Consider the following 57,193-nt stretch of genomic DNA (forward strand, 5'->3'; position numbering starts at 1 on the left):
TATGATCGTCGTCAAATTACGGCAGTTAATATGCATAAAATAAATTTAGATGGGCAACAACTTATAAGTTATCCAATGCTTAATGACGAAGAATTTTATGAACAAAACTAATATTTTTGAGATAGTGAAAGCTATCTTTTTTTTTATTATTAAATGTGATTAAAATCGCATGAACAACATATATTTCAAAGAAAATAAGTTAATTTTTTAACTTGGTGTAAACGCTTTCAATTTAAAAAAGATAGGACTACAATAAGGTTAAAGGGGATGAAAATCATGCATTTAAAATCATTTATTGGAGGTATACATCCAAAAGATCAAAAACACTATACAAAAGATTTGCCAATCATCAAGCTAAATGCAAGTGAAGAAGCTGTATTTTTGTTAAAACAACATATTGGAGCGCCTTGTAAACCACTTGTTAAAATAAAAGATGAAGTTAAAGTAGGACAAAAAATTGCTTGTGAAGATGGTTTTGTTTCTAGTCCGATTATTTCATCTGTTTCAGGAACAGTAAAAGCAATAGAAGAAAGAATGGATATTTCTGGAAAAATGCAACAAGCAATCGTTATAAATAATGATGGTTTGTATCAAAGTATTGAAATAGAAACAAATGATTATAAATCATTAAGCTATGAAGATAAAATAGAAAAAATTAAAGAAGCTGGGATTGTCGGCTTGGGTGGTGCTGGTTTTCCAACACACGTTAAATTATCTGTTAAGGATATTAATAAGGTTCATTATTTTATTGTTAATGGGGCAGAATGTGAACCCTATCTTACGAGTGATTATCGTTTGATGTTGGAAAAAACAGATGAACTTATAGATGGAATCCATGTGATTTTAGACATGTTTCCTAAGGCAATTTGTTATATCGCAATTGAAGATAATAAAAAAGAAGCGATTTCTTTACTTGAAGAAAAGTGTAAAGATGAAGATAAAATCGAAGTAAAGGCTTTAAAAACAAAATATCCTCAAGGTGGAGAAAGAATGTTGATTAAAGTTCTTACAGGAAAAATGCTTAATTCAAAAATGCTTCCTGTTGATGTGGGTTGTATTGTAGATAATGTAGCGACAACAATTGCTATTAATCAAGCCGTTCGTTATAATCAACCACTTTTTTCTAAAGTAATGACAATATCTGGAGAAGGAATAAAACCTTGTAATATAGAGGTTCCTTTAGGAACAAGTTTTCAGTTTATTGTAGATCAACTTGGCGGTTTTAAAGGTGAAATCAAAAAAATTATTTGTGGAGGGCCGATGATGGGAAGTGCTTTGATGACACTAGATCTTCCAGTTACAAAAACAACCAGTGCTATTCTTGCTATGAATCAAGATGAAGTTTCACTTTATGAGCCTTCTGCGTGTATTCGTTGTGGAAGATGTTTAGATGTTTGTCCAAGCTTGCTTAAACCACAAATACTCTATCAAATTGCGTTAAAAAATGATACAGAAGCCTTTATCAAAAATCAAGGTATGGATTGTATTGAATGTGGCTGTTGTAGTTATACTTGTCCAGCCAAACGAAATATGACACAAGCCTTTAAGAAAATGAAATATTTAGTTTCAATTAATAAAAGAAAGTAGGTAGCTTTATGAATCAATTATTACATGTATCTTCTTCACCACATATTAAAGATAAAGTCACAACATCTTCCATTATGCTTGATGTTGTTATTGCCTTATTACCAGCTACTTTTTTTGGAATCTATCAATTTAAAATAAAGGCTTTATTTATTATTCTAACCACGATAATCACATGTGTTTTATCAGAATATATCTATGAATATTTCATGAAAAAAACGATAACAATCAAAGATTTATCAGCTGTTGTTACAGGCCTTATTTTAGCTTTAAATTTACCAGCAACGGTTCCTTTATGGATACCAGTGATTGGTGGTATTTTTGCAATCATTGTTGTTAAACAGCTTTATGGTGGATTAGGACAAAACTTTATGAATCCTGCATTAGCAGCACGTTGTTTTTTACTCATTTCTTTTGCAGGTAGAATGACTAATTTTGTTTTTGATGGTCTAACTTCACCGACACCTTTAGTTGTTTTAAAAAATGGACAAAGCTATGAACTTTTAAAGATGTTTTTAGGAACGACTTCAGGAACAATAGGAGAAACATCAACTTTCGCTTTACTTATTGGTGCAGGTTATTTGCTTATAAAAGGAATTATCAAGTTAACAATTCCTTTAACTTATTTAATTATATTTTCAATTTTTACTTTATTTTTTTCACCTTGTTCATTTGACTTTTATTATTTGGCCTGTGAACTTTGTGGAGGAGGACTTATTTTTGGTGCCTTTTTTATGGCAACAGATTATGTTACAAGTCCTATGGATCGAAAGGGACAAATCGTTTATGGAATTATTTTAGGAATTTTAACAGGACTCTTTCGTTTCTTTGGAACAAGTAGTGAAGGTGTTTCTTATGCAATCATTATTTCTAATTTACTTGTTCCATTAATTGATAAAATCACTTTAAAAGGTGGTGTTTTCTAATGAATTTAAAAAAAATAATAAAAGATGTCTTTATTCTTTGTTTAATAACAATTATTTGTGGAGGTTTGATGGGGTATGTTTATCAAATAACAAAAAAGCCTATTGAAAAACAGGCTAAGCAAACGCAACAAGAAGCATATAAACTTGTTATGAAAAAAGCTACAAGCTTTAAAAAATACGAAGTTCAAAAAATAAAAAAATTATCAAAACAATTAAAAAATAATGAAAATAATGTAGAAATTGTCCAAGCATTAAAAGCGTATCAAAATAAAAAAAACATAGGTGAAATTATTCAAGTCATCGACCATGATGGTTTTGGTGGAGACATTGAACTTATTGTTGGTATCAATCAACAAAAAGAAATTACCGGTGTTGAAATTTTATCCATTGATGAAACTGTTGGACTAGGGATGAACGCTAAAAATAAAGAATTTAGAGATCAGTATAAAGGAAAAAAAGTAGATCGTTTTGAAGTTGTAAAAACCGGAAAGCAAAGTGATGAAGAAATTGATTCTTTATCAGGTGCTACCATTACTTCTAAAGCAATGACAAGCGGTATCAATGGAGCACTTGAATTTTATGATCTCTTGAAAGGAAGATGAGAATATGGAAAAGTATCTAAAACCTTTATATAATGGCATCATTAAAGAAAATCCAACATTTGTCTTGATGCTTGGAATGTGTCCAACACTTGCAGTAACGACTTCTGCTATTAATGGAATGGGAATGGGACTTACGACAATGACGGTTTTGATTATGTCTAATTTTTTGATTTCGTTGCTTAGAAATATCATTCCAAGTCGTATGCGTATACCGGGTTATATTGTTATTGTTGCTTCTCTTGTAACGGTTGTACAATTATTACTTCAAGGATATATACCTTCTTTATATGATACATTAGGAATCTATATTCCTTTAATTGTTGTTAACTGCATTATCTTAGGAAGAGCGGAAGCTTTTGCTTCTAAAAATCCACCACTTCTTTCTATGATGGATGGGATAGGAATAGGTCTAGGATTTACTTTAGCTCTTACATGTATTGGTTTAGTAAGAGAAATCTTAGGGTCAGGAACAGCATTTTCAGTACCTTTACCATTTTCTTTTGAACCTATCACGATTTTTGTTATGGCGCCAGGCGCATTCTTTGTTTTAGCTTTTTTAACGGCCATTCAAAATAAATTAAAGCTACCAAGTGCCACAAATACAAAAGAATCTTCTCTTAAATGTGGGGGAAATTGTGTTGAATGTTATGGTCATCAATGTCAAATAAACAAATCCTTATTAAAGGAGGAACTTAAAAAATGAAAACTCTTATTCTAACACTGATTAGTGTTTCCTTAGTCAATAATGTTGTCCTATCTCAATTTTTAGGATTATGTCCATTTCTAGGAGTTTCAAAACAGACAAAAACAGCACTTTCAATGGGTGGCGCCGTCATCTTTGTTATTACGATTGCTTCAGCCGTCACAAATTTATTATACCGTTTACTTGTTTTATTTCATGTTGAATATTTAGAAACAGTGTCTTTTATATTAATTATTGCTGCATTAGTACAACTTGTAGAACTCTTTTTAAAAAAAATATTCTAAACCACTTTATAATTCATTAGGAGTTTATTTACCGTTGATTACAACTAACTGTGCAGTTTTAGGAGTGGCTCTTACCAATGTTCAAAATAATTATGATTTTATTACAAGTGTTGTTGCTGGTTTTGGAACAGCATTAGGATTTACAATTTCTATTACCATACTTGCAGGAATTAGAGAAAGAATTGCGGATAATGATATTCCTCATGTCATGCAAGGATCGCCCATCGTTTTAATTACCGCTGGTTTAATGGCGATTGCTTTTATTGGTTTTTCAGGACTTATCTAAGGAGGATTTTTTATGAATACTGTATTAATTGCCATACTTGTTGTCGGAAGTATTGGCCTTATCGTGGGTGTTTTTCTATCTTTAGCGAGTGAAAAATTCCATGTTCAAGTTAATGAAAATGAAGAAAAAATAAGAGCGGTTTTACCAGGTAATAACTGTGGTGCTTGTGGTTATCCAGGATGTGATGGACTTGCTTGTGCGATTGCTAAAAAAGAAGCACCAATCAATCAATGTCCTGTAGGTGGCAATGAAGCTGCTAAAAAAATAGGAGAAATTCTCCATTTAGAAGTAGAAGAGAATATACATTTAGTGGCTTATGTTAAATGTAAGGGAACGTGTGATAAAATACAAAGACAATATCAATATGACGGCATTCATGATTGTTTAAGTGCAGCCGTTGTCCCAGGAAGTGGCGATAAAAAGTGTCGTTTTGGTTGTATGGGGTATGGCAGTTGTGTAAAGGCTTGTGCTTTTGATGCCATTCATGTTATTGACGGTGTTGCTCAAGTTGATAAAGAAAAATGTAAATCGTGTCAAAAGTGTATGGATGCTTGTCCGCAGCATCTTATTGAAATGGTCCCCTATGAATCTTTATGTCATGTAAGATGTAATAGTCATGATAAAGGGCCAGTAGTTAATAAAAACTGTAAGACAGGATGTCTAGGATGTATGATGTGTCAAAAAGTTTGTCCAACAGGAGCGATTAAAGTTGAAAACTTTTTAGCACATATTGATTATTCTAAATGTATTCATTGTGGTAAATGCAAAGAAAAATGTCCAAGAAAGATTATTGAATAAAAAGAAAAAGGACATTAGTCCTTATTTAAATAGTGCTTAAAGGATTTGCTATAACTTACTTGATTGTTTTCATCGATAAAACAACCAGAAACATCTTCAAGTGAGTTAAGTAATTCAAGTCCTTTTTCTTTTCCTAAAGAAAAACAAACCGTGCTCAAAGCATCTCCTTGAATTGATTTTTTAGAAATAATCGTTACTGAACTTAAACCATTTTCATAACTATAACCCGTTTTTGGATTTAAAATATGATGATATCTTTTAGAATCAATTTTAAAAAATCTTTGATAAGTTCCACTTGTAACAACAGATAAATCATTGATTTTTAAACTAAACAATGAATCAGACGTTTGTTGTGGGTTGGTAACACCAATAATAAAAGGATTCTCTTGTTTTTTTCCAACGCATAAAATGTTACCTCCTAAATTAATAAGGGCACTTTTGACATTTTCTTTAAGTAAATAGTTTTTGATTTGATCGGCGATGTATCCTTTCGCAATTGCTCCTAAATCAATCATCGTTTCTGTATTTAGAAAACGTATTTTATGATTTTCTAAAATAATATTTTTATAAGAAACGTCGTGAAGATGTTGTTGAATCAATGGATCTTCAGGAAGTGTGTGCTTTTTAAAATCCCATAATGAAGAAATCGAACCAATGGTAATATCAAAGCTTCCTTTTGATAAATCACTATAATAAAGACCTTGTTTAATAACTTTATAGAGATCATTGGATAATTCCTGAGCTTCTAATTTGTTGGAAGAATGGTTTATTTTATAGAGTTCACTTTTTTTATTATTGGTAGAAAAGATACGCTCATATTTCTTGCATAAATCAAAACAGTTATTTAAAATATTTTTAGAAGAAGAATCATAAAGGGTTATTTGGATAATTGTGTCTAGACAAAATTCTTTATTAGAAAGAGGAGCTGTATTTTTACAACCGCAAAGGATAAATGAAAAAATAAGTAATGAAAGTATTGATTTTTTCATAGGCAACCTCCTTTTTTATATTATAGCATGGAGTAAGAAGATGAAAAATAAAACGTTAAGAAATGATTTGATTATTCTTGGCATTCTTGTTGTTTTGATAGGAGGTCTTTTTCTTTTTAAATCAAAACAACAAGGAGCAAAAATTGTCATAAAAAGAAATGATCAAATTGAAGGTTATTATTCTTTAGATGATGATCGAATCATTAATATTGATAATGAAAATATAATACAAATTAAAAATCATGAGGCTTTTATGATAAAAGCAACTTGTCCAGATCATTTATGTATTAAACAAGGGAAAATAAATAAAAAAGGGGCAACGATTGTTTGTTTACCGCATCATTTAGTTGTAGAAGTGATTGAAGGAAATGAAGGAAAAGAAGATGGAAAAGTCTATTAAAAAATTATGCTATTTGGCTTTATTTTGTGCAATAGCGATTGTTTTAAGTTATATAGAATCATTAATACCTCTTTATTTAGGCGTTCTAGGAGCTAAATTAGGGCTTGCAAATGTCGTTACTTTGACATTACTTCTTTGTTTTGGCTTAAAAGAGGCTTTTATTGTCATGCTTTTAAGAATTTTGGTTGTTTCTATGACTTTTACGAATTTCTATATGTTTTTATATAGTTTATCAGGAGGATTGCTTTCTTTAATAATCATGTATTTATTTTTAAAAACAAATTTATTTTCTAATATCATTATTTCCATTATGGGTGGTATTTTTCATAATGTAGGACAATTATTGGTGGCAATACTTTTTTTTAGTTCAACAGTATTTATGTATTATTTACCTTATCTAATGCTTTTTGGTATACTATCGGGTATTGTAATAGGCATTTTAGGTGAAATCATTTATTTAAAAATAGGAAATCAATTAAAGAAAAGAGGTTAGAAGTATGTTTATTATTCAAAAAATAAAAACAATGCAAAAATACAAGAAGAAAAGATGAAAGAATAGGTTAAACGTTATACATGTGATGTTTTGATTAATAGTTGTGTTTGTGAAAGGTGACTTAAAATAGGTGAGATTTAGTCAATATCTAGTAGCTAAAAATTTATAATTTGTTTTACTTAAGGATTTGATATGTAATTGAAATTGTCTTTTTTGTGATTACTTTTAAAATAGAAATCAAAGGAAGAAAAGAACTATGAAAGACTAATATCGCTATTTTGTAAATAAGGGAAATCACCAAATAAAAATAATATATTAAAACAAGAAGAATATCGCTTTAAAACATTTAATCAAAATACCGCACTTCAAATTATTCAACAAATCATAGAGGCTGCTAAAGCGTATGATAAACCTTTTGCATCAAGAATTGTTTATGGAGATAAAATCATTGCTGAATACAGTGAACTAGAAAATACGTCGTGGTTAAATCGAAAAGAAAAAGTTTGTTATGAAACGAAACATTCTTCGTATTATATCTTCTTAGATAATCGATTAGTCATGACACCAATGCGAACAAACTTTGGTGAATAAAATGGTGAGATGAGTTTTTTACATATGAATTATTATGAAAGACGTGCTAAAGGAGGCTATGGTCTTTTAATTGTAGAAAATGCTTATGTGAAATATCCAGAAGGAAGTAATGGAACAACACAATTACGTATAGATGCCGATAATTATATACCTCGTCTTTATAAACTATGTGAAACCATTCATCAATATGGTACGAAAATAGCTATTCAATTAAACCATGCAGGAGCAAGTGCCATGGAAAGTCGTATTGGAATACAACCTGTTTCTGCGAGTGCAACTCCTAATAAAGCAGGAGGAGCGATTCCTCGTGCTTTAACAGTAGAAGAAATTTATAGTATTGCAGATGATCATGCAACAGCTGCTAAAAGAGCACAAACCATTGGTTTTGATGCAATAGAAATTCATGCGGGACATTCTTATTTGATTTCTCAATTTTTATCACCCCTTACCTTTGTTTTTGTTATAACGAATTCTATTTCTTTTGAAAAATGAGTTTTCATTTTATGAAAAAATGTAACCGAATACAATAAAATAAATATAATAAGTAAAGAACAAATAGGAGGAATTCAAATGGGATTTAAAGAAGGTTTTTTTTGGGGTGGCGCAACAGCTGCTAACCAATATGAAGGTGGATATTTAAGCGGTGGTAAAGGTCTTGCTATTCAAGATGTCATCACTGGTGGAGATGGAAGAAATAATATTCCTAGACGTATGGCTTTAAAATTAGCGGATGGATCTACAAAATTTATTGACCGTAGAGGCACAGAAGTACCGGATGGAGCTGTACCTTATGTAGATGAAAATACATATTATCCTAGTCATGTGGCTACAGATTTTTATCATCATTATAAAGAAGATATTGCTTTGTTTGCGGAAATGGGATTTAAATCATTCCGTTTATCTATTAACTGGACAAGAATTTTCCCAAATGGTGATGAAAAAGAACCTAATGAAAAAGGTTTACAATTCTACGATGATATTTTTGATGAAATGTTAAAATATGGTATTGAACCACAAGTAACAATTGTACATTTTGATTTACCACTTCATCTTGCCACAGAATATGATGGTTGGTATAACAGAAAAACAATTGATTTCTATATGAATTATGTTGAAACGATTTTCAATCGTTACAAAAATAAGGTTAAATATTGGTTAACATTTAACGAAATTAACTTCTGTAAAGATTATACAAATTTAGGAATTACAGAAGCTTTATCTAGACCTGATAAAGTTGCACAAGCAGTTCATCATTTGCTTGTTGCTGCAGCAAAAACAGTTATTCGCGGACATGAAATCAATCCTGATTTTATGATTGGTATGATGATCAATTATTCAGAAATTTATCCAGAAGATTGTAATCCAGAAAATATGTGGAAACGTATTACAGAAAAAAGATTACGTACATTCTATACAGATGTTCAAAATAAAGGATTCTATCCGGAATGGAAACTTATTGAATATAAAAATGCTGGTATTGAATTAAAAATGGAAGAAGGAGATCTTGAAACATTAAAAGCAGGGACAGTGGATTATATAGGTTTCTCTTACTATTCAACAAGTGTTGCTACTGTAAACGTAGATGCTAAAAGAACAGCTTCAAACTTAGAAAGTGCTGTTAAAAACCCTTATTTAAAAGCAAATGATTGGGGATGGCAAATTGATCCAGTTGGTCTACGTATTGTTTTAAATGAATTATGGGATCGTTATCATAAACCACTATGGATCGTTGAAAATGGTTTAGGAGCTATTGATAATGTTGAAGAAGATGGTTCAATTCATGATCCTTATCGTATTGATTATATGAAACAGCATATCATTGAAATGAAAAAAGCAGTTGATGAAGATGGTGTTGATTTAATGGGATATATGCCTTGGGGATGTATTGATGTGGTTTCAGCAGGAACTGGTGAAATGAGAAAACGTTACGGATTTATCTATGTAGATATGGATGACGATGGAAATGGTGATTTGCACCGTGCACGTAAAGATTCTTTCTACTGGTATCAAAAAGTATGTCAGTCTAACGGAGAAGAATTATAAAAAAGAATTGCGAATGCAATTCTTTTTTTAATGGTTTTCTTTTATTAATTGGAAGAATGATTTCATTTCATGAGAAAGCCATTTGTTTTTATGGCAGAGAAGCTGACGATAGACATCAATTTGGTAATCAGGAATATTAATTTGAATGATTTTTTTATTTTTTAAATCATTTTCTAAAATATATTTTGGTAAAAAACTGATATATTGATCAAGTTTCAATAGTTCTAAAAGTAAATCTGTATTTTTAGATTGAATAAAAGGTTTGATTTCTAAATGGTCTTCATGAAGTTTTTCTTCGAGAAGACGACGATAACTGGCATCTTTTTCTGTTAAAATAATAGGATAAGCTAAGATATCTTGAATTGTTGGTTGTTTCATTTTGCAAATTGGATGATGACATGATGCTACAAAAGCAACTTCTTCTTTGAATTGATATATTTTTAGCCAATCTGTATCTAAAAGTTGTTTATCAACTAAGTAAGCAAAATCAATATCATTATTTTTAAGCATTTTTAAGAGTCCTTCAATTGTATCTGTTGTAATCGAAACAGATACATGAGGGTGGTATTGATGATATTTACAAATAAGCTGAGGAACTATGGAAGAACATAATGAATCAATAGTTCCAATTGTAAGATGACCATTAAGTTCCAATGAAGGATTAATGGCTTCTTTCGCACATGAAATATCATCAAGTATCTTCAAACAGTGCTGATAAAATGTTTTACCATGATTTGTAAGAGTTACCTTTTTACCTAAACGATCAAACAATTGCACACCCAGTTCTCTTTCAAGATTTTTGATATGAACGGTGATGGATCCTTGACAATAATCTAACTTTTTAGAAGCTTTTGAAAAACTGCCTTGTTGAACAATTGTTGTAAATGAAATAAGTTCTTGTATTTCCATAAAATTCTCCTATTAAAAAAATTAAACATATCCATTAAAATCATTTAATTTACTTGATAATACATTTATATTAAACTAGAGTTATCAATTAATCAAGGAGTAAAGGAGCGTTTATATGAAAAAGACAGAACAAAAATATCAAACGTATGTTCAAATATTAAAAGAAGAATTAATTCCTGCTATGGGATGTACAGAGCCGATTTCATTAGCGTATGGAGCAAGCCTTGCTAGAAAAGTGTTAAATCATTTACCTGCAAAAATTGTTGTAGAAGCAAGTGGGAGTATTATAAAAAATGTAAAGAGTGTCATTGTTCCTCATACACATCATTTAAAAGGAATTAAAGCAGCTGTTTGTGCTGGAATCATAGGGGGCAATGCTGATAAATATTTAGAAGTATTAAGTCAAATTGATGAAAAAACAAAGGAAGAAATAGACCAATATATAGAAAAAGTAGATTTTGAAGAACATTTTTTAGAGAGTTCAAAAGTATTTGATTATATAATAACGGTTTGGAATAAAAAAGAGTATGTAAAAGTGAGAGTAAGTGATTCTCATATGAATGTTGTTTGTATAGAAAAAAATGGAGAAATACTTCAAAAAGAGAAAAGCATTATAAAAGAGGAAAAAGCAGATCGCTCATTATTAGATATAGAAGATATTTATGATTTTATAGCGACTGTTGATTTGATCGATATTCAAGAAATTTTAGAAAGACAACTAGATTATAATTATGCGATAGCTTGTGAAGGTTTAAACGATAATTATGGAGCTAATATTGGAAAAGTTCTTTTAAAATCTTTTGGCAAAGATGTAAAAAATAAAGCGAAGGCTTATGCTGCAGCAGGGAGTGATGCAAGAATGAATGGTTGCGAATTGCCGGTTGTTATTAATTCGGGGAGTGGTAATCAAGGTATGACATGTTCTTTACCTATTTTTATCTATGCTCAAGAATTAAAGGTTTCAAAAGAAAAAATGTTTAGAGCATTAGCACTATCTAACCTTGTAGCAATTCATGAAAAAAGTGGTATTGGAACTTTATCAGCTTATTGTGGGGCAGTAAGTGCCGCTACTGGAGCTGGTGCGGGAATTGCTTACTTATACGATGAAGATTATCAAACTGTCATTCATACAATTGTTAATACACTTGCCAATGTTTCGGGGATAGTTTGTGATGGAGCCAAAGCTTCTTGTGCGGCAAAAATTGCTTCTAGTGTTGATGCGGCTATTTTAGGCTATCATATGTACAAAAATGGACAAGAATTTAAATCTGGAGACGGACTTGTGATGGAAGATGTTGAAGCAACGATTCAGAGTGTCGGACGATTAGGCAGAGAAGGAATGAAGGAAACGAATAAAGAAATTATTAAGATGATGATTCATGAATAATAGACAAATGGAGCATTGATTTATCAATACTCCATATTTTTATTTTGAAGTTAAATCTTTAATAACATCACTGGCAATAATGAGACCTACAGTTGAAGGAACAAAAGCGTTACTTCCAGGAATATCTCTTCTAATTGTACATTTACGTTTTGTACCAGGAGGGCATATACAATGTGTTCGGCAACTAATGGATAAATCATCTATTGGGCGAATTGGTTTTTCTTCAAAATAAACAACTTTTAATTTTTTAACATGTCTTTTTTTTTAGTTCTCTACGCATGACTTTTGCTAGAGGACATACTTTTGTTTTATAAATATCTGTGATTTTAAATTGAGTAGGATCAACTTTATTTCCAGCTCCCGTACTTGAAATAATGGGAATATTGTGTTCTTGGGCTTTTAAAACAAGCTCGATTTTCGCAGAAACTGTATCAACTGCATCAATAATATAATCATAATCTTCAAATGAAAAATCATTTGCATTTTCAGGTAAAAAGAAGCATTGATGTGTGTGAACGTTTACTTTTGGATTGATTTGTAACATTCTTTCTTTCATAACATCTGTTTTATATTTACCAACAGTATCGAAAGTAGCGATTATTTGACGATTTATATTGGTAAGGCAAATTTTATCATCATCAATTAAATCAAAAGAGCCAATGCCACTTCTTACAGGGGCTTCACAAACGTACCCGCCAACACCATCTAGACCAAAAATGGCTACATGGTTATTTTGAAGTTTATTCATGGCTTCTTTTCCATATAATAATTGTGTTCTTGAAAATTGGTTTAACATAGTTCTTCCTTAATTATAGTAAAATACTATGAAATATTGTAATCATTTATATGATGAAGTCAATATTTTTTGTTGACTTTAAAAAAATATTTTTGTAGAATAACACTCGGCTTTAAATTAAATATTTGGTATCTATTGGAAACGCACACTCCCTGAGTGATAACGAACAACACAATTCATTATCATAAGGAGGTTTTTTATGCCGAAAACAAAATTTCAAGAAATTATTTTTACAATTATGATGGTTTTCATGATGGTCTATTTTATGATTTGTTACAACATTGCTCTAAATGTTGGAAGTATGACAAATCAAGTGTTTTTAGATGCTTTTCATGAATTAGTGATTATGGGACCTATTGCCTTTATTTTAGATTTCTTTATTATTGGATACTTAGCTAAAAAGAAAGCATTTCAAATCGTTAACTTAGAAAAAGATAATCCTTTTCATTTAGTTATCGCAATTTCCATTGTTTCAATTATTTTAATGTGTCCTTGTATGTCACTTGTAGCAACGCTTTTATTTAAAAATGCAGGAAGTCAAATCATTGCGATTTGGTTACAAACAACAGTAATGAATTTCCCAATGGCATTTTTCTTACAATTATGTTTTGCTGGGCCAATCGTTAGATTTGTCTTTGGAAAAATTTTTAATGAAAATAGAGCTTAGTCTCTATTTTTTTATTTTACAAAGAAAAAGAGTTTCGCTAAAATAAAAGAAGATAAGGGGGATTTTAAATTGAAACTAACAATGCTTGGAACAGGGAATGCACTGGTTACAAAGTGCTATAATACGTGCTTTATCATTGAAAATGAAAATGATTATTTTATGGTGGATGCCGGTGGGGGAAATACGGTATTAAATCAACTTGAAAAAGCAAAAATCAATTGGAAAGAGATAAAACATATTTTTGTAACGCATAAGCATATTGATCATTTGCTTGGTATGATTTGGATGATTCGTCTTATTTGTCAAAATATGGCAGCAGATAAATATGAAGGAGAAGCATACATTTATGGCCATCAAGAAGTGATTGAGATGTTAGAAACGATAGCTCGAATGCTTTTACAAAGTAAACAAACAAAATTTATCAATGATCGTTTGCATCTTGTTGTTGTACATGATGGTGAAGTAAAAGAAATCATTGGTAAGAAAGTTACTTTTTTTGATATTCAATCAACAAAAGCTAAACAATTTGGTTTTATGATGGAATTGGATCAAGATAGAAAATTAACATGTTGTGGGGATGAACCTTATAATGAAGAAAATGAAAAATATGCTTTAAAGAGTGATTATTTATTACATGAAGCTTTTTGCTTGTATGATCAAGTAGATATTTTTCATCCTTATGAAAAACATCATTCAACAGTTAAAGATGCGTGTCAACTTGCTCAAAAATTAGCTGTTAAAAATATTATTCTTTATCATAGTGAAGATCAAAATATTAAAAATCGTAAGGAACTTTATACAAAAGAAGGGAAAGATTATTTTGATGGAAATATTTATGTTCCAAATGATTTAGAAGTAATTGAATTATAGAAAGGAGATTTATATGCTTATTGTTAATCAAATAGAAAACACCCATTTTTCAAAAACAGAAAGAGAAATTGTTGATTATATTATTGATCAAGGGATGAATATTGAAAAAATGTCAGCTAATGAAATTGCTAGAAATACCTTTACAAGTGCACCTTTATTGGTAAGAATTGCTAAGAAATTAGGGTATAGTGGTTTTAATGAGTTTAAGAGTGCGTATTTAAAAGAACTTGCGTATATGTTAGAAGAAACCGACGTAGATGCTTCTATTCCGTTTTTGTTGAGTGATGATTTGATGACAATTAGTAAAAACATTGCGTTATTAGAAAAAGAAACTATTCAAGATACAGAACAATTGAATCATCACGATGAATTACAACATGCAATCTCATTATTAGAAAAAACTAAGAAAATAGATGTCTATGGTGTTTTAGATAATATTTTACTCGCAAAACATTTTCAAACATTGATGATGGATATTGGTAAAGATGTTCAAGTTATTGATCAGGTAACAGGACAAAAAAGAAGTGCGTGCTTAGCTGATGAAACTCATTGTGCCATTATCATTTCTTATTCCGGTCAAACTGAAGAAATGTTGGAAGTGGCAGAAATTTATCATAAAAGACAAATACCTTTTATTTCTATTACCTGTATGGCAGAAAATTCTCTTTCTAGATTGGCAGACGCACATCTTTACCTTTCTTCAAGAGAAATGTTACATATTAAAATAGGGGACTTTGCTTCAACAACTTCATTAAAATATCTTTTTGATGTTTTATATGCAGGAATTTTTTCTAAAAATTACAAAAAGAACTTAGAAACAAAAATTGTGGTGGCTTCGTATGTGGATGATCGTCAAAGTGAAGATGAATATATAAATGAAAAATAGGTCGAGCGACCTATTTTTTTAATGCTTTATTTTTTAAATCATTTACGTATTCCATTTGATGTTCTGCGTTTTCACGAAGTTCTTTTTCCATTTTTTCAACAGTAGAATGTTTAACAGCTTGAATTTCATCTTCTTTTCCATAAATCGCTTCATAAGCTTCTTTAGCGTTATGTTGTAAGGCATGACGCATTTGATGTAATTCTTCTAATTTCTTTTCATGTTCTTTGATTTCGTTATCAACAGATTTATACATTTCTTCAATTGTTAATTGCTTTTTAGTGTCATCATCGTGTTGAATGTCTTGACCGTCCTTAAAATATTTTCTTAAAGATTCTTTTGCTTGTTCATTAATTTCATTGATACTCATATTTTATTCCCTCTTTCTTACTACACCCGTATATTAGAATAAAAAATAAAAGAGATAAAGCTTTTACAACACACTTTGAATTCCATTAACAAAACTAAAAAAATGTAAGTGCTTTAAATGTTAATGATATTAACATTGACATCGAAGTTAGTCTATGCTAATTTCTTTTTAGGAGATGATTATGAATGAAGAAAAAATAAAATGTTTATTATTAATAAATGAAAATAAAAAAATAACTGTAACAGCGTTAGCTAAAAAAATGAATGTTTCAAAAGCAACAATGTCACGTATGGTTTCTTCTTTTTACGAGGAAGGGTATACCCTTGAACAAGGTAAATGTTTGCTTTCTAAAAAAGGAAAGAATTATATTGAAGAAACAAAAAGAAAAATAAAAAATTTAACTTATTGGTTACAAAAAACAAGTCGTTTAAATGAAGAAGAAGCACACCAAGAAGCCATCAAACTTTTTACAACACTCAATAAAGAAACAATTGAACGTATATGTAGTCGTATTCATTTTAATCAAGTTTTTGATCAACTTGGGGATCTTGTAGAATTTTCAGGACATTATTTAGAACATCATCTAGAACCAGGTAAATATATTTTTTCTTTTACTTTATTTCATTATAAAGATGCAAATGTTCATTCGATGGCTAACTCGGGTTTTATACATCCAGCTTATCTTTTAATTGAACAACATCAAGGTTTTTTGGTCTTTCAACCTATAGAAATGAAAAAGGAATTATTAAAAGAAAGAATTACGATTTCTTCAAAACTTAAATCAATGAAATATCTTTTGAATGGTAGGGAATATGAATGTTTTGAAAAGAATGATTGTTTCTATATTCCTATCACGGATTTGAAATTCTTTTATACAAAAGAAGAAAGATTGATGCAAACATCGCTTACGGTTAAATTAAAAGTTGATTTGTTAAAAGGACATATGCCAGAAAATCTTGCACTGTTAAAAATATTGTTTCATTAATGAAACAGTAAAAAACGTTATAAAATATTAAAGAAACAGCATTTTGTTTCATTAATGAAACAAATCAAATGCTTGTTTTTTTATTATAGAAAGATATGATGATTATAGTTAGATATAGCTAACTATAGGAGGAAACATGAAAATATTATTGATTATATTTGGAATTATATCATTTGTATTAGGGGCTATTGGTATTATTTTACCAATACTACCAACAACACCGTTTTTACTTTTAAGTGCCTTTTTGTTTTCAAAAAGTTCAGATAGATTTCATCAGTATTTAATTCAAACAAAATTGTATCAAAAATATATCAATGAAATGGTTATTGAAAGAAAAACAACACGTAAAAAAAGAAATCAATCCTTGTTTACAGTAACACTTGTTTTTTTTATTGCGATACTCATTACACCAGTAAGAATTGGGAAAATATGTTTATTAATTATGATGAGTATTCATCATTTTATCATGTTAAAGAAAGTGGAAATTGTCAATGAATAAAATCGATCAAAAAAGAGAAAATGAAAAAAGAATATTAAAAGTGATGGTTGATATTTATCAAAGAAAACATCCTCAAGAAAGTAAGATGTGTGAAGATCTTTATAAGTACGCTTGTTTGCGTATTGATAAATGTCCGTTTATGGAAACTAAAACTTTTTGTAGTGGGTGCAAGGTTCATTGTTATCAAAAAGAATATCGAGGTCAGGTAAAAGCAGTCATGCGTTTTTCTGGAAAGTACATGCTTTTTTATCATCCAATTCTAACCATCAAGCATGGCTGGCTTTCACTTAAAGAAAGGAAAAGAAAAGATGTTTAATAAAAGATTATTGAAAACTTTTAAAACGGAGATGAAAAATGTCTATAGATTAGTAGGCGTTCAATGGCTGATTTTAATATGTAATATTTTACTTACATTTTTACATAGTTATGTTTTATCTTGCCTTTATTTAAAAAAATCATTTTCACTTACTTTTTATTTATTAAGTGTGGCTTGTTTATTTGCTTTAAAATGCTTTTTACAAACAATACAAAATAAACAAGCGCTATCTTTAAGTGAAATGATTAAAACAAAATTAAGAAAAAGTGTTTTTGATAAAATATATCATCAAAAACAGACAACTGTTTTTAAAGAATCAACGCTTACTCAACTTACAAGTGAGGGAATTGATCAGTTAGAAATCTATTTTTCTAAATATATGCCTCAGTTTTTTTATGCTATGTTGGCACCTCTTACTTTATTTGTTATTGTTGGTTTTATGTCTTTAAAAGTAGCTTTTATTTTACTTTTATGTGTCCCACTTATTCCTGTTTCTATTGTTGTTGTACAAAAGATAGCTAAAAGATTGTTAGTAAGGTATTGGAATAGTTATACAGGATTGGCAGATTCTTTTTTAGAAAATCTACAAGGACTCACTACTTTGAAATATTATCAAAGTGATTTGAATTATCAAGATAAAATGGACAAAGAAGCAGAAGATTTTAGAAAGAAAACCATGCGCGTTTTAATTATGCAACTTAATTCGATTAGTGTGATGGATTTAGTGGCTTATGGTGGCTTTGGTTTAGGTGTTATTTTGGGTTTACAAGAATATTTAAATCAACATATTACTTTTATGATGTTTATTTTTATTGTAATGATTTCTATTGAATTCTTCTTACCTTTAAGAATGCTTGGGAGTTATTTCCATATTGGACAAAATGGAAATGCGGCAGCAGATAAAATTTTTAAACTGTTGGATAGTCCTAATGATATTCAAGAAAGCTATCAAAAATCAATTTCAACCTTAAGTTTTGAAGAGGTCACTTTTGGTTATGATGAAAAAACAATTTTAAAAGATATTTCGTTTTCTTTATCAAAAGGAACATTTTTAACGATTGTAGGAAAGTCGGGTTCAGGAAAAAGTACGATTGCGTCACTTCTAATGAATTTATATCCGATTCAAAAAGGTCAAATTCTTTATAATCGAGAAACGATTCCATTAACGATGACACTTTATCAAAAAATGACCTTGATTAAGGATGAAACATATATTTTAAAAGGAACAGTCTATAATCATCTTGCAATGTCAGGGTGTCTTGATCAAGAAAAAATGATTAATGTTTTAAAAGAAGTTAGACTTTTTGAAGTTTTTGAAAATCAAGGAGGTTTGAATTTTCAACTCAATGAAGGAGCTAAAAATTTATCAGGAGGTCAAAGACAAAGATTAGCGTTAGCTAGAGGACTATTATATGAAAGCGATGTTTATATTTTTGATGAAGCAACAAATAATGTTGATCGTGAAAGTGAAGAAATTATATTAAAAATCATGGAGCGTTTAGCGAAGAATAAAATCGTTATTTTTATTACACATCGTATGGCTCATTGTAAAAAAAGTCAACTTACATTTGTTTTAAAAGAAGGAAGATTGATTCAACAAGGAAGCTATGATGAATTATTTAATCAAGATAATTTATTTAAAGAACTTGTAGAAAATCAAAGGAACTTAGAAAGGATTATTGAAAATGAAAAATAAAATAAAATTAATTGTTTCTTTATTAAAATTAGTGCGTCCTTTTTTAACATTTATGTTACTGGCTATTATTCTAGGTGTGTTAGGACATCTAACGGCAACTTTTATTACCATTTTTATTATCCTTGCTTTTTGTAAAGTGATTACTTTTTCACTAGCCGTTAAATTGATTATTATTTGTGCTTTTTCAAGAGGAATTCTTAGATATATTGAACAAGCATGCAACCACTATATTGCCTTTAAAGTATTGGCTCACATTCGTCATTTAGTCTTTGAAAAACTGAGAGAATTGGCTCCTGCTAAATTAGAAAATGAAGACAAAGGAAATATCATTGCGATGTTGACAAGTGATGTTGAACTCTTAGAAGTTTTCTTCGCTCATACCATTTCACCAGTGATGATTGCCTTTATTTATAGTATTGTCATGATTTGTTTTATCGGTCATTATCATCTTAGTTTTGGAATTTTTTCTTTTATTTGTTATAGCATCATGGGAATTTTGATTCCCTATACAACGTATAAATTGAGTCAAAAGGATGGAAGTAATTATCGTCTTTTATTTGCTAATTATAATACTTTTGTTTTGGAAACAGTCTTAGGAAAAAGAGAAATTATACAATTTAGTCAACAAGAAACACGCTTTGAACAAATGAAAAAACATCAAAATGATTTAACACAAACACATCAAAAATTAATTGATCATCAAAGTTTTCAACAAATACTTTCTGATGGACTTATTATTTTATCTATCGTTGTTTCTATTTTATTGATTAAAAATAATGTTTCTAAAGAATTGTTGATTCCAATGATGGCTCTATCATCTTCTTTTGGACCAACGATTGCCCTAGCAAACCTGGCAAATAATTTAAATCAAGTATTTCCTTGTGCTAGACGTATTTTAGATTTATTAGAGGAAAAACCATTACTTAAAGAAATTACAGACAAAAATACAACTTTAAATTTACCAATCGAAGTAAAGAATCTTTCATTTCATTATCCAAATACTTCTACGGAAGTTTTACATAAAATCAATTATACATTTGAATTTGGTAAAACCTATGGATTACTTGGAAAAAGTGGATGTGGAAAATCAACATTATTAAAATTATTAATGCATATTTATCAAGGTGAGGGAGATATTTTATTTAATAATGAATCGATTGAAGAAATCAACAGTCAAACTCTAAAAGAAAATATAAGCTATGTTGATCAAGAAACATTTTTATTTAAAGATACTTTATATCATAATATCACCTTGTTAAATCCAAATTATCAACAAGAAGAGGTTATTAAAGCGTGTAAACAAGCACAGATTCATGGTTTTATTATGTCTTTACCACAAGGCTATCAAACTATTTATGATGAAAATATTTCAGGAGGACAGAAACAAAAAATTGGGTTAGCACGTGCTTTTTTAAGAAAAACACCAATTCTTTTATTAGATGAACCGACAAGTCGTATTGATAGTTTAAATGAAGCCGCATTATTAGAAAGTTTAAAACAAATTAAAGATGAAAAGCTTATTATTATTGTAAGCCATCGAAAATCTTCTCTTGCTTTATGTGATGAAATTATTGAAATAGAGCAAGGAATGATAAAAAAATAGAAATGAAATAAAAAATTATTTATTTTTTTAGAAAATATCGTATAATGTAAAAAAGAATGGAGGATTTTAAGATGAAAGAATTTTTTAAAAGTAAAGAATTATGGACATTTGTAGGAGGAGCAGTTACTGCTGTTGTCACTTCAAAGTTCGCTAAAAGCAATAAAGCAAGAGAATTAGCTGTTAAAGGATTAGCTAGTGGAATGCAAGTAAAAGATAACGTAGAAGCAACTGTTACTTCTATTAAAGAAGATGCTCAAGATGTCTATGCTGAAGCAGTAGAAAAAAGTAAGGCACAATAATGATGAGTAATTTTAAAATAGTTCATGAAATCGATGGAAGATTACGTGTTCGTTTTGGACAATATGCTTTTACAAATGAACAAGCAACTATTTTAAAAAGCGATTTTTTAAAACTTGAATATGTAAGATATGTAGAAGCACATTATAAAAATGGAAGTCTTCTATTGGTTTACGATGAAAATTATAAAAATGAAGTATTTGGTTATTTAAAAAGTTATGATTTAAGTACTTTACAAAATAGAGAAATTCCTGAAAATTGTTCTCAAAATTTACAAGTACTTGATCAAAGCTTTAAACATGAATTAATTAAAATTTTTGCTAAGAGATATGCTGTTAAGCTCTTTTTACCAAATGTTGTTGGTAAAGGAATTGCCATCTATAAAGCACTTGCTTATTTTAAAGCGGGGATTGCTTCACTTGGAAATAAACGTATTGATGTTCCAGTTTTAGATGCAACAAGTATAGGGGTATCTTTATTACGCAAAGAATTTAATACAGCAAGCAATATTATGTTGATGCTTAAAATTTCTGAATTATTAGAAGATTACACACGTCAAAAAGTCACTTTACAATTAGGTGATAGCTTGATGAATAAATTTGATAAAGTTTGGATTTATAAAGATGGACAAGAACAAGAAATTGCGATGTCTGATTTAAAACAAGGACAAACTGTTATTGTTCAAACAGGAAGCATGGTTCCTATTGATGGGGAAATCATTGATGGTGAAGCCATGGTTAATGAATCAAGTTTTACAGGTGAACCATTAAGCAAACGTGTGACATTAAATGATACGGTTTATGCAGGAACGTTAATTGAAGAAGGAAAGATTTTTGTTAAAGTTAGAAACTTACAAGATGAAAGTCGTATTGCTAAAATTATTGATATGATTGATACTAATGAATCATTAAAAGCATCCATTCAATCAAAAGCAGAGCATATGGCTGATGCCATTGTTCCATATAGTTTCTTAGGATTCTTTGGTGTTTGGGCATTTACAAGAAATCTCACAAGAGCTACTGCTCTTTTATTGGTGGATTATTCTTGTGCGATTCGTTTATCAACATCAATTTCAGTGATTTCAGCAATGCAAGAAGCCTCAATGCATAATGTTTTAGTTAAAGGTGGAAAACATTTAGAAAGCATGAAGGATGCAAATGTGATTGTTTTTGATAAAACAGGAACTTTAACACATGCCAAACCTGTTGTACTAGATGTCGTTCCTTTACAAGATTATACAAGAGAAGAAGTTTTAAAAATTGCGGCTTGTCTAGAAGAACATTTCCCACATAGTGTGGCTAATGCAATCGTTCATCAAGCAGAAATTGAAAATTTAAAACATCGTGAAGAACATGCAGAAGTGAAATATGTGATTGCTCATGGTATTTCGACAAGCTTAAATGGTGAAGATGTTATTATTGGAAGCAGTCATTTTGTCTTTGAAGATGAAGGTGTAGAAATGACACAAGAAATTAAAGATTTGATTTCTTCACTTGAAAGTAAAGGTTCAAGTTCCCTTATTTATCTAGCCATTGCTAAAAAGCTTGCAGGTATTATTAGTATTTATGATCCTTTAAAACCAGAAGCAAAAGAAGTTGTTCAAGAACTTCGTGATATTGGTTTTGATAAAGTTATTATGCTTACCGGGGATAGTCCTAACTGTGCAAAAACAATTGCGAAACAATTAAATTTAGATGATTTTAGAGCAGGAGTTTTACCAGAAGATAAAGCAAGTTATATTGAAAGCCTAAAAAAAGAAGGAAATACTGTTGTTATGGTAGGTGATGGTATTAATGATACACCAGCCTTATCCATGGCAGATGTTTCTATTTCACTTCAAGATAGCTCTGATATTGCTCGAGAACTTGCAGATATTACACTAGTATCAAATTCATTAAATGATATCGTTGCTTTAAGAATGATTTCAGAAGGTTTATTTAAACGTATCCATAGCCAATATCGTTTGATTGTTGGTTTAAATACATCCTTTATCGTCTTAGGAGCATTAGGTCTACTTACACCACAAATGCTGGCAATGCTTCATAATGGAAGTACATTCTTAATTGCTTCAGGATCAACACGTTCATTATTACATTAGAAACAGAATTTTTCTGTTTCTTTTTTCTTTTTTTGAAAGTTAATTGAAGTTAAGAAAGTGCTTTATTATACTGAATAAAAAAGAGGAGATAGAATATGGCAATAAAAGTAATAATTATGGATATTGATGGGACTTTAGTTAATGATGAAAAAGTCATTACACCACTTACTAAAGAGACCCTTTTAAAAGCACAAGAAAAAGGAGTACGTTTGATTTTAGCTTCAGGAAGACCAACAAGTGGATTATTGAAACTTGCTGAAGAATTGGATATGAGAAATCACCATGGTTTATTTGTATGCTTCAATGGTTCAAAAGTGGTTGATTGCCAAAGTCATGAAACACTTTATAACCATGCGATTTCTGTAGAAGATAGTAAAGCAATCTTAGAACATCTAAAGAATTTTAAAGCAAGACCAATGTTTGATAAAGATGAATACATGTATGTCAATGATGTTTTTGATAATACAATTACTTATAAAGGAAAACCATTTAATGTTATGCAATATGAATCAAGAGGAAATAACTACATCTTATGTGAAAAAAGAGATTTAGCGGCTTTTGTTGATTTTGAAATCAATAAAATTCTTACATTTGGTGATCCAGATTATTTACAAGCGCATTATAAGGAAATGATGGAACCATTCAAAGATCGTTTAAATTGTATGTTTACATCTGATTTCTATTTTGAATTTACTGCAAAAGGTGTTGATAAAGCCAAAGCTTTAGATACTGTTTTAATTCCTATGGGTTATAAAAAAGAAGAAATGATGGCTTTTGGGGATGCTCAAAATGATAAATCAATGGTGGAATATGTTGGTTTAGGTGTAGCGATGGGAAATGCTTCTGATGAGTTAAAGGCAGTGGCTAATGAAATTACAGATACAAATAATAATGATGGTATTGCTAAAGCTATTATGAAACATATTGAGTTATAAAAACGGAGAAATCCGTTTTTTTTCTTTGAGATACTTGAAAAAAGAGAAAAGTGATAGTATTCTATATGTGGTTAGGTTAGGCTAACTATGGGAGGAGTAGTATGTTTTTATCAATCAAGGATCTAAAAAAAAGCTTTGGTGAAGATGAATATAAAACAGAAGTTTTAAAAGGTATTGATTTTGAAATTGAAAAAGGTGAAATTTGTGTTTTACTTGGTCCTTCAGGTTCTGGAAAATCAACACTTCTAAATATTATTGGAGGAATCGATCAACCAGATAGTGGCACGATTATGATTCAAGGGAAAACAATTTCAACATTAAAAGAAAAGGATCTAACAAATTATCGTCGTAAGCATTTGGGATATGTTTTTCAAATGTATAATTTGATTTCACATTTAAATGTTGAACAAAATATTGATGTAGGAAAATATTTAAGTAAAAATCCATTAGATAAAGAAGAACTCTTACAAACACTAGGGTTAAAAGAACATCGTTATAAACAACCAAATCAATTATCTGGTGGACAACAACAAAGAACATCAATAGGACGTGCAATCATCAAAAATCCAGATTTATTACTTTGTGATGAACCAACAGGAGCTTTAGATTATCATACATCAAAAGATATTTTACAATTGATTGAAGATGTTAATAAAAAATATGGTAACACAATTATTATTGTAACGCATAATGATGCGATTAAAGACATGGCTGATCGTGTGATTTATTTGCATGATGGACGTATTCGTGAAAATATTAAAAACACACATAAAATTCCAGCAAAGGATTTGAATTGGTAAAATGAAGAATCCATTATTTAAAAGATTACCATATATTTTAAAAGATGAAATTGCGAAATATTTAATTATATTTTTATTTATGGCAGGGTCTATTGGCCTTATTTCAGGGTTTTTAGTTGCTGATGGCTCAATGATCAAAGCTTATAATGACAGTTTTGATAAATACAATATTGAAGATGGACATTTTCGTTTAAATGATTCTCTATCAAAAGAAAATAAAAAGGCTTTAGAAAAAGAAGGTGTCACAATTTATGATCTTAATTACATTGAAGAAGAAGTAGAATCTACAAGTACAATTCGTCTCTTTAAACCAAGAAACAAAGTCAATCAAGTATGTATTATGGAAGGAAAACTTCCTCAAAGTAAAAATGAAATAGCGATTGATCGTATGTATGCCGATAATAATAATTACCAAGTAGGCCAAACCATCAAAGTAGGTAAAAAGAAGTTAAAAATTACGGGACTCGTCGCTTTATCGGATTATAGTGCTCTTTTTTCAAAAAATAGTGATCTAATGTTTGATTCTGTTAAATTTGGTGTGGGCATTATTTCTAAAGAGGAATTTAAAAGTTTTAAAGACGCTAAAATCTATTATAACTATGCTTGGACATATAATGAAGTTGTTGATAATGAAGTTAATGCCAGTAATGATTTTTTAAATGTACTTGTTAGAAATGTTTCAGGTATTGACGATTATATTCCTCAATATGCTAACCAAGCTATTCACTTTACAGGTGATGATATGGGTGGTGATGAGGCAATGATGACGGTTTTACTTTATATCATTATTGGAATTCTTGCCTTTGTCTTTGCAATCACTACTAAAAATACTATTGAAAGTGAAGCACCAATGATTGGAACACTTCGCGCTATGGGATATACAAAAAAAGAAATGTTGATTCAATATATGACATTACCTATTCTTGTTTCCTTAGTTGCTTGTATTGTAGGAAATATTTTAGGATATACATATTTTAAAGATGTCATGGCAGGTATGTATTATGGAAGCTATAGCTTACCAACTTATGTAACGATTTGGTCTGGGGATGCTTTCATTAAAACGACGATCATTCCATTTATTATGATGGTTTTAATTAATTATGGTATTTTAATGAAATCATTAAAATTATCACCTCTTAAATTTATGAAAAGAGATATTAAAAAAGTTAAAAAGAATAAAAAAACATTGGTTTTGCATCGTTTGGGCTTCTTTTCTCAATTTAGATTAAGTGTTATTTTAAATAATTTATCAGGCTATATTACATTATTTGTGGGTGTTTTATTCGCAATTATTTTATTAATGTTTGGAATGGATATGCATCCTGTTCTCGATCATTATCAAGATATTGTTGTTAATAATATGACTGCTAAATATCAATATATTTTAAATACACCAGAATCAGTTGATACCACAGCTATTGAACAAGTTTTTCAAACGATTCCTCAAGAATTTAGAGATAGTTTCTTAAGTTTGATTGATGATCAATATGATGAAATGTATGATAACTATAAAACTAAAACCAAAGGGGCAGAAGCTTTTTCGCTTTACTCATTAAAAACACTTCCAGAAAGTACAATAGAAGAAGATATTAGCCTCTATGGTTTACAAAATAATAGTCAATATATTCATATAAAATCATTACCAAAAAAAGGTGTTTATATTTCAAAAGATGTTGCTGATAAATATAATTTAAAAAAAGGAGATCGTATTTCTTTAAAAGAAAGCTATAAAGATTTACGTTATACTTTTGAAATTAAAGGTATTTATGATGCACCTGGTAGTATGGCACTTTATATGTCAAAGTCATATTTTAATGAAGTTTTCAACTGTCAAGATGGATACTTCAATGGTTATTTCTCTAATAAAAAAATAACAGATTTAAAAGATGACTATATCGCATCAACCATTACTCAAGATGATTTAACAAAAGTATCAAGACAATTAAATGTTTCAATGGGGGAAATGTTTTATCTGGTTGAAGGTTTTGCGATTGTCATGTTTATAATGCTTATTTATCTTCTTACAAAGATGATTATTGAAAATAATAAAGTATCGATTTCCATGGTTAAAATTCTTGGATATACATCAAAAGAAATACAAAAAATGTATGTTCATGCCACAACGATTGTTATTTTGATTTCAACGTTACTTTCTTTTGGAATCACAACATGGATCTTATCTTATGCTTTCAAAATTGTTTTTGAAGAATATGCGGGATGGCTTCCTTTCTATGTGGAAGGTAGTGTTTATATCAAGATGTTTATTATGACAATTATTTCTTATTTGTTTGTCATGATGATTCAAATGAGAAAAATCAAGAAAATCCCAATGGATGAAGCGTTGAAGAATGTTGAATAGAATTTAGGTAAAGAAGGTTGTATCTTTCATAGATGCAATCTTTTTCTATCTGTTGATGATATGGTATAATGCATTTGAAATTTAAAAATGAGGTGATGAAAATGGGTAAAGGGATAAAGTACCTTATTGTGGCCATAGCGGTTATTCTTTCAGTTATTACAGTAGGTTATCCTTTGATTTCGATTGTTTTATTGCTTGATTTAATATTATTTGTTTTATTGAAAAGAAAATAAAAAATGAGGAGAATATATGAAAAGAAATATTGGAAAGTATGTTTTATGGATTACTTTATTTTTAATAGCGGTCGTTGTATTTTGTCTTGCGATAATTTGGCTTTCACTTGCAATTATGTAAATAATAAGAAAGAAAATCTTATGTTTTTATTCGGTATAAGCTAGGGAGAAAAGTAATGAAAAATTTGGTTATAAAAATATGTGCATTCATGATTTTGATAACACTTTTTTAAGCTTTTATCAATAATATATATCATTAGATATCTTTTAGTAGCATAATGTATTCATGAAGTGCAAATCGAATAATAATGTGATCTATTCCTACAAATATCATGTTGTATTCTGTCCAAAATATCGACGTCCCGTTCTTGTAGACGGTGTGGTTGATGCCTTTTCAAATGACAATGTCATGGGTGTTGATCTTGGAATCAAATGTCCTGCTGTAAGCTATTGTCCAGATGGAAGTGTCAAGTTTTATGGAAATGGGAGAAAAAACAAATATATAAGAAGACACTACAATAATCTTAGAAAAAGATTTCAAAAAGCTAAGAAGCCAAAGGCAGTTGTTAAGATCAACAACAAAGAACAACGTATCATGAAAGATATAGATCATAAGCTAAGTCGTGAAATCGTAAATACGGCAAAAGCTCATGACGTATCAGTAATCAAATTAGAGCGACTTCAAAACATACGCTTTGCGACAAGAACAAGTCGAAAAAACAATCATAGCCTGCATACATGGTCGTTCTATAGACTTGCTACATTTATAGAATACAAAGCAAAACTTGCAGGTATAGAAGTTGAGTATGTAGATCCAGCGTATACAAGTCAGATCTGTCCAATATGTGGAAGTGTTCATCATGCAAATGACAGAAATTATACGTGCAGATGCGGATTTCATACACATAGGGATCTGCTAGGAGCAATAAATATATGCAACTCAACTGAGTATATTGGTAATAGATATACTGCCTAGAGAACTATAGGTTCTGCTCTAGGAGGGGTAATGGAATACCCTATCTTGCACTGCGACCTATCAGAAATGAACTGGTCAGCCAACAATTTTGGCAGGTAGCAAGAATCCCCTGTCTTTAGACATGGGGAGTGTCAAAGGATGTCATCAACAAAATAAATTATATTCATTTGAAACAAAGAAAATAGATGATCAAGTTATTTTGATTTAAAAAAACACTTCAAAAAAACCAATTGATCTATCATTAAAAAATCAAAAAATAAAATGTTTACCGGTAAATAAAGAAACTGCTTTTATCTTTAAAAAAGAGGAATTTAAAGATACTTATTATGACGAAATAGAAGTAAAAGAAAATACCCAATATCAAGAGTATAATAAGTTTGATATCGATCGTATAACTGATATTTCTTTACAACAATTAAATGAATGCATTAAGAAAACAAAAAATGATAAAAAGAAATGTTATGGGGAAGTTATTGTTTTCTTTTACCAAAATAAATCTCTTGTAGATATTCAAAACATATTTTTTATTTTAAAGGGAAAAGAAAAAGTAATCACTTTTGAAAGTTCAAAAATATGGGATGATACAAAGATAATAGAAAATATATATGTAAAAAATTAGTTTGAAATCAGAGGCTTTTATGGAAATATGTAATGGTGTTGATTATTTAGATCAAGTAAAAGAATTAATTATAGAATATACAAAACGTTTAGGACGGGATTTATCTTTTCAAAATATTGATGAGGAATTAGAAAATCTAGCAAAAAAATATACAGCTCCTGAAGGAGAACTTTTAGTAGCTGTAGAAAAGAAAAAGGTGATAGGAATGGTTGCTTATCATCGCCATTCAAAGAGTCGTTGTGAAATGAAACGTTTGTATGTAAAACTAGAATATAGAGAAAATAAATTAGGTAAAAAGCTTGTTTTAGAAATTATAGACCATGCTAAAAAAGCGGGATATAAGGAAATGGTGTTGGATACGATTATTCCTTTACAATCAGCAATTTATCTTTATAAAAAGGTAGGATTTGTTGAATGTGAGGCGTATTATCATAATCCAATGGATGATGTATTGTATTTTAAAAAGATACTTTAAGTTATTAGAAAACTAATAGCTTTTTTTATGATAAATTATTTATAGGAAAGAAAAATATGGATATAAATAATAAGGAATACTCTATTTTTAATGATTTATCTCCCAAAATGTTTACTTTTCTCCCAAAATACATATATAATTGGGAGAAAGAATATTAAACTTGGGAAAAAAGGAGCAGATAATATGCGGAAGTTTGATTATAATTTTTTAAAAAATCGTACATGGGATAACGAAATTTTATCATATGTTGCTAAAATTCATGAGTATAAAGGGAAACAAGAATTTTATATTCGTTCAAAACCTGTAGAATTAGAAAGATTGATTGAAATTGCAAAAGTTCAAAGTACAGAAGCATCAAACCGTATTGAAGGAATTATCACAACGCGATCACGTCTTCAACAATTAATGAAGGATAAAACAACTCCTAAAAATAGAGATGAAAAAGAAATTTTAGGATATCGAAATGTATTAAATCTCATTCATACAAATTACGAATATATTCCTTTTCAATCAAATTATATACTTCAGCTTCATAGAGATTTATTGAAATATACAGAACATTCCTACGGGGGAAAATATAAAACAACACCTAATGAAATTGATGCAGTATTACCTAATGGTGAGAAAATTATGCTTTTTAAACCTTTAGATCCATATGAAACTCCTGAAGCAATAGAAAGTATATGTCATAGTTATCAAATAGCTCTAGAGGAAGAATTTGTTGATCCGCTTATTTTGATACCATGTGTTATTTTAGATTTTTTATGTGTTCATCCTTTTAGTGATGGAAATGGGCGTATGAGTCGATTATTAACATTATTACTTTTGTATAAAAATGATTATGTTATTGGAAAATACATAAGTATTGAAAAGGAAATTGCAGATACGAAGGAATCATGTTATCAAGCATTGTCTTTATCGGATGATAGGTGGCGTATTGCTGAAAATGATCCTAAGCCATTTATTAAATATATGTTGGGTATTATTCTCAAATGTTATCGCGAATTCGAAAAACGTCTTACGATAAGTGAAAAAAGTGGAGCTAAAAGCACAGCGTATGATATTGTTAAAAATTTTGCTTTAGATACAATAGGTACATTTACAAAAAGAGATGTGATGGAATCATGTCCAAGTTTAGGAAGTTCTTCTGTTGAATTAGCATTAAAGAAATTAGTAGAAGATAAAACAATAAAACGGATAGGAAAAGGACGTGCTTCTAAATATGTTCGTTTTGATGCATGCTAAAATAAAAGTTATATATAAAAAACGGTTATTTTTGAAGTAACCGTTTTTTATAAGACTATTATTTTAATTTTACTATTTCATCTTGATCTAAATATTCTTCGATATAACCACAATTTTCACAAATATAAAATGTGATCAAAGCACTCTTGTTTTTAGTGAAAAAATGTGCAGCTTGTGCAATATTTCCGGCTGCATTAGAGTGAAATGTATCTTTGATTTGAATAATTTTTTGATGATGACATTTTGGATATTTTCCATTTAATTTCATGATTTTCTCCTTCTGTTATTATCTATATTATATATTATTTATAATAAATTATATATGTCTTTTTGACTATCTTTTTATATCTTCTTAAATGTCCGCAAAGCCTTATTTTATCGGCTCTACGGGCATTTTTCTTTTGTGGTAAACCTCACATATCTAGGTCTATCTTCTTATATTTTCGCTATCAAGCGTGGTTAAAATCGTGGTAAATACTTCTTATGCGATTAGACGCTGAACCTCTGATTTTGCGGTATCTATGGACGCATGAGCATACCAGTTCATTGTGATACTGATATTTGAATGCCCCATGATATACTGTAAATCTTTCGGGTTCATGTTCTTGCTTGCCAGCCTTGTGCAGAATGTATGGCGTAGTGTATGCGGTGTGATATGTGGCAAGGGATTGTCTTTGTGGTGCTTGTTGTATTTCTTTACCATACGGACAAAAAGCATATTGTAATCAATGGCAACTTTGGGCTTGCCTTTATGATTGACAAATAGAAAGTTGCCCCGTCCGTCTATCACAAATGGTTTTGCCTTTGGGCGTTTCTTCATAACCCGTTGAAATGCTTGCATCGTTTCTCTACTTAATGGCACTTGCCTTGTTCCGCTTTTTGTCTTAGGCGTTTCAATATAATAACCCTGTTCCTTGCTCTTTAGTAACTGGTGGTCGATAACCACAACCTCATGGATAAAATCAACGTCCATGATTGTCAGTCCGCACAGTTTGATGTTAGTATAAAAACTGTACAAGTTAAATAGAAGAATTAAACATCATTTGGTACAATGTCATAAGTAAAAAAAGAAATGGAGAAAGACTATGACAAAACCAGTATTTGATGATGAATTTAAACAAGGAGTTGTAGATTATGTTAACCAACATCCTGAAGAATCCAAAATTTCTATTGCCAAAAAATTTGGTATTGCAGATAGCACAATTCATAAATGGGTGAGAGCTGCAAGTAAAAACGGCAATAAAATTGAATCTCGAGGATCTGGTAATTTTTCTAGTGATGATGCTAAAGAAATTGCAAGATTAAGAAAAGAATTAAAAAATACACCGGATGCGTTAGAAGTGTTAAAAAAGGCTATTGGCATACTGGGAAAATAAACAAAACAGATATCTATAAAGCAGTTAAGGAAGAAAAGCAAAAAGGTTCTACTGTTTCTGTTTCTAGTGTGCTGAAAAAATTAGATGTAAGCAGATCAGAATTCTATGATTATTTGAAAAGAGTTCCATGCAAAACCAAATTAAGAAAAGAAAGAATTACAAAAGAAATCAAGAAAATCCATAAAGAATCATATGAAATATATGGATCACCAAAAATAACAGAAATGCTGAACAAACATGGTGAAAAGGTAAGTCAAAAATATGTTTATTCGATTATGAAAGAAAACAATCTCAAGGCAAAATATATTAAGCCATATATTCAAACAACAGTTAGTCATGATTTCTCTGACAAACTAAAAAATCTACTAAACAGGCATTATAATCCTATTAGACCAAATGTAGCTTGGTGTACGGATATTACTTATATATGGACATATGATGATGGATTTGTTTATTTAACAAGTGTTATGGACTTATATTCAAGATCAATTATTTCTTGGGTACTTACAAAGACAATGGATGCAGATAAAGTATTAAAATGTATTGAAAAAGCAAAGGAAAGAAGAAATATTGAAAACCCATTAGTAATACAAAGTGATCGAGGAGTTCAATATACTTCGACAAAATATAGAGAATTAACCAGTGAATTTATAAGAAGTTATTCAAGAAAAGGAACACCGTGGGATAATGCATGTATAGAATCATTTCATTCATTAATAAAAAGAGAATGGCTAAATTTTCATAAAATCCAAAATTATAATCATGCTTATAGATTAATATTTGAATACATAGAAGGATTTTATAACACTGTAAGAATTCATTCACATTGTGGGTATTTATCACCTGTACAATTTGAACAAAAATACTTATTTTTAAGTAATTAATGGACTACTACAAATAATTCTTACATTTAAGTTGTCCGAAATCTTGACATAGTACCAATATCCATAACTACATTACCAATGAGGTTACGGAGTTGGAAGAACTTATGGAAATCAAACAGTTGATACAGCGTCAAAAAATAGAACGCATGATGAAAGTACATAAGGAAATGCGAGGGGTAGACCGATACAGAGAACAACCGAAAGAATACAAATATCATGACCCTTATGATGACTGGATATTCCGTCAACTTGCGGACATAGACAACAGAAACAACATTCCCGACACTTCGCCACAATTAGATTTTAATGAAACGGACTATCAAGATTATTTAAAGGAGAAATGGAACAGAGGACTTTAATTTCCTCTTGCATGAAAGATACAGCAAACAAAAAGCCCAGTAAAGAGTGCAAAGCACCACCAATGGTGGCAAGGCTCTTGACAGGGCTTTTCCTTTTCTGTGGTGGGTAGCCAAGAGGAAGAAAGGGATAAAAGCTAATTTACGATAAATCAGACAAAGGCGACGCAGGTTTCGCAATACGAGCTTGTGCTACATAAGGATAGCAACTGGAAGATTGTAAGGTAACAAGTTGAATAAAGACTTGCATGTTGCTTTTTAGTAGTATGCAAGTCTTTTTATGAAAATAATTTTTAAAAATTATTGATAAGAAGCATTTCTTAGTTTAGTATTTAACCGTAAGGTTAATTAACTTTTTGATTAAATGAAAGGGGTGTGAGTGTGGGAAGTGTTTTTAAAGCTATTAGTGACCCAACTAGACGAGAAATTTTGAAACTATTGAATGAGAAAGATTTAAGTGCTGGAGAAATAGCGGAACATTTTGACATATCGAAACCTGCTTTAACAAAACATCTGAATATCTTACGAGAAGCAGAGTTAGTTAGTTCAGAAAAGCAAGGAAACTTTGTCATTTATTCAATCAATGTAACAGTACTTCAACAAGCATTGTCTGGATTTATGTCTATTTTTGGAAAAAAGGAGTGATTTAGAAATGAAGAAATCAATTTTTATTTTAGATATATGTATATTTGGGTTATCTATCACAGCACTTCTGATCGCCTTTTTCAAAAATTTAAGCAATGTTAATTTCCTTATAGGAGCAGGTTTGATTAGTTTAATGGGTGTTGCGCAAACGAGAATGGCAGTTATTACAAATTTATCTAAAGATAATCCAAAAGTGAAAACAATGCGTCGTATGAATAGATTGACGGTAATATTGGCAGTTGCACTATATTTTGTTCCGCTAATAGATAATGATTTCATCGTCAACATTCCAACATCATTTATTTTTGTGGTTACCATTATGCTTTTTACTGGAAATGTTTCAACAAAACTTCCTTTAAATAAGTATATGGGATTACGATTACCTTGGACAACGACAGATGAAAAGACATGGAAAATTGCGAATAGATTATTAGGATATATTACATTTCCATTAGTTTTCATTATGTTGATTTTATATTTTATAACAGAGCAATCAGAGTTGGTTTTGTTCATTGGGCTTGTTATTTGGGTTGGAATTCCTACAATTTATTCTTTTATCAAACAAAAAAACAAATTAGGAGAGTGAACTATGATTAAAAAAATATTAAAAGATGTCTTAGGAGAAAATTTTACTGAGAATAATGAAAAGTATGCTAAAATCAATTTTATTATTGTTATTCTTATGTTTTTGGTTTCCGCAATTATGTTATTTTTCTTACCGGAGAAGATAAATATTTTGCATAATGGAGATACCTATTATCCTATCCCTAGTATTTTGGGAATATGGCTTGTTCCTGTTATTTCTTTGGTACTGAATTTTACTTTTATCAAGCAAAAAAAGTTATCATCATTAAATAGTATTATCATGGGATTACTTCTCATTGGAAGTACCATATATTATATTACTTTGATATAGTAAAGGATAAGACCAATGAAAAAAACACTTAACATCATTCTATTTGGAAGAAAAAAATCATATTTTGTCAAATGTACATTAACTTTAATTGGACTGTATCTAGGTGTTTTGTTTTGGTATTTTAATGTGGATTATCTAGGACAGCCAATACGAAATGCTTTAGTATTGGCTGTTTGTAGTTTGATTTGCATATCTGTTCTTGTAGCTTTGTATCGAATTCCAGAACAACTATGTGTAAATTCACAGATAGAAAAGTTACTATATTTTCCTGTTAATCCTACAAATATTATTTATATGGTTATAATTCGATTATTTAAAATACAAATATTGTCATTTATCTGCTGTTTTTTATCAAGTATATATTTTTTTAAGTGGAATATTTTACCGTTAATTTTAACTACCATATTATGTGCTTTGATATTGATAATAATTGATTTATTTATCTTTTCAATTTCTATTGTTATATCGACAGTTAGTGAAAAATATTGCGGATATATTTTACTTACTTTTCAATATGGTGGTTTTCTTTTTATAATGTGGGGGATTGTACGTTTACTTATATTTGCATTTGAAAAACCGCTGATGATAAATGGAATATACCATCTTTTTGAAAATAATTATTTGATAAGTGTTCTTATTTTTATAATGATTATATTTCTGAGTTATATATATACTATCAAAATAAGTGCATCATATTTTCTTAGGTGTTACCATTATTTAAATTGTTTTACCAAACCTAGATTTCATGCAAATATATCTAAGTATTTTAACAAAAATCCATATATTTTGAATGAATGGTGTCGAGTTTCAAGAAATAAGGAATTACTTTTTTACTCTAATTTAAAAAGTGTGATAACTGTGTATCTTTTGGTAAATCTTTTTTCAAAAAGAATATCTGGAAGTTATATAGAAATTCAAAGTGTACTAAAAATTCTTGTAATGGTATTATGCTGTGCTATGAATACAATTTCCAGCACATCATATACCAGTGATAAAAATATCTCATATTATAACCTATTTCCAGTCAAAAACAGTAGGATATTCTTTTCTAAGGTATTGATAAGCTCTGTTTTGAATGAAATTGTCATCATTTGTGCATGGATTGTTTGCAGTATTGGTAAAAATGGGCTATTTTTTGATATATCTTTATTGCTGTATGGTACATTTACGAATATACTTTGCTCTTTTATGGGAGTGTACTTTGACTATAAAATGCCCAGAACTGAAATCACACCTAATACATTATTACATGGGAATATGAGCAAGATATTTGTTTTAGTCATGATTGTGGCTTTAACAATTTTAGAAATGTATTTTTGGAAAAAATTTTCCTTTGTTAAATTTTCTATTGGATTATCAATGATGAATATCTTGATTTTATTATTGATAGGTGTGGTTATGTATATGAAAAGAGGTCTTTCAGATGATAGAAATAAATAATTTAAGTAAGTCTTATGGTATAAATAAAATTTTTGAAAATGAGAGCATTACTTTAACTAATTCCTGTATATATGCTTTAGTAGGGGTAAATGGTATTGGAAAATCGACTTTTTTAAATTCGATTATCCAACCTAGCACATTGGATAAAGGAAGTGTAAAAATAGATGATATTCCTTCTACCGATTTTACAGCAAAATATCACTATGCTTTTGTTCCAGATACAAAGGATATGTTTTTAAATTTGACTGGAAAAGAATATTTACAATTTGTTAGTGAACTTTATAATCAAAAAGAAAAGTTTGATGAACTGCTTGCTATCTATATACCAAAATTGAAGTTGGAAAATTCATTAGAACAAACTATTTCCAGTTATTCTCTTGGAATGAAACAAAAAATATATCTTGCAGGAGCTTTCATGTCAAATGCTCAAAACATTATTTTGGACGAACCGTTTAATGCGATTGACCCAGAAAGTACTTCCGTTATCAAAAAAATATTATTTGATTTAAAAGATACTGGAAAAATGATTTTATTTTCTGTTCATAATTTAGATTTAGTATCAAATTTCTGTGATAAAATTATTTTTATAGATAACAGACATAGCATTTTTGAGTGTAACAACCCACAAAACTTTGATGTATTAGAAAAAATATTTTTTGACAAATGTGTAATAAAAAAATAAATTTAATGACTTAGTGCTAGAATACTGGGAGAATTTTATGAAATGAATGAGAAAGAACTAACTTCTAGTTTTAAGGCTCTCTCTTGCGAAACTAGAAGAAAAATTATTTACCTTTTAAAAAGTAAATGCTTATGTGCCGGAGATATAGCCAAACATTTTGAACTCACTGGAGCTACTATTTCACATCACTTAAAAGTATTAGCAGAGGGAAATTTGATAACATCTAAAAAAGTGGGTTTAGAGATATACTATTCTCTCAACATTGAAAAATATAATGTATTGAGTAGGTGGTTTCAATTTCTGAATGATATAGAAAATTTCAAAGAGAAAGGGATAAAATGAACACTCCAAAATATCTAGAAATTGCAGAATTGCTTAGAATAGATATATTTGTAAAACATGCAAAAGAAAATCAACTAATTCCCGGTATCAGAAGATACGCTCAGATTTACAATGTCAATCCAAAGATTGGATTATTCTGATGTGGAATTTGAAAATATGATAACAGAAGAAGTTATAAAAAGGTAGGTGTTCTATTATGATTGGACTTAAAAAACGAGATATAAAAAGGCGTTAAAGTTTGAAATCAAATGAAGTAATCAACGGAATAAACAAAGAAAATATAGGGAGATGCACAGTTATTTGTGCTATCTCCCTTAGTCGTTTTATCATCATATCAAGGCTCATTCAATCGTGGTAAATCTGTGGTAAAATGAGTATTTCCTATACCTCAAAATGTTTAAAAGTGTAGTGTTTATGCGGATAATCTAAAATTAAATATAAAATTTTATCTATATAATATAGTAAAATGAGAGGCAAAACCTCTCATAATTATTTTTTGTTCTTTTTCCAATAGTGTTGTATTTGTTCGAGCTCTTCATAATTGATTCTTAAAATATGATCTTTAATTTGCTTGATGAAATCGTCTCTAGAATGAGGACTGCTAAAATAGAAGGGTCTACCCTGAATGTGATTGCTATCTAAAATTTCTATCAACATTTTAGAATATTCTACTTTGTAGATTTTTTTAGGATAGTTATTTTGATCACAATGAATCATGTCTTTAAAATATAATGTATTTTCCATATTTGTCACCTCTTTTGATTTATATTAACAAAGCGGGTATGTATTTGATGAAATAAATAGGTGTTTAAAAGGCAAATATTTGGTGTTAAATAGAAATGAATAATAATAAAAGTTTATTGATGATAAAAATAGAATATTATATTTTGAGATAAATGTATGTTTTTTAGACAATTTACAGATAAATGTCTAAAAAAGCATACAATAAAATAAAATATATAGCATTTATCGACACAATACGATATAATTGTGTATTGTGAAGTACAATGTTTGTATTTTATTTAAGAATAAACGACCTAAGTTATTCAAAAAATACGGAGGTAAAATCATGGAAGATTCAAAAAAAATCAAGTGGTATGGTTTAGCTTTCATGGCGTTTTCTACTGTTTGGGGATTTGGAAACGTTTTAAATGGCTTTATCTACTTCAATGGTATCCAAGTAGTTTTTAGTTGGGTATTAATGTTCGCACTTTATTTTGTTCCTTACGCTTTAATGGTGGGAGAACTAGGGTCTGCGTTTAAAAATTCTGGTGGAGGAGTAAGTTCTTGGGTACATGAAACATTTGGCCCTAAACTTGCATACTATGCTGGATGGACATATTGGGCATGTCACGTTACTTATATTGCAAGTAAAGGTAGTGGAGGTTTAAAAGCATTAAGCTGGGCAATTTTTAGAAATGCTGAAGTTTATGATTCGCTTCCAACATTATATGTGCAACTTGCAACACTTGCAGTATTCTTATTTTTCTGTTGGTTTGCTAGTAGAGGGTTAAATCCACTTAAACAATTAGCAACAATTGCAGGAACAAGTATGTTCGTTATGTCAATCTTATATATCTTAATGATGTTTGCTGCACCAGCAATTAATCCAAATGGGGGATATTTATCATTAGATTTTAGTTTTGACAAAATTGTTCCACAATTTAATGTCAATTATTTTACATCACTTTCTATTTTGGTATTTGCAGTTGGTGGGTGTGAAAAGATTTCACCTTATGTAAATAAAGTAGAAAATCCTTCAAAAGGATTCCCAAAAGGGATGATTGCACTTGCAATCATGGTTATGGTATGTGCTATTTTAGGTACATTTGCTATGGGTATGATGTTTGATCCAACTGTAATCAATGCATCACCAGAATCATTCAATTCATATGTATCAAATGGTGCTTACTGGTCATTCCAAAAATTAGGTCAATACTATCATATGGGAGATGCATTACTAATTATTTACGCATTATGTAATATGATTGGGCAATTCTCAACATTAGTATTAAGTATTGATGCACCACTTAGAATGTTATTAGATAATGAAGATGCAAGACAATTCATTCCATCTAAATTATTAAAACAAAACAAATATGGGGCTTATGTTAATGGGATTAAAATGGTTGTTGTTTTATCAGGAAGTATCATTTTAATTCAAATCATTGGTGGAAAAGGTGCTGCCGGAGTGTTAGCACAATTAAATAAATTAAATTCTGTATGTATGCCAATGCGTTATATTTGGGTATTCTTAGCTTATATTGGTTTAAGAAAAGCTTACGATAAGATTCCAGCTGATTACCGTTTTGTTAAGTGTCAACCAATTGCTTTATTCTTTGGTGGATGGTGTCTATTTGTAACAGCTGCATGTTGTATCATGGGTGTTTACTCAACTGACTTATTTACAATGGCTTTAAATGTTATTACTCCTGTTGTTTTAACTGCATTAGGATTAATTTTACCAGCTATTGCTAAAAGAGAAAAAGCTAACGCTATTACAGAATAATTGTGATAAAATATAGAAGAGGTGTTAGAAAATGTATAGGGGAATTTCAAAAGAATTATTAGACTTTTTACAAAAAAGTCCTACAGCATTCCATGCTGTTGAAAACATTAAAGAAGAATTAAACAAAGATGGATTTGTTGAATTATTAGAGGGAAAACCTTGGAAAATGGCTCCAGGTGGAAAATATTATATTACTCGTAATAATTCAAGTATTATTGCTTTAAAGGTCGGAAGCAATTTAGAAAATTATAGTTTTAATGTTGCTGCTTCACATAGTGATTGCCCAACTTTCAAATTAAAAGAAAATGCTGAATTAGAAGTAAAGGGTAAATACACACAATTAAATACGGAAGGTTATGGAGGAATGATTTGTTCAACTTGGTTTGATAAACCATTATCTATTGCTGGACGTTTATTAATTAAAGATGGAAATGAATTAAAAACACAATTAATTAATATTGATCGTGATTTAGTTTTAATTCCAAATATGGCTATTCATATGAACAGAGCGGTCAATGATGGTTATGCATATAATAAACAAATTGATATGCTTCCTTTATTTGGTGGGGCTGATTGTAAACCAGGTGACTTTATGAAACTCGTTGCTAAAGAAGCAGGAGTTCAAGTAGAAGATATTTATGGTAGTGATTTATATCTATATAACCGTACAGCGCCATCTATCTGGGGAGCTAACGATGAATTTATTTCAAGCCAACATTTAGATGATTTACAATGTGCTTTTACTTCATTAAAAGGATTCTTAGCGGGTGGAAATGATCAATCAATCGATGTTTTAGCTTGCTTTGATAACGAAGAAGTTGGTTCAGGAACAAAACAAGGAGCTGCTTCAACACTTTTATATGATGTATTAAAACGTGCTAATAGCGCACTTGGAAAAACAGAAGAAGATTTCTATTGTGCTATTGCTTCAAGTTTTATGTTATCTGCAGATAATGCACATGCGGTTCACCCACATCATTCACAAAAAACAGATGCGACAAACTGTGTTTATATGAATGAAGGAATTGTTGTAAAATCTCATGCAGGTCAAAAATATACAAGCGATGCGGTAAGTATTGCAGTATTTAAAGATTTATGTAAAAAAGCCAATGTACCTGTACAATTCTTCGCAAATCGTTCAGATGAAGCGGGAGGAAGTACTTTAGGTAATATCGCTATGGCTCAAGTTTCTATGAATAGTGTGGATATTGGGTTACCACAACTCGCAATGCATTCGACATATGAAACAGCTGGAATCAAAGATACTTATTATATGATTCAAGTAATGACAGAATTCTTTAATTGTCATATTAGCGAAATCAATACAAATGTATTAAAGGTAGATTAAGATGAAAGAAAAGAAGTATGATTTATATTTTGAAAACAGTGTTAAAGTAAAAAGTTTAAATGATGATTATTTTAAATGTTATCAAGAAATTGAAAAAGCTTTGTTTAAAAAACAAAAAAATACTTTAAAAACAAATGTTTTGCTTGCAGAAATAATTGAACAAATGATTTCTAGTCAAGAAAAAGGAAAAACAGTTCAACAATTAGTTGGTCAAAATACCCAATCATTTGTGGATCAAATTAATAAAAAGCTTAATTACAAAGAAAAAATCAATCAGTTAAAACAAAGAGATTTTAATAAATATGAAATGTCTGGTATATTACTTACAATGTGCATCTATATTGTACTTCTTTTTGTTAAAGAGTTGGTGGGAAATCATTATTTAATCAATTACTATATTGATTTACTGGTTGCGGTAATTATGCTTTGTATTAGTGTCAAACAACTCTTAAATCAAAGAAATTTAATTAAACGTTATCAAGTTTCCACTCAACCTTTTATTGTTGAAATAATAAGTATTATTATTTCATTATTGATTGCTATGTTATTTTATAACAGTCCTTTTGATATCACTTTTGTTATTTTAGTTATTGCATTTTTTACAAGTAAAAAAATGTATTCAAAATCCTTAAACAATTAAGGATTTTTTCTTTGCATTGTTTAAAAAATATAGTAAAGTATTAGAAGGTGATAAAAATGGAAAAAGAAATCATATTAGAAAATTTAGATGAAAGTATTGTTAATGAGGCAACTTTTTATAGTCAACAAAATGTTCCTTCACAGATATCACAAGCACTTTATTTATATGGAAGTACAACAGATTATCAAGTATTAGGATTTATTGATGCAAGTGGTGATGGAAGTAAAGGAATGATCTTTACGGATCAAGGAATTTATTTTTGTTTTAAAGAACCTCATTTCTTTTTATATGAAGATATTGAAAAATTAATTCTTGTAAAAAAAGAAGAAACTTTTGATTTTTATGCCAAAATCAAAACAAAAACAAGTACTTTTGTCTTTAAAAATAATTATTTAAATTTAAAAGAATTTATTGAATGTTTAAGCGGAATTTTAGAAATGCCAATTTCTTATGAAATGTCTGCTTATGAAAAAGTAGAATACTTTGTACCGCTTGTTTTAGATGATTTAAAAGAAGATGTTTATGAAGATTTAGAACTTACAAAACAACAGTACCAACAAATAAAAGATATTGAACATGAACTTGAGATGGCAAAAGAACTTAAAGATTTAGATTATCAAGATGAATGTCGTTCTTTATGTCGTTATTGTTTAGATTTCTTTGAAAGTTTAGGACTTGACAGTGATGAAATAGAAGCTTTAAATGAAGCACAAAGTTTTTTTGATCAACAAGATAGTCAAGAAAACCAACAATTAGAAGGAGCAAAACGTTGGGTCGATGAAATGATGAGTAATTATCAAAATGGTGATACAGGAATGTATGATCAAATGAAATCAACAATGGGAAACTTAGGTATTGATGAAGAAAAATTAAAAAATATGTCAAATGAAGAAGTCAATCAATATGTTCAAGATATGTGTAAAAAATTTGGTATTTCACAAAGTTTATTTGATAAATTAAAGGATAAGTTTGGAAGATAGAGGGTAGAGTATGATTAAATTAGTTGTTTTAGATGTGGATGGAACAAGCATTGATAGAGATAATCATTTTTATGATGATGATATTAAAGAAATTGATTTTTATAAAAAAAAGGGCATTGAATTTATGTTTGCTTCAGGTAGAGACATGAATATGATGCTTGATATGATTGAAAAGTCTCATGTAGATGGTGATTTGATTATTAATAATGGGACACAATATCGAAATATTGAAGGAACTAAAAATATTACGCATCCAATGGATGAAGCGGCTTTTAGAAAAATGATTCCTATTTTACAAAAATATAATTATCATATTTCTATTCATACAACAAAAGGAAAATATATTTTAACGGATTTTGAAAGCTATTGGGATTTACATGTTAAATTATTGATGAAAGGTCGTGAGGGCGTTACTTTAGAAGACCTTCCAAATACGACATTCTTTAGAAGATGGGGTTATTTAAATGATTGTACCTCGGTAAAATCAATTGATGATATTTATAACCAAGGAGCTTTGCCTTTAAAAGTAGATGCTAGACATTTAAATCCAGAAGAAGCTAAAGGGGTTGCTGATCGTTTAAGAAGTATACCTCATCTAAATATTTCGTCATCTTATGAAGATAATATTGAAATAACATGTGATGATTATGATAAAGGAATCATGTTAAAAGAAGTTTTAAAATTAAAAGGATTGACCCTTGATGAAGTAGCAACCTTCGGTGATGGCTTAAATGATGTATGTATGCTAGAAGGGTTCCCTTATAGTTTTACACCAGCCAATGGTTGTAAAGAAGCAAAAGAAGTGGCAACATATACTCTTAGCAAAACTGGAGGACAGGGTGCTATTCAAGAAGGCTTACATATTTTAAAAAAATTAAATCTAATTTAAAAAAGAGCGTTAGCTCTTTTTCTTATATGATAATATAAAGATCGTTGACATGATCATAATAAAACCTAAAACATCAATCAATGTAAAAGGGGAGTGTAACCATAAACACATACAAATCGTTGCACTTAAAGGTTCAACAGCAGCAATCAAGGATGCTCTCATTGGTCCAATAAGATTGACACCAATCAAATACATTGAAAAAGCTAAAACTGTTCCAATAACAATAATACCAACAAGTCCTAAATAGCCATAAACATCTAAAGAAAAAGAAATATTCCAAACACGTCCAATGACTCCTAAAACAACGCCACCAATAATCATTGCATATCCTGTAGGAATTAAACTGCCATATTTGTTCATGATATGACGAGGAAGTAAGGAATAAAAGGATGCTGCAAGACCAGCCAACACACCCCAAAATAATCCTTCAAAAGATAAAACCATTTCATGAATATTTCCATGCGTTGCAAGGATAAAAGTTCCCCCAAAAGCTAAAGCAACACATAGAAGTTCTTTTTTATAGGGAAGTCTTTTACAGACAAGACAAGTATAAAACATAATAAAGATTGGATTTAAATATTGCAAAATAGCTGCAGTTGAACTATTTGAATAATAGATCGCAGTCATATAAGAATATTGACAAAACATTAATCCTAAGATTGCGAATAAAACAAGTTGAAAAACATCATTTTTATTTTCCCAAATACTTAATGTTTTTTTGGTATCTTTGATAAAACATGTAGCTAATAAAATGATTCCTGCAAAAATCATTCTCATTGTTGTCAGCCACATTGTATTTAAATGATAAGTTTGAAACAAAAATTGTCCCATCGTTCCAGAAATACCCCAAAATGTGCCACCTAATAATGTAATAATAATTCCTTTTTTCATAACTTCACCTCATTTATCGACATTCTAACAAATCTAAATATTCAATACAATTGTTTTTGATAAACAAAACATGTTATACTTTTTACAGGGTGCTATAGCTTAGCTGGATAAAGCGTGCGCCTCCGAAGCGTAAACAGGTGTTTAGCTAAAATGATTATAATTTCTACAAAAAATATATGGTACTTTAGCTCAGTTGGATAGAGTATGTGCCTCCGGAGCACAGGGTCATGGGTTCGAATCCCATAAGTACCGCCATATAAAATCAAAGATATCATGGAGTGTGATATCTTTTTTTATTTAAATGTATATTTTTTTAAAATCTCTATCAAACTGTAATAAGAGTGATTGACACAAAGGTTAGGCTATGCTAACATAATATCGTGAGTTAGCTTTAACTAACTAAAGGAGGAGAAAAAATGAAAGTTGTATATGCATCAAGAACTGGAAATGTTGAAAGTATTATTTCTAAATTAGGAATTGATGATGCTTTAAAAATTGAAGATGGTAGTGAAACAATCGACGAAGATTATGTTTTATTTACTTATACTGATGGATTTGGCGATGTTCCTTATGAAGTGGATGAATTCTTACAAAGTCAAAATGAACATTTAAAAGGTGTTGTTGTAAGTGGTGATACTGGATATGGTGAAGCTTATTGTAAAGCAGGAGATGTTATTGCTGAACAATATAATGTACCATGCCTTTATAAAGTAGAAAATGATGGTAGCGATGAAGATATCAAAGCTATTAAAAAAGTGATTGCTTAATTATGCCTTTATCTGCTCACGAATTCGAAAGAAGATTGATCTTTTACGCCTCACCAACACTAACAAAGTTAAAAGTTGCCTGCATGTATAATTTAAATGATTTAGATGATTTAGAAGAATGTATTGATTATTATAATGAAATTTTAAATAAAAAAGATATTTATTTAAAAGTCTTATCCATTAAAGGACGTTCAATGATCTACGTTTATCAAAAAGAAAAATTAAATAAATTATGTTCTTGTACACAAATTCAAAAAATCTTTAAACAATATGATTACAATTGTACATCGCTAGAAACACTTATTATTGACTTACAAAAACGTCTTAATAGTAATGGCTTTCCCCATGAAATCGGTTTGTTTCTAGGATATCCAATGACAGATGTTTTAGGTTTTATTGAGGGTAGAAAACATTTAAGTGCAGGGTATTGGAAAGTTTACAGTCATGTTAAAAATTGTCAACAAACATTTGATAAATATCATAAATGTACACATGAACTTTGTAAAAGATTTAATCAAGGTGAAAGTATTGAACAAATATGCAGATATGTTTAATTGGTAAAGTTTTCTTTACCAATTTTTTTTACGATATTAATGAAAACGATTGTAAAAAATGATATGATAGATGTGTATTTTAAGGAGGAAATAGAATGGGATTTAGAGAAGACTTTTTATGGGGTGGAGCAGTTGCTGCCCATCAATGTGAAGGTGCCTGGCAAGAAGGCGGAAAAGGAATCAGCTGTAGTGATGTAGAAACTGCAGGAGATAACGTAACAGGTGCGCCAAGACGTTTAACTGATGGTGTTGTTGAAGGTGAAGATTATCCAAACCATGTAGGTGTTGACTTCTATCACCGTTATAAAGAAGATGTTGCTTTATTTGCGGAAATGGGATTTAAAGCATTTAGAACATCTATCGCTTGGACTCGTATTTTCCCTAGAGGGGATGAAGAAAAACCGAATGAAGAAGGTTTAAAATTCTATGACGATTTATTTGATGAATGTCATAAATATGGTATTGAACCTGTTATTACATTATCACACTTTGAATTACCTTGGGCATTAGCTAAAGAATATGGTGGATTTAGAAATCGTAAAGCAATTGATATGTTCGTTAAATTTGCAAAAGTATGTTTTGAAAGATATCAACATAAAGTAAAATATTGGATGACTTTCAATGAAATCAATAACCAAGCGGATGTTACACAACATAACTTAATTCAAGAAGGTGCGGTTTTACTTAAAGAAGGCGACGATGCAGAATACTTAATGTATTTATCAGCTCATCATGAATTAGTTGCTTCAGCATTAGCTGTCAAAGCAGCACATGAAATCAATCCTGATTTACAAGTAGGATGTATGATTGGGATGAATGGTGTTTATCCAGCTTCACCAAAACCTGAAGATGTGATGAATGCTTTAGGTGCAATGCATCAAAAATATTGGTATGTAGAAGTACATGCAAGGGGACATTATCCTCGTCATATCTTAAAGAAATTTGAAAGAAAAGGATATGATTTTATTACTGAAGAAGATAAGAAAATCTTAGCTGAAGGTAAAGTAGATTATATTGGATTCTCTTACTACATGTCATTTGCGACTCAATATCAAGGACGCAATGAAAAAACATTTGATTATGTACCAGAAGATTTCGTAAGAAATACTTACTTAAAAGCCTCTGATTGGGGATGGCAAATTGATCCACTTGGATTACGTTGGTGCTTAAACTGGTTTAATGACCGTTTTGAACTTCCAATGATGATCGTTGAAAATGGATTTGGTGCTTATGATAAAAAAGAAGCTGATGGTACAGTTGATGATCAATATCGTATTGATTACTTAAAAGAACATATTCAAGCAATGAGAGATGCTGTTGATTATGATGGTGTTGATTTACTTGGATATACAATGTGGTCTCCAATCGACATCGTTTCAGCATCAACAGGTGAATATGATAAACGTTATGGATTCATCTATGTTGACTATAATAATAAACATGAAGGTGATTTCTCTAGAAGTAAAAAGAAATCATTTGATTGGTACAAACACGTTATTGAAACAAATGGACAAGAACTTTAAGAATGAGGTTTTCCTCATTCTTTTTTTATGGTATAATTACTGTAATGGAGGGAAAGAATAGTATGAAAAAAATAATGAAAGTTTTATGTGTATTTGCTCTTGTTTTCCTTGCTGGATGTAGTTCAACAAATTCACAAGATGAACAAAAACAAGTCGTCACTGATTTCTTTACTTATGTAAGTAAATGTGACATTAAAAATCTTAAAAAGATTACAAGTAGTTCTGTTTTAAATGATATGGAACTCGAAAAAATGGAAAAAGAATTAAGTCAGTACACGGAAGAAGAATATGGGAAAGTTTTCGTTGAAGAAACTGATAAATTCAAAAAAGCAATCTTTAAAGATTTATTTACTGATATCGAGATCAAAGATGTAAAAGAAGATGGAGATAAGGTTAAAGTAACTGTTACTGGTAAAGAAAAAGATTATTCAAAAATTGATTTTGATTCAAATGAATTAAATACAACTGCTCAAAATTATATTACTGAACATTATGATGAAATTTCTAAAGTTGTTCAAAAAGAAGGGGAAAATGCAGCACTTATTAAAGTGTTTGACGAAATTGCACCTACACTTTATCAAACAATGACAGATACATATAAAAAAGCACCAACTAAGAAATTAACATCGACAGTGACATTAGAAAAGAAAGATGATAAATGGATTATCACTGGTCTTGATGAATAAAAGAGATAGACAATCGAAAGATTGTCTATTTTGCTTTTATGATAATATTTGCTATAATGATTTTTGGAAAGTGAGGTCATTATGAGTCGATCTAATTCAATCGTTAAACAAGCTTCAATTTTGGCGCTTGCAGGAATATTAGTTAGAATTATTGGACTTTTGTATCGTAGTCCATTAACTGCAATGATTTTAGATGAAGGAAATGGTTATTATTCAACTGCTTATAATATTTATGCACTTGTATTACTTATTTCTTCTTATAGTATACCTACAGCTATTTCAAAATTGATATCAGAAAAAATTGCCTTACATGAATATAAAAATGTTAAAAGAATATTAAAATGTATTTTTATTTATGTTTGTGCTATTGCTGGAAGTGCAGCAATACTATTATTTATATTAGCACCTTTTATTGTAGATGTTAACGCAGTTCCAGCACTTCGAGTATTATGTCCAACAATCTTTTTATCAGGGTTATTAGGCGTATTTAGAGGGTATTTTCAAGCACATAAAACGACAGTTTATACATCTGTTTCACAAATTATTGAACAAATCTTCAATGCTGTTGTTGCTTTGCTTGCAGCTTATATTTTTATTCAACCATATATTGGAGTAGATGCAACAAAAGTAGGATCTTTTGGAGCGGCTGGTTCTGCGCTTGGAACAGGAGCAGGTGTCCTTGTTGGTTTGGTGTATATGATTTTTATGTATTTGAAAAAGAAAAATACTTTTGTTGAAGAAAGTGATGAAGAAGTTAATGAGCATGTAGATTCCTATCAAGATATTTTTAGAATGATCATGCACATTATTGCACCAATTATTTTAGCAACATGTGTTTATAATTTAGTAACAACAATCGATATGTATATTTTCTATTTTGCACAATCTTTTCATCATATTGATAAAATTGCTTATATTTCAAATTATGGTGTTTATGCAGGAAAATATATCGTTTTACAAAATGTACCAGTAGCTCTCGCATCTGCAATGTCTACAGCTTCCATTCCATCAATTTCATCAGCATGGGCTTTAGAAAATGTGAAAGAAGCAAAAGAACATATTACATCAGGTTTAAGTGTCACAATGATGATTTTAATTCCAGCAGCGATTGGAATGGCGGCGTTGGCTTATCCAATTATGGGTGTTTTATTTCCTCAAAAAGCAACAATTATGATGGCAACAAAACTCTTAATATTTGGGTCACCAGCTATTGTTTTTTATGGTTTATCCACTCTTACAAATGGTATTTTACAAGCATTGGGCGAAGTCAATGTACCCTTAAGAAATGCAGCATTTTCTCTTGTGTGTCATATTGTTATTATAGCTATTCTTTTATTTATTACACCATTAGGAGTTTATGTTCTTGTTTTTGGTAACTGTACATATGCCTTTCAAGTATGTTATTTAAATCAAAAAGCTTTACGTAAAAAAATAGGTTATAAACAAGAAATAAAAAGAACATATGTTTTACCTTTGATTGCTTCTTCAATTATGGCAGTTGCCGTATTAGGTATTTATTATGGTTTATTTACCTTAACTCATCGTGTTTTCTTACCACTTATTTTATCAGTTGTGGTAGGGGTTATGGTTTACTTTGTCTTAATTATGTATATCTATTGGGAACATCCAACTTATTTGTTTGAAATTCCTTATACGAGAACGCTTTATTACAAAATTAAAAGAAAATTGAATAAATAAACGATATTTTTTGAAATATCGTTTTTTAAATCCACTTTTTTGTTGTATTAGTGCTATAATGTGACAAAGTTAATTATTATATTGTGATAAGATAAAAGACATTGGAGGGAAAAGAATGCATTATAAAAACGTAAATGGAATTTTATCCAATCAAAATACCATGAATTTATATAGAGGATGTCAACACGGGTGTATTTATTGTGATTCAAGAAGTGCATGTTATCACTTTGATCATGACTTTGAAGATATAGAAGTAAAAGAAAATGCCTTAGTCTTATTAGAAAATTGTTTAAAACACAAAAGAAAAAAATGTATGATTCAAATGGGTTCAATGTGTGATCCTTATATGCCTTTAGAAAATGAATTAAATCATGTAAGAAAAGCTTTGGAATTAATTGATCACTATGGTTTTGGAGTAACGCTTATTACGAAATCAGATCTAGTTTTAAGAGATGTTGATTTATTGAAAAAAATCAACCAGAAAACAAAGTGTGTAGTTCAAATGACACTGACAACATATGATGAAGAATTATGTCAAAAACTAGAACCTCATGTATGTACGACAAAAAAACGTATTGAAGTTTTAAAAGAATTAAATAAACAAGGAATACCAACAATCGTTTGGTTAACGCCAATCTTACCTTTTATTAATGATACAAAAGAAAACATCGTGGCTATTTTAAAAGGATGTTTTGAAGCAGGTGTCAAAGGGGTTATATGTTTTGGCATGGGAGTTACTTTAAGAGAAGGAAGTCGAGATTACTATTATCAACAACTTGATCAACTTTTTCCCGGTATGAAAGAAAAGTATCAATCAACGTATAATGATCAATATACGCTTAATAGTCCGCATAATCGAGAATTAATGAATCTCTTCTTTGAAAAATGCCAACAATATCATATGATGTGTAATTATCCAGAAATCTTTGCTTATTTACAAGAATTTGAAACTAAAATTGAAGTCAAAGAAAAAGAAAGTCAATCATTTGAACAACTTTCTCTCTTTTAAAAAGATGTTTTCACATCTTTTTTTATTTTGTAATTTTTTTATAAACTTCATCTAAATCAACGTCATTACTATGATCCGTAAATTCAATCTTAAGTTCATTTTCATCATATCTAGGTAAAATATGAATATGGAAATGATGAACTGTTTGTCCAGCTACTTCATTTGTATTTGTAAGAACATTGACACCTTTAGCATCCAATTTTTCAACAATTTGATTAGCTAGATTTTTAACTATTTTCATTACATGAGCTAAAGTTTCATCATCTACTTCTAAAATATTTGCATAGTGTTTTTTAGGAATGACAAGAGTATGTCCATAAGTAGCTTGTGATAAATCTAAAAAAGCCATGCATTCATCATCTTCATAAACAATCTTTCCAGGAATTTCTTTATTAATTATTTTACAAAAAATACAATCACTCATTTTTTCTTCCTCCATAGCTTTATTTTAATGCAAAAAAAGAATAAGGTCGAGACCTTATTCAAAATAATTTTTAGATGTTTTTTTAATTGCTTTTTTAATACTTGGTTCATAAACATCAAAGTTGTATTTTCTTAAATAATAAGTTTCACATTTTGTAGTGAAGTCAGATAAAGAAGTTAAACCTTTCTTGATTTCATCTTTTAAATTAGATTTATCTGTATTATAAACCCAAACAACAGCATATTTTGATTCAGAGGTTTTAATAGCTTTAGCATAAATACCGTCTTTTGTAAATTTATCTAATTTTTTAACAATTTTAGAATCTAAATCACTACTTTTTTTAGTGACCATTCCAGCATCTGTACCACTATTTTCATCAAAATAAGTTGTAAATGATGTTTCGTTAGTAATATCTTTAATAATTTTTAAAGCTTGCGATTCTGTATCAACTGTAAAATATTTAATATATTTTACTTTGTATTGCTTTACTAAGCTTTTAAAATTTTTATCAACATATTTTTCTTGTAAAAGTTGTAATTTTGCATTTGGTGTAATGACTTGTTTAATGAAATCATCTTCATCTTTATATCCAGCATCTGTAGCGTAAGTATTTAAATCACTTGTCCCAGCGTATTGTAAGTATTGGTTTTTTAGTTCATCAACTTTAGAGTTGATAGCATCTTGATCAGTGATTTCTTTATCAGCAACATAGTTAATAGCTGTATTTAAAGTCATGTTAGAACCATCATTATCTAATAAATAGTTATAAATATCATCTTTTGTAACTGTGATATCTGCTGTTTTAACTATGGCTTTATCACCGTTAGAAACATGAGTTACATAAGAATCTTCTTTGTTTTTGAAACTGTTATAAAAGGCATAACCACAACCACCAATTAAACAGATACATACGATAATGATAAGTAAACGATATTGGTAAAGTTTATCTCTCCATGTGTTTTTCATTAGGCTTCACCTCTTTTTGTTTTTCTTTCATCTAAAGCGTTTTTAACAACTTCTTGTACAATTTTTTTGATTGATTTGTCTTTATAAGTTACTTTATATGAGTCATATACAACATATTGTAAGTAATCATCATAAGCGAGTAATGGTGAATCAATATCTGTTTTCTTTAATTCTTTCTTTAAAGCTTTTTTATTTGTGTTTGTTACTTTAACAAAGTAATAACCATCCGTTCCTGCAATTGCATCAGAAACTTGTCCTTCACTTAATGAGTTAATAGCATTAAAAACATTTTCTCCATAAGAATCACTAATACCAGCAGTATCTTTTGTATCAACGATACCTATAGATCCTTTTTTCTTAGAAGTTGTAGAATCATTAGAATAATCTTGAGCAATGTCACCAAATGATTTATCTGTATTGTTGATTAATTCTTTGACTTCGTTTATTTTAGAGTTTTCATCGTCAGTAAGTGAACTTGTATCAGAAACAGAAATTTTAATTAAACTTACATATTTTGGTGAACATTGTTGATAGTAATCATTAAAAACATCATCGAAGTTATCATCAATATAATCTAATAAAAAGTTTGCATATTGGATCTGTTTGATCATTTTTTCGCGATACTGTTTCATGTTTGTATATCCCGCAGATTTTAATTGTTGATTAAGTGTTGATTTGTAATTATCGCCATATTGATTTTTATAGTAAGATTTAATTTGGCTGATAATAGTGTCAGCATCTTCTTCCATATCTTCGTTTACTGGGAATTTTTTATCAATTAAGTTTTGTAATACAGCATTAAAGACAGTTGAATTCTTGCTAGAAGAATCTAAAACATCTTTATAAAGATCATCAGCAAAAATGTTTTTTGTTTTATTTCCTTTAGAAAGGGACGCTACAACATATTTAGAATCCACTTTTTTAGCGGATGATGAACATCCTGTTAAAAGGCAACTGCTTACAAGTAATGCCGCAGCACACTTTTTAAGTTTCATAGTCTTCCTCCTTTATATATGACTTTAAAAGTATACTATTTTTTCCCATTGATTTCAATATTGTGGGCAAAAACACACGGTCAACCATAATTCTTACATAATTTATATTAAAAGGGAAAATGGAAGGAGGGGGTTGTTATGAAGTGTGAAAATTCATTTACACTTGTTTTAGTGTTATTTATTTTATTAGTGATTATTTGTAATATGTTATAAAAAATGCTTAGCAAATCGCTAAGCATTTTGTGTAGGCGGATTGTATTGAAGATAAACACGATAACTAATTTTTATAGTCACTAGAATTGGCATGGCAATAATCATTCCCCAAGCACCAAAAAGTGTTGATCCGGTAAGAATACCAAATAAAACCCACATAATTGATAAATCAATTTTTGATGAATAAATTTTTGGTTGAATGACATATGGTACAACATTTGATTGAATAAAAATCAAAATAAGTAAAATAACAAGTTTTGTTGTTCCCATTGTAATAGATGTCACTATTCCAAGCATATTTGCAACAATTGGTCCTACATAAGGAATAATTGAACTAATAGCTGAAAAAACGCCAAGTAAAATCCAATTAGGATGACCAATTGTTAAATAAACAAAGGCTGTTGTAATTCCTTGAACAAGTGCGCTGATGGCAAAAGCTTCAATGTATTCAATTAAAGAAAAATTGATTTCTTTTAAATAAACAGGTAAATTTTTATCAAATTTTCCTGCAAAATAATTGATTGTTTTACGTATATTTTCGAATTTTAATGACATATAGATTGCAAGAATGGAATAAATCAAACCGTTTCCAATTTTAACAATAACAGAATTTAAAACATCAAAAGTTGTATTTAAGACTGTCATATCTTGTAAAAGTTTTGCAGCTTCACTTTGAATGTATGTCGTTATTTCAGAAATATTGAATCCTAAATGAGAACGAACAAATTTCGAAATAAAAATCAAACCATCTTCAAAAGCGGGATATAAATCGGTAACACTATTAATAACAAGTGGAATAGCAAGTGAGATAATTAGAATCATACAGGCAATAATTCCTACATAAACAAGTGTCACAGATAAACCGCGATTTTTAATATATTTTTGAACCCATTCAATAAGTGGGTTAAAAACATAAGCAATCGCAAAGGCAATAAAGAATGGCTTTATAATCTTCCAAAAAAGAGCCAGAGCACCACCCCAAACTTCTTTTGTAATATCTAATAATAAAACAATCAAAGAAAGCATCAGGATATTTAAAAGGGTCTGGGTAATTTTTTTGGATGAAATAACTTGAAATAAAGATTTCAATATTTTCACATAATCACCCCTTTGTTTAAATAATATATCATATTTTGGATATAATATAAATTGTTAATACAAAAGATTATCACATTCGTTGTTTTTTTTTGGACATTTTAGTAAAATGTTTTGGGTAGAAAGGGGCTTGATTTATGTCAACTTTAAAAATAGAAAATTTACATGTAAGTATTGATGATCGAGAAATATTAAAAGGAATTGATTTAACCATCAATACAGGAGAAATACATGCATTAATGGGACCTAATGGTAATGGAAAGTCTACATTATTATCTGCTATCATGGGAAATCCAAAATACCAAGTAACTAAGGGAAGTATTTACTTGGATGGTCAAAATGTCTTAGAAATGACAGTCGATGAAAGATCGAAAGCAGGAATTTTTTTAGGAATGCAATATCCTCAAGAAATTCCAGGAGTTGTCACTTCTGACTTTTTAAGGGCTGCACTTAATGCACATCAAGAAAAACCAGTATCTTTATTTAAATTTATTAAAGAACTAGATAAAAATATTGCTGATTTAAAAATGGATGAAAACTTAGCACATCGTTATTTAAACGAAGGTTTCTCTGGTGGAGAAAAGAAAAGAAATGAAATTTTACAAATGAAACTTTTGAAACCAAAATTTGCATTATTAGATGAAATTGATTCAGGATTAGATGTTGATGCTTTAAAAATTGTTTCAGAAGCAATTAATGATATGAAATCTGAATCATTTGGATGTGTGATGGTTTCACACTATGAAAGATTATTTGAACTTGTACCACCAACACATGTTCATATTTTAGTCGATGGAAAAATTGTTTTAAGTGGTGGACAAGAATTAATTGATCGTATCGATAAAGAAGGTTATCGTTGGGTTAAAGAATTAGGTTTTGAATTTGAAACTGAAGAAGAAAGACAACCAATCGTTTTAGGTAGTTGTGGAAACAAGGTTAAAGCAAAATAATGAGTAGATTAACAGATATTGACAATTATCTTGTTGTTGAAAATGGTCAAATCAAAGAATCAACTTTTAAACAAGATATTCAAATTCAAAATCAAATTTTAACAATCAATGAAGATGCTAAAGTACAAATCATCTACAAAGCAACACAAGAAGGAGATTATCAATTTGATATCACACTTAAAGAACGTTTACATGTAGATTTGATTGAAATGTATGAAGCATCTACAAAATGTAGATTTACAAAAAATATTAAAGTTAATGAATCTTGTGAAGTATTAAGATATGTTGAAAAAAACAGTCATGAAAATATTTCTATTGATTTGGATGAAAATGTGGATGTTTGTGCCAACGCCCATATTTCATGTGCCTATGTTGAACTTACAGATTATTCAACTTTTAGTAAAGTGAAATACCAATTACTTGAAGAAGGAGCAAGTGCAAGACTTCGTTTAGCTTCTTTAAGTAAAGAACTAGAACATAAACATTATGAAATGACTTTAGAACATCTTGCGCCTCATACATATGGGGATATGGATAACTATGGTATTGTTAAATCAAAAGCAAGTTTATTGATTGATGGAATTGGTCGTATTCATAAAGGAATGTATCAATCGGATACGCATCAAACAAACAAAATCATTGTTTTTGATGAAGGTTGCAAAGCCCAAGCAAATCCTTATTTATATATTGATGAATATGATGTTAAAGCAAGTCATGGAGCTAGTGTTGGAAAAATTGATGAAGATCATCTTTACTATTTACAATCACGTGGTCTTTCTAAACAAGATGCGATGCACCTTGTTACTTATGGGTATTTCTTGCCTGTGTTAGAGTTTATTAGTGTTGATTCACTTAAAGAAAGATTCTCTGATGTATTAAAAGAAAAGGTGGGATTATAATGATTGATGTTTCAAAAATCAGAAATGATTTTCCAATGCTTGAAAAAACTATGCATGGGAAACCACTTATTTATTTAGATAATGGGGCAACTACTTTAAAACCACAATGTGTTATTGATAGCGTATGTGATTATCTTACAAATTATTCAGGAAATGCACATCGTGGAGATTATGATTTATCACATGAAGTGGATACTAAGTTTGAACATGTACGCAGTATCGTTGCCGATTTTATTCATTGTAAACCAGAAGAAGTTGTTTATACCTATGGTTCTTCGGATAGTTTAAATATGGTTGCTTTTGGCTATGGAATGACACATTTAAAAGAGGAAGATGAAATTTTAATTACGCTTGCAGAACATGCTAGTAATACACTTCCTTGGTTTGAAGTAGCTAAACATACTGGAGCTGTTGTTAAATATATTGACCTTGATAAAGAAGGAAAAGTTACTTTAGAAAATGTCCAAAAAGCAGTTAATGAAAATACAAAAATTATTTCAATTGCACAAATTACTAATGTTTTAGGGTATTTAGCGCCAATTAAAGAAATCTGTGCTTTTGCTCATCAACATGATATTGTGGTTTGTGTAGATGGTGCTCAAAGTGCACCTCATCATGTAATCGATGTAGAAGATTTAGATGTTGATTTCTTTGCCTTTTCAGGACATAAAATGTGTGGACCTACAGGTGTAGGCGTGCTTTATGGTAAATATCATTTACTTGAAGAAATGACACCAACACGTTTTGGTGGAGGGAGCAATGCACGTTATAACAGTTGTGGTTTAGTGAAGTTAAAAAA

The 57,193-nt window shown here is 29.6% G+C and carries 63 protein-coding genes, 1 tRNA gene and 2 pseudogenes (2 of these 66 only partly in view); 54 read left to right on the forward strand and 12 right to left on the reverse strand.

From position 1 onward, the window contains the following. The 7 genes and pseudogenes from bsh to C7U55_RS01535 form a co-directional block, all read left to right on the forward strand. Positions 1-111, forward strand: the end of a protein-coding gene (gene bsh / locus C7U55_RS01505) for a choloylglycine hydrolase (RefSeq protein WP_106987035.1). Its footprint begins 864 nt before the window's first position; only the last 111 of its 975 coding nucleotides appear in the window; its start codon lies beyond the left edge, outside the window; its stop codon occupies positions 109-111. A 165-nt stretch (positions 112-276) separates the two neighbouring features. After that, a complete protein-coding gene (gene rsxC, locus C7U55_RS01510; protein WP_106987036.1) occupies positions 277-1,587 on the forward strand; it encodes an electron transport complex subunit RsxC in 1,311 nt (436 codons plus the stop codon). A gap of 8 nt (positions 1,588-1,595) precedes the next feature. Further along, positions 1,596-2,510 carry an RnfABCDGE type electron transport complex subunit D gene (locus C7U55_RS01515; protein WP_106987037.1) on the forward strand — a complete coding sequence of 305 codons (915 nt, stop codon included), beginning with the start codon at positions 1,596-1,598 and terminating at the stop codon, positions 2,508-2,510. Continuing rightward, positions 2,510-3,112, forward strand: a complete 603-nt coding sequence (locus C7U55_RS01520) for an RnfABCDGE type electron transport complex subunit G (RefSeq protein WP_106987038.1) — start codon at positions 2,510-2,512, stop codon at positions 3,110-3,112. Before C7U55_RS01515 ends, C7U55_RS01520 begins: the two co-directional genes overlap by 1 nt. A gap of 4 nt (positions 3,113-3,116) precedes the next feature. After that, complete coding sequence (gene rsxE / locus C7U55_RS01525; protein WP_106987039.1) at positions 3,117-3,815, forward strand: electron transport complex subunit RsxE; 699 nt, start codon at positions 3,117-3,119, stop codon at positions 3,813-3,815. Then, a pseudogene (locus C7U55_RS01530) lies at positions 3,812-4,385 on the forward strand (electron transport complex protein RnfA). The gene rsxE and the pseudogene C7U55_RS01530 overlap by 4 nt, the downstream one beginning before the upstream one ends. A 12-nt stretch (positions 4,386-4,397) precedes the next feature. After that, positions 4,398-5,183, forward strand: coding sequence for an RnfABCDGE type electron transport complex subunit B (locus tag C7U55_RS01535; RefSeq protein ID WP_106987040.1), 786 nt, complete (start codon positions 4,398-4,400; stop codon positions 5,181-5,183). Between the two features lie 14 nt (positions 5,184-5,197). Here the strand turns inward: C7U55_RS01535 and C7U55_RS01540 are convergent, their stop codons facing one another. Beyond that, positions 5,198-6,172 carry an FAD:protein FMN transferase gene (locus tag C7U55_RS01540; RefSeq protein ID WP_106987041.1) on the reverse strand — a complete coding sequence of 325 codons (975 nt, stop codon included), beginning with the start codon at positions 6,170-6,172 and terminating at the stop codon, positions 5,198-5,200. A 40-nt stretch (positions 6,173-6,212) separates the two neighbouring features. Here C7U55_RS01540 and C7U55_RS01545 point away from each other — a divergent pair, with 40 nt between their 5' ends. The 4 genes from C7U55_RS01545 to C7U55_RS01560 all read left to right on the forward strand — a co-directional run bounded on the left by C7U55_RS01545 (position 6,213) and on the right by C7U55_RS01560 (position 9,699). Then, positions 6,213-6,572: a NusG domain II-containing protein gene (locus C7U55_RS01545; protein ID WP_106987042.1), complete on the forward strand. Its 360-nt coding sequence runs from the start codon at positions 6,213-6,215 to the stop codon at positions 6,570-6,572. Then, the gene (locus tag C7U55_RS01550) at positions 6,556-7,065 is read left to right on the forward strand and encodes a Gx transporter family protein (protein ID WP_106987043.1); all 510 of its coding nucleotides are present in this window, start codon (positions 6,556-6,558) and stop codon (positions 7,063-7,065) included. Before C7U55_RS01545 ends, C7U55_RS01550 begins: the two co-directional genes overlap by 17 nt. 600 nt (positions 7,066-7,665) lie before the next feature. Then, entirely contained in the window at positions 7,666-8,148 is a 483-nt protein-coding gene (locus C7U55_RS01555; RefSeq protein ID WP_227280477.1) for an oxidoreductase, read from the forward strand. Positions 8,149-8,226: 78 nt separating this feature from the next. Next, on the forward strand, positions 8,227-9,699 hold the full coding sequence (locus C7U55_RS01560; RefSeq protein ID WP_106987044.1) for a family 1 glycosylhydrolase: 1,473 nt from the start codon (positions 8,227-8,229) through the stop codon (positions 9,697-9,699). A 27-nt stretch (positions 9,700-9,726) separates the two neighbouring features. Here the strand turns inward: C7U55_RS01560 and C7U55_RS01565 are convergent, their stop codons facing one another. Then, positions 9,727-10,608, reverse strand: a complete 882-nt coding sequence (locus C7U55_RS01565; RefSeq protein ID WP_106987045.1) for a LysR family transcriptional regulator — start codon at positions 10,606-10,608, stop codon at positions 9,727-9,729. Positions 10,609-10,723: 115 nt separating this feature from the next. Between C7U55_RS01565 and C7U55_RS01570 the strand changes: the two genes are divergently transcribed. Beyond that, entirely contained in the window at positions 10,724-11,995 is a 1,272-nt protein-coding gene (locus C7U55_RS01570) for an L-cysteine desulfidase family protein (protein ID WP_106987046.1), read from the forward strand. Positions 11,996-12,242: 247 nt separating this feature from the next. Here C7U55_RS01570 and C7U55_RS01575 read toward each other — a convergent pair whose 3' ends face one another. After that, complete coding sequence (locus tag C7U55_RS01575; protein ID WP_239985136.1) at positions 12,243-12,791, reverse strand: tRNA threonylcarbamoyladenosine dehydratase; 549 nt, start codon at positions 12,789-12,791, stop codon at positions 12,243-12,245. Between the two features lie 199 nt (positions 12,792-12,990). Between C7U55_RS01575 and C7U55_RS01580 the strand changes: the two genes are divergently transcribed. The 3 genes from C7U55_RS01580 (at position 12,991) to C7U55_RS01590 (ending at position 15,214) form a co-directional block, all read left to right on the forward strand. After that, positions 12,991-13,458: a DUF2798 domain-containing protein gene (locus C7U55_RS01580; RefSeq protein WP_106987047.1), complete on the forward strand. Its 468-nt coding sequence runs from the start codon at positions 12,991-12,993 to the stop codon at positions 13,456-13,458. Between the two features lie 69 nt (positions 13,459-13,527). Beyond that, positions 13,528-14,328: an MBL fold metallo-hydrolase gene (locus C7U55_RS01585; protein ID WP_106987048.1), complete on the forward strand. Its 801-nt coding sequence runs from the start codon at positions 13,528-13,530 to the stop codon at positions 14,326-14,328. Between the two features lie 13 nt (positions 14,329-14,341). After that, positions 14,342-15,214 (forward strand): MurR/RpiR family transcriptional regulator, encoded by an 873-nt coding sequence (locus C7U55_RS01590; RefSeq protein WP_106987049.1) that lies wholly within the window; start codon positions 14,342-14,344, stop codon positions 15,212-15,214. A gap of 10 nt (positions 15,215-15,224) precedes the next feature. Here the strand turns inward: C7U55_RS01590 and C7U55_RS01595 are convergent, their stop codons facing one another. Continuing rightward, the gene (locus C7U55_RS01595; protein WP_106987050.1) at positions 15,225-15,581 is read right to left on the reverse strand and encodes a hypothetical protein; all 357 of its coding nucleotides are present in this window, start codon (positions 15,579-15,581) and stop codon (positions 15,225-15,227) included. A 181-nt stretch (positions 15,582-15,762) separates the two neighbouring features. Here C7U55_RS01595 and C7U55_RS01600 point away from each other — a divergent pair, with 181 nt between their 5' ends. The 14 genes from C7U55_RS01600 (at position 15,763) to C7U55_RS01660 (ending at position 30,717) form a co-directional block, all read left to right on the forward strand. Continuing rightward, complete coding sequence (locus tag C7U55_RS01600; RefSeq protein ID WP_162297388.1) at positions 15,763-16,566, forward strand: metal-dependent transcriptional regulator; 804 nt, start codon at positions 15,763-15,765, stop codon at positions 16,564-16,566. Between the two features lie 136 nt (positions 16,567-16,702). Next, positions 16,703-17,065 (forward strand): YbaN family protein, encoded by a 363-nt coding sequence (locus C7U55_RS01605; protein ID WP_106987052.1) that lies wholly within the window; start codon positions 16,703-16,705, stop codon positions 17,063-17,065. Beyond that, positions 17,058-17,381: a nitrous oxide-stimulated promoter family protein gene (locus C7U55_RS01610; protein ID WP_106987092.1), complete on the forward strand. Its 324-nt coding sequence runs from the start codon at positions 17,058-17,060 to the stop codon at positions 17,379-17,381. Before C7U55_RS01605 ends, C7U55_RS01610 begins: the two co-directional genes overlap by 8 nt. Then, a complete protein-coding gene (locus C7U55_RS01615) occupies positions 17,374-19,077 on the forward strand; it encodes an ABC transporter ATP-binding protein/permease (RefSeq protein ID WP_162297389.1) in 1,704 nt (567 codons plus the stop codon). Before C7U55_RS01610 ends, C7U55_RS01615 begins: the two co-directional genes overlap by 8 nt. Further along, entirely contained in the window at positions 19,067-20,680 is a 1,614-nt protein-coding gene (locus C7U55_RS01620) for an amino acid ABC transporter ATP-binding/permease protein (RefSeq protein WP_106987054.1), read from the forward strand. Before C7U55_RS01615 ends, C7U55_RS01620 begins: the two co-directional genes overlap by 11 nt. 71 nt (positions 20,681-20,751) lie before the next feature. Next, positions 20,752-20,979: a DUF6110 family protein gene (locus tag C7U55_RS01625; protein WP_022002136.1), complete on the forward strand. Its 228-nt coding sequence runs from the start codon at positions 20,752-20,754 to the stop codon at positions 20,977-20,979. A 2-nt stretch (positions 20,980-20,981) separates the two neighbouring features. Continuing rightward, complete coding sequence (locus C7U55_RS01630) at positions 20,982-23,075, forward strand: heavy metal translocating P-type ATPase (protein ID WP_106987093.1); 2,094 nt, start codon at positions 20,982-20,984, stop codon at positions 23,073-23,075. A 95-nt stretch (positions 23,076-23,170) separates the two neighbouring features. Next, entirely contained in the window at positions 23,171-24,010 is an 840-nt protein-coding gene (locus C7U55_RS01635) for a Cof-type HAD-IIB family hydrolase (protein ID WP_106987055.1), read from the forward strand. 101 nt (positions 24,011-24,111) lie between these two features. Beyond that, positions 24,112-24,810: an ABC transporter ATP-binding protein gene (locus C7U55_RS01640; RefSeq protein ID WP_106987056.1), complete on the forward strand. Its 699-nt coding sequence runs from the start codon at positions 24,112-24,114 to the stop codon at positions 24,808-24,810. 1 nt (position 24,811) lies between these two features. Then, a complete protein-coding gene (locus C7U55_RS01645) occupies positions 24,812-27,169 on the forward strand; it encodes an ABC transporter permease (protein WP_106987057.1) in 2,358 nt (785 codons plus the stop codon). Positions 27,170-27,270: 101 nt separating this feature from the next. After that, complete coding sequence (locus C7U55_RS14065) at positions 27,271-27,402, forward strand: hypothetical protein (protein WP_275666236.1); 132 nt, start codon at positions 27,271-27,273, stop codon at positions 27,400-27,402. Between the two features lie 286 nt (positions 27,403-27,688). Next, a complete protein-coding gene (locus C7U55_RS01650; protein WP_204638374.1) occupies positions 27,689-28,378 on the forward strand; it encodes an RNA-guided endonuclease TnpB family protein in 690 nt (229 codons plus the stop codon). A gap of 638 nt (positions 28,379-29,016) precedes the next feature. Beyond that, positions 29,017-29,472 carry a GNAT family N-acetyltransferase gene (locus tag C7U55_RS01655; RefSeq protein WP_106987058.1) on the forward strand — a complete coding sequence of 152 codons (456 nt, stop codon included), beginning with the start codon at positions 29,017-29,019 and terminating at the stop codon, positions 29,470-29,472. A gap of 183 nt (positions 29,473-29,655) precedes the next feature. Further along, positions 29,656-30,717 (forward strand): Fic family protein, encoded by a 1,062-nt coding sequence (locus C7U55_RS01660; protein WP_106987059.1) that lies wholly within the window; start codon positions 29,656-29,658, stop codon positions 30,715-30,717. 58 nt (positions 30,718-30,775) lie between these two features. Here the strand turns inward: C7U55_RS01660 and C7U55_RS01665 are convergent, their stop codons facing one another. Then, entirely contained in the window at positions 30,776-30,985 is a 210-nt protein-coding gene (locus C7U55_RS01665) for a hypothetical protein (RefSeq protein ID WP_106987060.1), read from the reverse strand. A gap of 213 nt (positions 30,986-31,198) precedes the next feature. After that, positions 31,199-31,711: pseudogene (locus tag C7U55_RS01675) on the reverse strand (site-specific integrase); the annotation flags it as partial. 91 nt (positions 31,712-31,802) lie between these two features. Between C7U55_RS01675 and C7U55_RS01680 the strand changes: the two are divergent. From C7U55_RS01680 to C7U55_RS01720, 9 genes are all read left to right on the forward strand, one after another. After that, positions 31,803-32,093 (forward strand): transposase, encoded by a 291-nt coding sequence (locus C7U55_RS01680; RefSeq protein ID WP_106987061.1) that lies wholly within the window; start codon positions 31,803-31,805, stop codon positions 32,091-32,093. Further along, positions 32,030-32,977 (forward strand): IS3 family transposase, encoded by a 948-nt coding sequence (locus C7U55_RS01685; protein WP_318025902.1) that lies wholly within the window; start codon positions 32,030-32,032, stop codon positions 32,975-32,977. Before C7U55_RS01680 ends, C7U55_RS01685 begins: the two co-directional genes overlap by 64 nt. 92 nt (positions 32,978-33,069) lie before the next feature. Next, positions 33,070-33,336, forward strand: a complete 267-nt coding sequence (locus tag C7U55_RS01690) for a hypothetical protein (RefSeq protein WP_455550090.1) — start codon at positions 33,070-33,072, stop codon at positions 33,334-33,336. Positions 33,337-33,714: 378 nt separating this feature from the next. Then, positions 33,715-33,978 (forward strand): autorepressor SdpR family transcription factor, encoded by a 264-nt coding sequence (locus C7U55_RS01695; RefSeq protein WP_146139601.1) that lies wholly within the window; start codon positions 33,715-33,717, stop codon positions 33,976-33,978. Positions 33,979-33,985: 7 nt separating this feature from the next. Next, complete coding sequence (locus tag C7U55_RS01700) at positions 33,986-34,564, forward strand: SdpI family protein (RefSeq protein ID WP_101027844.1); 579 nt, start codon at positions 33,986-33,988, stop codon at positions 34,562-34,564. A 3-nt stretch (positions 34,565-34,567) separates the two neighbouring features. Next, positions 34,568-34,894, forward strand: coding sequence for a hypothetical protein (locus C7U55_RS01705; protein ID WP_012740524.1), 327 nt, complete (start codon positions 34,568-34,570; stop codon positions 34,892-34,894). 15 nt (positions 34,895-34,909) lie between these two features. Next, the gene (locus C7U55_RS01710; protein ID WP_106987063.1) at positions 34,910-36,334 is read left to right on the forward strand and encodes a hypothetical protein; all 1,425 of its coding nucleotides are present in this window, start codon (positions 34,910-34,912) and stop codon (positions 36,332-36,334) included. Continuing rightward, positions 36,318-37,016: an ATP-binding cassette domain-containing protein gene (locus tag C7U55_RS01715; RefSeq protein WP_106987064.1), complete on the forward strand. Its 699-nt coding sequence runs from the start codon at positions 36,318-36,320 to the stop codon at positions 37,014-37,016. The genes C7U55_RS01710 and C7U55_RS01715 overlap by 17 nt, the downstream gene beginning before the upstream one ends. A 42-nt stretch (positions 37,017-37,058) precedes the next feature. Continuing rightward, positions 37,059-37,358: a metalloregulator ArsR/SmtB family transcription factor gene (locus tag C7U55_RS01720; RefSeq protein ID WP_012740521.1), complete on the forward strand. Its 300-nt coding sequence runs from the start codon at positions 37,059-37,061 to the stop codon at positions 37,356-37,358. A 489-nt stretch (positions 37,359-37,847) separates the two neighbouring features. Here the strand turns inward: C7U55_RS01720 and C7U55_RS01725 are convergent, their stop codons facing one another. Continuing rightward, positions 37,848-38,102 (reverse strand): hypothetical protein, encoded by a 255-nt coding sequence (locus C7U55_RS01725; RefSeq protein WP_048923161.1) that lies wholly within the window; start codon positions 38,100-38,102, stop codon positions 37,848-37,850. 325 nt (positions 38,103-38,427) lie between these two features. Here C7U55_RS01725 and C7U55_RS01730 point away from each other — a divergent pair, with 325 nt between their 5' ends. The 5 genes from C7U55_RS01730 to C7U55_RS01750 are packed head-to-tail and all read left to right on the forward strand — an operon-like array spanning position 38,428 to position 43,724. Beyond that, the gene (locus C7U55_RS01730; RefSeq protein ID WP_106987065.1) at positions 38,428-39,867 is read left to right on the forward strand and encodes an APC family permease; all 1,440 of its coding nucleotides are present in this window, start codon (positions 38,428-38,430) and stop codon (positions 39,865-39,867) included. A gap of 31 nt (positions 39,868-39,898) precedes the next feature. Further along, positions 39,899-41,215 carry a M18 family aminopeptidase gene (locus C7U55_RS01735; RefSeq protein ID WP_106987066.1) on the forward strand — a complete coding sequence of 439 codons (1,317 nt, stop codon included), beginning with the start codon at positions 39,899-39,901 and terminating at the stop codon, positions 41,213-41,215. A gap of 1 nt (position 41,216) precedes the next feature. Further along, positions 41,217-41,855, forward strand: a complete 639-nt coding sequence (locus C7U55_RS01740) for a DUF1129 family protein (protein ID WP_106987067.1) — start codon at positions 41,217-41,219, stop codon at positions 41,853-41,855. Between the two features lie 56 nt (positions 41,856-41,911). Beyond that, complete coding sequence (locus tag C7U55_RS01745; protein WP_106987068.1) at positions 41,912-42,835, forward strand: hypothetical protein; 924 nt, start codon at positions 41,912-41,914, stop codon at positions 42,833-42,835. A 10-nt stretch (positions 42,836-42,845) separates the two neighbouring features. Then, complete coding sequence (locus tag C7U55_RS01750) at positions 42,846-43,724, forward strand: HAD hydrolase family protein (protein WP_106987069.1); 879 nt, start codon at positions 42,846-42,848, stop codon at positions 43,722-43,724. 9 nt (positions 43,725-43,733) lie between these two features. On the opposite strand, the gene C7U55_RS01755 is transcribed toward C7U55_RS01750, so the two are convergent. Then, positions 43,734-44,615, reverse strand: a complete 882-nt coding sequence (locus tag C7U55_RS01755; RefSeq protein WP_106987070.1) for a DMT family transporter — start codon at positions 44,613-44,615, stop codon at positions 43,734-43,736. Between the two features lie 178 nt (positions 44,616-44,793). Here C7U55_RS01755 and C7U55_RS01760 point away from each other — a divergent pair. The 7 genes from C7U55_RS01760 (at position 44,794) to C7U55_RS01790 (ending at position 50,852) form a co-directional block, all read left to right on the forward strand. After that, positions 44,794-44,870, forward strand: a tRNA-Arg gene (locus C7U55_RS01760). Between the two features lie 161 nt (positions 44,871-45,031). Next, on the forward strand, positions 45,032-45,382 hold the full coding sequence (gene nrdI / locus C7U55_RS01765; RefSeq protein ID WP_106987071.1) for a class Ib ribonucleoside-diphosphate reductase assembly flavoprotein NrdI: 351 nt from the start codon (positions 45,032-45,034) through the stop codon (positions 45,380-45,382). A 2-nt stretch (positions 45,383-45,384) separates the two neighbouring features. Then, complete coding sequence (locus tag C7U55_RS01770) at positions 45,385-45,936, forward strand: DUF3793 family protein (protein ID WP_106987072.1); 552 nt, start codon at positions 45,385-45,387, stop codon at positions 45,934-45,936. Positions 45,937-46,031: 95 nt separating this feature from the next. Next, positions 46,032-47,459 (forward strand): 6-phospho-beta-glucosidase, encoded by a 1,428-nt coding sequence (locus C7U55_RS01775; protein ID WP_106987073.1) that lies wholly within the window; start codon positions 46,032-46,034, stop codon positions 47,457-47,459. A gap of 62 nt (positions 47,460-47,521) precedes the next feature. Then, a complete protein-coding gene (locus C7U55_RS01780; protein WP_106987074.1) occupies positions 47,522-48,145 on the forward strand; it encodes a hypothetical protein in 624 nt (207 codons plus the stop codon). An 81-nt stretch (positions 48,146-48,226) separates the two neighbouring features. Continuing rightward, positions 48,227-49,843 (forward strand): putative polysaccharide biosynthesis protein, encoded by a 1,617-nt coding sequence (locus tag C7U55_RS01785; RefSeq protein ID WP_106987075.1) that lies wholly within the window; start codon positions 48,227-48,229, stop codon positions 49,841-49,843. A gap of 115 nt (positions 49,844-49,958) precedes the next feature. After that, positions 49,959-50,852 (forward strand): SPL family radical SAM protein, encoded by an 894-nt coding sequence (locus tag C7U55_RS01790; protein WP_106987076.1) that lies wholly within the window; start codon positions 49,959-49,961, stop codon positions 50,850-50,852. A gap of 22 nt (positions 50,853-50,874) precedes the next feature. Here the strand turns inward: C7U55_RS01790 and C7U55_RS01795 are convergent, their stop codons facing one another. From C7U55_RS01795 to C7U55_RS01805, 3 genes are read right to left on the reverse strand one after another with little or no spacing between them, the layout of a single operon-like run. Then, positions 50,875-51,276, reverse strand: coding sequence for an HIT family protein (locus C7U55_RS01795; protein WP_106987077.1), 402 nt, complete (start codon positions 51,274-51,276; stop codon positions 50,875-50,877). A 54-nt stretch (positions 51,277-51,330) separates the two neighbouring features. Then, positions 51,331-52,242: a peptidylprolyl isomerase PrsA family protein gene (locus C7U55_RS01800; RefSeq protein WP_106987078.1), complete on the reverse strand. Its 912-nt coding sequence runs from the start codon at positions 52,240-52,242 to the stop codon at positions 51,331-51,333. Beyond that, entirely contained in the window at positions 52,242-53,237 is a 996-nt protein-coding gene (locus tag C7U55_RS01805) for a peptidylprolyl isomerase (protein WP_106987079.1), read from the reverse strand. The genes C7U55_RS01800 and C7U55_RS01805 overlap by 1 nt, the downstream gene beginning before the upstream one ends. A gap of 138 nt (positions 53,238-53,375) precedes the next feature. On the opposite strand from C7U55_RS01805, the gene C7U55_RS14190 reads away from it, so the two are divergent. Beyond that, positions 53,376-53,450 (forward strand): YjcZ family sporulation protein, encoded by a 75-nt coding sequence (locus C7U55_RS14190; protein ID WP_081919121.1) that lies wholly within the window; start codon positions 53,376-53,378, stop codon positions 53,448-53,450. An 18-nt stretch (positions 53,451-53,468) separates the two neighbouring features. Here the strand turns inward: C7U55_RS14190 and C7U55_RS01815 are convergent, their stop codons facing one another. Beyond that, positions 53,469-54,548: an AI-2E family transporter gene (locus C7U55_RS01815; protein ID WP_106987080.1), complete on the reverse strand. Its 1,080-nt coding sequence runs from the start codon at positions 54,546-54,548 to the stop codon at positions 53,469-53,471. A 134-nt stretch (positions 54,549-54,682) separates the two neighbouring features. Here C7U55_RS01815 and sufC point away from each other — a divergent pair, with 134 nt between their 5' ends. The 3 genes in view from sufC to C7U55_RS01830 are tightly spaced (each overlapping or abutting the next) and all read left to right on the forward strand, a layout consistent with a single transcriptional unit that may run on beyond the window. After that, the gene (sufC, locus tag C7U55_RS01820) at positions 54,683-55,495 is read left to right on the forward strand and encodes a Fe-S cluster assembly ATPase SufC (protein ID WP_106987081.1); all 813 of its coding nucleotides are present in this window, start codon (positions 54,683-54,685) and stop codon (positions 55,493-55,495) included. Next, positions 55,495-56,394 (forward strand): SufB/SufD family protein, encoded by a 900-nt coding sequence (locus C7U55_RS01825; RefSeq protein ID WP_106987082.1) that lies wholly within the window; start codon positions 55,495-55,497, stop codon positions 56,392-56,394. Before sufC ends, C7U55_RS01825 begins: the two co-directional genes overlap by 1 nt. Then, positions 56,394-57,193: the 5' portion of an aminotransferase class V-fold PLP-dependent enzyme gene (locus C7U55_RS01830; protein ID WP_106987083.1), read on the forward strand. 424 nt of this gene lie beyond the right edge of the window; the window shows 800 of its 1,224 coding nt (coding positions 1-800); the start codon lies at positions 56,394-56,396; the stop codon falls past the right edge of the window. The genes C7U55_RS01825 and C7U55_RS01830 overlap by 1 nt, the downstream gene beginning before the upstream one ends.

Origin of the sequence: Faecalibacillus faecis (assembly GCF_003024675.1) — a bacterium.
Taxonomy (GTDB): Bacteria; Bacillota_I; Bacilli_A; order Erysipelotrichales; family Coprobacillaceae; genus Faecalibacillus; species Faecalibacillus faecis.

Bases quoted from the DNA above. Each gene is read 5' to 3' on its own strand.
- C7U55_RS01770 (WP_106987072.1), top strand. From the start codon at position 45,385: ATGCCTTTATCTGCTCACGAATTCGAAAGAAGATTGATCTTTTACGCC.
- C7U55_RS01555 (WP_227280477.1), top strand. From the start codon at position 7,666: ATGAGTTTTTTACATATGAATTATTATGAAAGACGTGCTAAAGGAGGC.
- nrdI (WP_106987071.1), top strand. From the start codon at position 45,032: ATGAAAGTTGTATATGCATCAAGAACTGGAAATGTTGAAAGTATTATT.
- C7U55_RS01805 (WP_106987079.1), bottom strand. From the start codon at position 53,237: ATGAAACTTAAAAAGTGTGCTGCGGCATTACTTGTAAGCAGTTGCCTT.
- C7U55_RS01645 (WP_106987057.1), top strand. From the start codon at position 24,812: ATGAAGAATCCATTATTTAAAAGATTACCATATATTTTAAAAGATGAA.
- rsxE (WP_106987039.1), top strand. From the start codon at position 3,117: ATGGAAAAGTATCTAAAACCTTTATATAATGGCATCATTAAAGAAAAT.
- C7U55_RS01540 (WP_106987041.1), bottom strand. From the start codon at position 6,172: ATGAAAAAATCAATACTTTCATTACTTATTTTTTCATTTATCCTTTGC.
- C7U55_RS01750 (WP_106987069.1), top strand. From the start codon at position 42,846: ATGATTAAATTAGTTGTTTTAGATGTGGATGGAACAAGCATTGATAGA.
- C7U55_RS01785 (WP_106987075.1), top strand. From the start codon at position 48,227: ATGAGTCGATCTAATTCAATCGTTAAACAAGCTTCAATTTTGGCGCTT.
- C7U55_RS01600 (WP_162297388.1), top strand. From the start codon at position 15,763: ATGAATGAAGAAAAAATAAAATGTTTATTATTAATAAATGAAAATAAA.
- C7U55_RS01630 (WP_106987093.1), top strand. From the start codon at position 20,982: ATGAGTAATTTTAAAATAGTTCATGAAATCGATGGAAGATTACGTGTT.
- C7U55_RS01780 (WP_106987074.1), top strand. From the start codon at position 47,522: ATGAAAAAAATAATGAAAGTTTTATGTGTATTTGCTCTTGTTTTCCTT.
- C7U55_RS01795 (WP_106987077.1), bottom strand. From the start codon at position 51,276: ATGAGTGATTGTATTTTTTGTAAAATAATTAATAAAGAAATTCCTGGA.
- C7U55_RS01710 (WP_106987063.1), top strand. From the start codon at position 34,910: ATGAAAAAAACACTTAACATCATTCTATTTGGAAGAAAAAAATCATAT.
- C7U55_RS01550 (WP_106987043.1), top strand. From the start codon at position 6,556: ATGGAAAAGTCTATTAAAAAATTATGCTATTTGGCTTTATTTTGTGCA.
- C7U55_RS01730 (WP_106987065.1), top strand. From the start codon at position 38,428: ATGGAAGATTCAAAAAAAATCAAGTGGTATGGTTTAGCTTTCATGGCG.
- C7U55_RS01535 (WP_106987040.1), top strand. From the start codon at position 4,398: ATGAATACTGTATTAATTGCCATACTTGTTGTCGGAAGTATTGGCCTT.
- C7U55_RS01755 (WP_106987070.1), bottom strand. From the start codon at position 44,615: ATGAAAAAAGGAATTATTATTACATTATTAGGTGGCACATTTTGGGGT.
- rsxC (WP_106987036.1), top strand. From the start codon at position 277: ATGCATTTAAAATCATTTATTGGAGGTATACATCCAAAAGATCAAAAA.
- C7U55_RS14065 (WP_275666236.1), top strand. From the start codon at position 27,271: ATGGGTAAAGGGATAAAGTACCTTATTGTGGCCATAGCGGTTATTCTT.
- C7U55_RS01775 (WP_106987073.1), top strand. From the start codon at position 46,032: ATGGGATTTAGAGAAGACTTTTTATGGGGTGGAGCAGTTGCTGCCCAT.
- C7U55_RS01705 (WP_012740524.1), top strand. From the start codon at position 34,568: ATGATTAAAAAAATATTAAAAGATGTCTTAGGAGAAAATTTTACTGAG.
- C7U55_RS01615 (WP_162297389.1), top strand. From the start codon at position 17,374: ATGTTTAATAAAAGATTATTGAAAACTTTTAAAACGGAGATGAAAAAT.
- C7U55_RS01620 (WP_106987054.1), top strand. From the start codon at position 19,067: ATGAAAAATAAAATAAAATTAATTGTTTCTTTATTAAAATTAGTGCGT.
- C7U55_RS01590 (WP_106987049.1), top strand. From the start codon at position 14,342: ATGCTTATTGTTAATCAAATAGAAAACACCCATTTTTCAAAAACAGAA.
- C7U55_RS01720 (WP_012740521.1), top strand. From the start codon at position 37,059: ATGAATGAGAAAGAACTAACTTCTAGTTTTAAGGCTCTCTCTTGCGAA.
- C7U55_RS01660 (WP_106987059.1), top strand. From the start codon at position 29,656: ATGCGGAAGTTTGATTATAATTTTTTAAAAAATCGTACATGGGATAAC.
- C7U55_RS01605 (WP_106987052.1), top strand. From the start codon at position 16,703: ATGAAAATATTATTGATTATATTTGGAATTATATCATTTGTATTAGGG.
- C7U55_RS01570 (WP_106987046.1), top strand. From the start codon at position 10,724: ATGAAAAAGACAGAACAAAAATATCAAACGTATGTTCAAATATTAAAA.
- C7U55_RS01725 (WP_048923161.1), bottom strand. From the start codon at position 38,102: ATGGAAAATACATTATATTTTAAAGACATGATTCATTGTGATCAAAAT.
- C7U55_RS01825 (WP_106987082.1), top strand. From the start codon at position 55,495: ATGAGTAGATTAACAGATATTGACAATTATCTTGTTGTTGAAAATGGT.
- C7U55_RS01640 (WP_106987056.1), top strand. From the start codon at position 24,112: ATGTTTTTATCAATCAAGGATCTAAAAAAAAGCTTTGGTGAAGATGAA.
- C7U55_RS01580 (WP_106987047.1), top strand. From the start codon at position 12,991: ATGCCGAAAACAAAATTTCAAGAAATTATTTTTACAATTATGATGGTT.
- C7U55_RS01515 (WP_106987037.1), top strand. From the start codon at position 1,596: ATGAATCAATTATTACATGTATCTTCTTCACCACATATTAAAGATAAA.
- C7U55_RS01520 (WP_106987038.1), top strand. From the start codon at position 2,510: ATGAATTTAAAAAAAATAATAAAAGATGTCTTTATTCTTTGTTTAATA.
- C7U55_RS01790 (WP_106987076.1), top strand. From the start codon at position 49,959: ATGCATTATAAAAACGTAAATGGAATTTTATCCAATCAAAATACCATG.
- C7U55_RS01735 (WP_106987066.1), top strand. From the start codon at position 39,899: ATGTATAGGGGAATTTCAAAAGAATTATTAGACTTTTTACAAAAAAGT.
- C7U55_RS01740 (WP_106987067.1), top strand. From the start codon at position 41,217: ATGAAAGAAAAGAAGTATGATTTATATTTTGAAAACAGTGTTAAAGTA.
- C7U55_RS01680 (WP_106987061.1), top strand. From the start codon at position 31,803: ATGACAAAACCAGTATTTGATGATGAATTTAAACAAGGAGTTGTAGAT.
- C7U55_RS01565 (WP_106987045.1), bottom strand. From the start codon at position 10,608: ATGGAAATACAAGAACTTATTTCATTTACAACAATTGTTCAACAAGGC.
- C7U55_RS01625 (WP_022002136.1), top strand. From the start codon at position 20,752: ATGAAAGAATTTTTTAAAAGTAAAGAATTATGGACATTTGTAGGAGGA.
- C7U55_RS01800 (WP_106987078.1), bottom strand. From the start codon at position 52,242: ATGAAAAACACATGGAGAGATAAACTTTACCAATATCGTTTACTTATC.
- sufC (WP_106987081.1), top strand. From the start codon at position 54,683: ATGTCAACTTTAAAAATAGAAAATTTACATGTAAGTATTGATGATCGA.
- C7U55_RS01545 (WP_106987042.1), top strand. From the start codon at position 6,213: ATGAAAAATAAAACGTTAAGAAATGATTTGATTATTCTTGGCATTCTT.
- C7U55_RS01655 (WP_106987058.1), top strand. From the start codon at position 29,017: ATGGAAATATGTAATGGTGTTGATTATTTAGATCAAGTAAAAGAATTA.
- C7U55_RS01650 (WP_204638374.1), top strand. From the start codon at position 27,689: ATGAAGTGCAAATCGAATAATAATGTGATCTATTCCTACAAATATCAT.
- C7U55_RS01665 (WP_106987060.1), bottom strand. From the start codon at position 30,985: ATGAAATTAAATGGAAAATATCCAAAATGTCATCATCAAAAAATTATT.
- C7U55_RS01715 (WP_106987064.1), top strand. From the start codon at position 36,318: ATGATAGAAATAAATAATTTAAGTAAGTCTTATGGTATAAATAAAATT.
- C7U55_RS01700 (WP_101027844.1), top strand. From the start codon at position 33,986: ATGAAGAAATCAATTTTTATTTTAGATATATGTATATTTGGGTTATCT.
- C7U55_RS01610 (WP_106987092.1), top strand. From the start codon at position 17,058: ATGAATAAAATCGATCAAAAAAGAGAAAATGAAAAAAGAATATTAAAA.
- C7U55_RS01595 (WP_106987050.1), bottom strand. From the start codon at position 15,581: ATGAGTATCAATGAAATTAATGAACAAGCAAAAGAATCTTTAAGAAAA.
- C7U55_RS01560 (WP_106987044.1), top strand. From the start codon at position 8,227: ATGGGATTTAAAGAAGGTTTTTTTTGGGGTGGCGCAACAGCTGCTAAC.
- C7U55_RS01575 (WP_239985136.1), bottom strand. From the start codon at position 12,791: ATGTTAAACCAATTTTCAAGAACACAATTATTATATGGAAAAGAAGCC.
- C7U55_RS01745 (WP_106987068.1), top strand. From the start codon at position 41,912: ATGGAAAAAGAAATCATATTAGAAAATTTAGATGAAAGTATTGTTAAT.
- C7U55_RS01635 (WP_106987055.1), top strand. From the start codon at position 23,171: ATGGCAATAAAAGTAATAATTATGGATATTGATGGGACTTTAGTTAAT.